The 57,671-nt window shown below is 55.7% G+C and carries 50 protein-coding genes (2 of these 50 running past the window's edge); 34 read left to right on the forward strand and 16 right to left on the reverse strand.

The genetic code is table 11. The features are described 5' to 3' along the window. From mrcB to fhuB, 5 genes are all read left to right on the forward strand, one after another. Positions 1-558, forward strand: the end of a protein-coding gene (gene mrcB, locus F8562_RS09295) for a bifunctional glycosyl transferase/transpeptidase (protein WP_014837437.1). It extends 1,998 nt beyond the left edge of the window; the window shows 558 of its 2,556 coding nt (coding positions 1,999-2,556); its start codon lies off the left edge, out of view; the stop codon is at positions 556-558. 274 nt (positions 559-832) lie between these two features. Beyond that, positions 833-3,037, forward strand: coding sequence for a ferrichrome porin FhuA (gene fhuA / locus F8562_RS09300; protein WP_094909462.1), 2,205 nt, complete (start codon positions 833-835; stop codon positions 3,035-3,037). A gap of 45 nt (positions 3,038-3,082) precedes the next feature. Further along, positions 3,083-3,880 carry a Fe3+-hydroxamate ABC transporter ATP-binding protein FhuC gene (fhuC, locus tag F8562_RS09305; protein WP_004098728.1) on the forward strand — a complete coding sequence of 266 codons (798 nt, stop codon included), beginning with the start codon at positions 3,083-3,085 and terminating at the stop codon, positions 3,878-3,880. After that, positions 3,880-4,770 (forward strand): Fe(3+)-hydroxamate ABC transporter substrate-binding protein FhuD, encoded by an 891-nt coding sequence (gene fhuD / locus F8562_RS09310; protein ID WP_014837439.1) that lies wholly within the window; start codon positions 3,880-3,882, stop codon positions 4,768-4,770. The genes fhuC and fhuD overlap by 1 nt, the downstream gene beginning before the upstream one ends. Continuing rightward, positions 4,767-6,749: a Fe(3+)-hydroxamate ABC transporter permease FhuB gene (gene fhuB, locus F8562_RS09315; protein WP_014837440.1), complete on the forward strand. Its 1,983-nt coding sequence runs from the start codon at positions 4,767-4,769 to the stop codon at positions 6,747-6,749. The genes fhuD and fhuB overlap by 4 nt, the downstream gene beginning before the upstream one ends. A gap of 58 nt (positions 6,750-6,807) precedes the next feature. Here the strand turns inward: fhuB and F8562_RS09320 are convergent, their stop codons facing one another. Then, positions 6,808-7,725, reverse strand: coding sequence for an Rpn family recombination-promoting nuclease/putative transposase (locus F8562_RS09320; protein WP_094909461.1), 918 nt, complete (start codon positions 7,723-7,725; stop codon positions 6,808-6,810). 205 nt (positions 7,726-7,930) lie between these two features. Next, the gene (gene hemL / locus F8562_RS09325; protein ID WP_014837442.1) at positions 7,931-9,211 is read right to left on the reverse strand and encodes a glutamate-1-semialdehyde 2,1-aminomutase; all 1,281 of its coding nucleotides are present in this window, start codon (positions 9,209-9,211) and stop codon (positions 7,931-7,933) included. Positions 9,212-9,391: 180 nt separating this feature from the next. Between hemL and clcA the strand changes: the two genes are divergently transcribed. After that, on the forward strand, positions 9,392-10,810 hold the full coding sequence (clcA, locus tag F8562_RS09330; RefSeq protein ID WP_032694441.1) for a H(+)/Cl(-) exchange transporter ClcA: 1,419 nt from the start codon (positions 9,392-9,394) through the stop codon (positions 10,808-10,810). 81 nt (positions 10,811-10,891) lie between these two features. Next, on the forward strand, positions 10,892-11,236 hold the full coding sequence (erpA, locus tag F8562_RS09335) for an iron-sulfur cluster insertion protein ErpA (protein ID WP_004098733.1): 345 nt from the start codon (positions 10,892-10,894) through the stop codon (positions 11,234-11,236). 99 nt (positions 11,237-11,335) lie between these two features. On the opposite strand, the gene F8562_RS09340 is transcribed toward erpA, so the two are convergent. The 3 genes from F8562_RS09340 to mtnN form a co-directional block, all read right to left on the reverse strand. Further along, positions 11,336-11,959 carry a TRIC cation channel family protein gene (locus tag F8562_RS09340; RefSeq protein WP_009654554.1) on the reverse strand — a complete coding sequence of 208 codons (624 nt, stop codon included), beginning with the start codon at positions 11,957-11,959 and terminating at the stop codon, positions 11,336-11,338. 183 nt (positions 11,960-12,142) lie between these two features. Further along, positions 12,143-12,943: a vitamin B12 ABC transporter substrate-binding protein BtuF gene (btuF, locus tag F8562_RS09345; protein ID WP_014227992.1), complete on the reverse strand. Its 801-nt coding sequence runs from the start codon at positions 12,941-12,943 to the stop codon at positions 12,143-12,145. After that, the gene (gene mtnN / locus F8562_RS09350; protein ID WP_014227993.1) at positions 12,936-13,634 is read right to left on the reverse strand and encodes a 5'-methylthioadenosine/S-adenosylhomocysteine nucleosidase; all 699 of its coding nucleotides are present in this window, start codon (positions 13,632-13,634) and stop codon (positions 12,936-12,938) included. The genes btuF and mtnN overlap by 8 nt, the downstream gene beginning before the upstream one ends. Positions 13,635-13,718: 84 nt before the next feature. Here mtnN and dgt point away from each other — a divergent pair, with 84 nt between their 5' ends. From dgt to cdaR, 3 genes are all read left to right on the forward strand, one after another. Next, positions 13,719-15,233 (forward strand): dGTPase, encoded by a 1,515-nt coding sequence (dgt, locus tag F8562_RS09355; protein ID WP_014227994.1) that lies wholly within the window; start codon positions 13,719-13,721, stop codon positions 15,231-15,233. Between the two features lie 134 nt (positions 15,234-15,367). After that, positions 15,368-16,807 carry a serine endoprotease DegP gene (gene degP / locus F8562_RS09360; RefSeq protein ID WP_004098740.1) on the forward strand — a complete coding sequence of 480 codons (1,440 nt, stop codon included), beginning with the start codon at positions 15,368-15,370 and terminating at the stop codon, positions 16,805-16,807. Positions 16,808-16,998: 191 nt separating this feature from the next. Then, positions 16,999-18,156 (forward strand): DNA-binding transcriptional regulator CdaR, encoded by a 1,158-nt coding sequence (cdaR, locus tag F8562_RS09365; RefSeq protein ID WP_004098741.1) that lies wholly within the window; start codon positions 16,999-17,001, stop codon positions 18,154-18,156. 36 nt (positions 18,157-18,192) lie between these two features. Here the strand turns inward: cdaR and F8562_RS09370 are convergent, their stop codons facing one another. From F8562_RS09370 to map, 6 genes are all read right to left on the reverse strand, one after another. Then, a complete protein-coding gene (locus tag F8562_RS09370) occupies positions 18,193-21,171 on the reverse strand; it encodes a putative mucin/carbohydrate-binding domain-containing protein (protein ID WP_014227995.1) in 2,979 nt (992 codons plus the stop codon). Positions 21,172-21,367: 196 nt separating this feature from the next. Then, complete coding sequence (locus F8562_RS09375; RefSeq protein ID WP_004098742.1) at positions 21,368-21,757, reverse strand: DUF3461 family protein; 390 nt, start codon at positions 21,755-21,757, stop codon at positions 21,368-21,370. 107 nt (positions 21,758-21,864) lie between these two features. Beyond that, positions 21,865-22,689: a 2,3,4,5-tetrahydropyridine-2,6-dicarboxylate N-succinyltransferase gene (gene dapD / locus F8562_RS09380; protein ID WP_004098743.1), complete on the reverse strand. Its 825-nt coding sequence runs from the start codon at positions 22,687-22,689 to the stop codon at positions 21,865-21,867. 33 nt (positions 22,690-22,722) lie between these two features. Continuing rightward, positions 22,723-25,386 carry a bifunctional uridylyltransferase/uridylyl-removing protein GlnD gene (gene glnD / locus F8562_RS09385; protein WP_014837443.1) on the reverse strand — a complete coding sequence of 888 codons (2,664 nt, stop codon included), beginning with the start codon at positions 25,384-25,386 and terminating at the stop codon, positions 22,723-22,725. Beyond that, the gene (locus F8562_RS29245; RefSeq protein ID WP_014227997.1) at positions 25,367-25,549 is read right to left on the reverse strand and encodes a hypothetical protein; all 183 of its coding nucleotides are present in this window, start codon (positions 25,547-25,549) and stop codon (positions 25,367-25,369) included. The genes glnD and F8562_RS29245 overlap by 20 nt, the downstream gene beginning before the upstream one ends. Positions 25,550-25,577: 28 nt before the next feature. Continuing rightward, positions 25,578-26,372 (reverse strand): type I methionyl aminopeptidase, encoded by a 795-nt coding sequence (gene map / locus F8562_RS09390; protein WP_004098745.1) that lies wholly within the window; start codon positions 26,370-26,372, stop codon positions 25,578-25,580. 323 nt (positions 26,373-26,695) lie between these two features. On the opposite strand from map, the gene rpsB reads away from it, so the two are divergent. The 21 genes from rpsB to tilS all read left to right on the forward strand — a co-directional run bounded on the left by rpsB (position 26,696) and on the right by tilS (position 52,396). Beyond that, a complete protein-coding gene (gene rpsB / locus F8562_RS09395) occupies positions 26,696-27,421 on the forward strand; it encodes a 30S ribosomal protein S2 (protein WP_003856207.1) in 726 nt (241 codons plus the stop codon). A 119-nt stretch (positions 27,422-27,540) separates the two neighbouring features. After that, on the forward strand, positions 27,541-28,392 hold the full coding sequence (gene tsf, locus F8562_RS09400) for a translation elongation factor Ts (protein ID WP_004098746.1): 852 nt from the start codon (positions 27,541-27,543) through the stop codon (positions 28,390-28,392). A gap of 146 nt (positions 28,393-28,538) precedes the next feature. Continuing rightward, positions 28,539-29,264, forward strand: a complete 726-nt coding sequence (gene pyrH / locus F8562_RS09405; protein WP_004098747.1) for a UMP kinase — start codon at positions 28,539-28,541, stop codon at positions 29,262-29,264. Between the two features lie 205 nt (positions 29,265-29,469). Beyond that, on the forward strand, positions 29,470-30,027 hold the full coding sequence (gene frr / locus F8562_RS09410; protein ID WP_004098748.1) for a ribosome recycling factor: 558 nt from the start codon (positions 29,470-29,472) through the stop codon (positions 30,025-30,027). Between the two features lie 226 nt (positions 30,028-30,253). After that, positions 30,254-31,453 (forward strand): 1-deoxy-D-xylulose-5-phosphate reductoisomerase, encoded by a 1,200-nt coding sequence (gene ispC / locus F8562_RS09415; protein WP_014227999.1) that lies wholly within the window; start codon positions 30,254-30,256, stop codon positions 31,451-31,453. A gap of 242 nt (positions 31,454-31,695) precedes the next feature. Next, on the forward strand, positions 31,696-32,454 hold the full coding sequence (gene ispU, locus F8562_RS09425) for a (2E,6E)-farnesyl-diphosphate-specific ditrans,polycis-undecaprenyl-diphosphate synthase (RefSeq protein ID WP_004098751.1): 759 nt from the start codon (positions 31,696-31,698) through the stop codon (positions 32,452-32,454). 12 nt (positions 32,455-32,466) lie between these two features. Then, on the forward strand, positions 32,467-33,324 hold the full coding sequence (gene cdsA / locus F8562_RS09430) for a phosphatidate cytidylyltransferase (RefSeq protein WP_014228000.1): 858 nt from the start codon (positions 32,467-32,469) through the stop codon (positions 33,322-33,324). A gap of 11 nt (positions 33,325-33,335) precedes the next feature. Further along, positions 33,336-34,688: a sigma E protease regulator RseP gene (rseP, locus tag F8562_RS09435; RefSeq protein ID WP_014228001.1), complete on the forward strand. Its 1,353-nt coding sequence runs from the start codon at positions 33,336-33,338 to the stop codon at positions 34,686-34,688. Positions 34,689-34,719: 31 nt separating this feature from the next. Beyond that, positions 34,720-37,149, forward strand: coding sequence for an outer membrane protein assembly factor BamA (bamA, locus tag F8562_RS09440; protein ID WP_032694381.1), 2,430 nt, complete (start codon positions 34,720-34,722; stop codon positions 37,147-37,149). Positions 37,150-37,279: 130 nt separating this feature from the next. Further along, positions 37,280-37,765, forward strand: coding sequence for a molecular chaperone Skp (gene skp / locus F8562_RS09445; protein WP_004098757.1), 486 nt, complete (start codon positions 37,280-37,282; stop codon positions 37,763-37,765). A 3-nt stretch (positions 37,766-37,768) separates the two neighbouring features. Continuing rightward, the gene (lpxD, locus tag F8562_RS09450) at positions 37,769-38,794 is read left to right on the forward strand and encodes a UDP-3-O-(3-hydroxymyristoyl)glucosamine N-acyltransferase (protein ID WP_014837448.1); all 1,026 of its coding nucleotides are present in this window, start codon (positions 37,769-37,771) and stop codon (positions 38,792-38,794) included. Between the two features lie 102 nt (positions 38,795-38,896). Next, complete coding sequence (gene fabZ, locus F8562_RS09455; protein ID WP_004098761.1) at positions 38,897-39,352, forward strand: 3-hydroxyacyl-ACP dehydratase FabZ; 456 nt, start codon at positions 38,897-38,899, stop codon at positions 39,350-39,352. Positions 39,353-39,355: 3 nt separating this feature from the next. After that, positions 39,356-40,144, forward strand: a complete 789-nt coding sequence (gene lpxA, locus F8562_RS09460) for an acyl-ACP--UDP-N-acetylglucosamine O-acyltransferase (RefSeq protein ID WP_014837449.1) — start codon at positions 39,356-39,358, stop codon at positions 40,142-40,144. Next, a complete protein-coding gene (lpxB, locus tag F8562_RS09465) occupies positions 40,144-41,292 on the forward strand; it encodes a lipid-A-disaccharide synthase (protein WP_004098764.1) in 1,149 nt (382 codons plus the stop codon). The genes lpxA and lpxB overlap by 1 nt, the downstream gene beginning before the upstream one ends. Further along, positions 41,289-41,885 (forward strand): ribonuclease HII, encoded by a 597-nt coding sequence (rnhB, locus tag F8562_RS09470; protein ID WP_014837450.1) that lies wholly within the window; start codon positions 41,289-41,291, stop codon positions 41,883-41,885. The genes lpxB and rnhB overlap by 4 nt, the downstream gene beginning before the upstream one ends. A gap of 38 nt (positions 41,886-41,923) precedes the next feature. After that, entirely contained in the window at positions 41,924-45,406 is a 3,483-nt protein-coding gene (gene dnaE / locus F8562_RS09475; RefSeq protein ID WP_014837451.1) for a DNA polymerase III subunit alpha, read from the forward strand. Positions 45,407-45,418: 12 nt separating this feature from the next. Then, complete coding sequence (gene accA, locus F8562_RS09480; RefSeq protein ID WP_004098771.1) at positions 45,419-46,378, forward strand: acetyl-CoA carboxylase carboxyl transferase subunit alpha; 960 nt, start codon at positions 45,419-45,421, stop codon at positions 46,376-46,378. A gap of 190 nt (positions 46,379-46,568) precedes the next feature. Further along, a complete protein-coding gene (locus F8562_RS09485; protein ID WP_014228007.1) occupies positions 46,569-48,359 on the forward strand; it encodes a chitinase in 1,791 nt (596 codons plus the stop codon). Between the two features lie 75 nt (positions 48,360-48,434). Next, a complete protein-coding gene (locus tag F8562_RS09490; RefSeq protein WP_014228008.1) occupies positions 48,435-50,573 on the forward strand; it encodes a lysine decarboxylase LdcC in 2,139 nt (712 codons plus the stop codon). A gap of 62 nt (positions 50,574-50,635) precedes the next feature. Next, positions 50,636-51,025 carry a VOC family protein gene (locus F8562_RS09495; RefSeq protein ID WP_004098774.1) on the forward strand — a complete coding sequence of 130 codons (390 nt, stop codon included), beginning with the start codon at positions 50,636-50,638 and terminating at the stop codon, positions 51,023-51,025. A 69-nt stretch (positions 51,026-51,094) separates the two neighbouring features. Further along, entirely contained in the window at positions 51,095-52,396 is a 1,302-nt protein-coding gene (gene tilS / locus F8562_RS09500; RefSeq protein WP_042934280.1) for a tRNA lysidine(34) synthetase TilS, read from the forward strand. 15 nt (positions 52,397-52,411) lie between these two features. Here tilS and rof read toward each other — a convergent pair whose 3' ends face one another. Both rof and F8562_RS09510 read right to left on the reverse strand, forming a co-directional pair. Further along, complete coding sequence (gene rof, locus F8562_RS09505; RefSeq protein WP_004098776.1) at positions 52,412-52,672, reverse strand: Rho-binding antiterminator; 261 nt, start codon at positions 52,670-52,672, stop codon at positions 52,412-52,414. Continuing rightward, entirely contained in the window at positions 52,659-52,859 is a 201-nt protein-coding gene (locus F8562_RS09510; RefSeq protein WP_004098778.1) for a YaeP family protein, read from the reverse strand. The genes rof and F8562_RS09510 overlap by 14 nt, the downstream gene beginning before the upstream one ends. Before the next feature lie 196 nt (positions 52,860-53,055). Between F8562_RS09510 and F8562_RS09515 the strand changes: the two genes are divergently transcribed. Genes F8562_RS09515 through nlpE form a run of 3 tightly spaced genes read left to right on the forward strand, consistent with a single transcriptional unit; the run spans position 53,056 to position 54,754 of the window. Beyond that, positions 53,056-53,601, forward strand: a complete 546-nt coding sequence (locus F8562_RS09515) for a YaeQ family protein (RefSeq protein ID WP_014228011.1) — start codon at positions 53,056-53,058, stop codon at positions 53,599-53,601. Next, complete coding sequence (gene arfB, locus F8562_RS09520; RefSeq protein WP_014228012.1) at positions 53,598-54,011, forward strand: alternative ribosome rescue aminoacyl-tRNA hydrolase ArfB; 414 nt, start codon at positions 53,598-53,600, stop codon at positions 54,009-54,011. The genes F8562_RS09515 and arfB overlap by 4 nt, the downstream gene beginning before the upstream one ends. A 20-nt stretch (positions 54,012-54,031) precedes the next feature. After that, a complete protein-coding gene (gene nlpE, locus F8562_RS09525) occupies positions 54,032-54,754 on the forward strand; it encodes an envelope stress response activation lipoprotein NlpE (RefSeq protein WP_025107392.1) in 723 nt (240 codons plus the stop codon). Here the strand turns inward: nlpE and F8562_RS09530 are convergent, their stop codons facing one another. The 3 genes from F8562_RS09530 to tsaA all read right to left on the reverse strand — a co-directional run. Beyond that, complete coding sequence (locus F8562_RS09530; RefSeq protein ID WP_014837453.1) at positions 54,755-55,576, reverse strand: YaeF family permuted papain-like enzyme; 822 nt, start codon at positions 55,574-55,576, stop codon at positions 54,755-54,757. A 51-nt stretch (positions 55,577-55,627) separates the two neighbouring features. Next, positions 55,628-57,346 (reverse strand): proline--tRNA ligase, encoded by a 1,719-nt coding sequence (gene proS, locus F8562_RS09535; protein ID WP_014837454.1) that lies wholly within the window; start codon positions 57,344-57,346, stop codon positions 55,628-55,630. A gap of 110 nt (positions 57,347-57,456) precedes the next feature. Then, a protein-coding gene (gene tsaA, locus F8562_RS09540) for a tRNA (N6-threonylcarbamoyladenosine(37)-N6)-methyltransferase TrmO (RefSeq protein WP_014228016.1) crosses the window boundary here: on the reverse strand, positions 57,457-57,671 show its final stretch. It continues 493 nt past the right edge of the window; the window shows 215 of its 708 coding nt (coding positions 494-708); the start codon falls outside the window, past its right edge; the stop codon is at positions 57,457-57,459.

Consider the following 57,671-nt stretch of genomic DNA (forward strand, 5'->3'; position numbering starts at 1 on the left):
GCGGCGTATATGACGCTGTGGACCATGCAGCAGGTGGTGCAGCGCGGTACCGGTCGCCAGCTGGGCGCGAAGTATCCGGGCCTGCATCTGGCGGGTAAAACCGGGACCACCAACAACAACGTTGATACCTGGTTTGCCGGTATTGACGGCGGTCAGGTGACCATTACCTGGGTGGGTCGCGATAATAACCAGCCGACCAAGCTGTACGGCGCCAGCGGCGCGATGTCAATTTATCAGCGCTACCTGGCTAACCAGACGCCGACGCCGCTGGTGCTGACTCCGCCTGAAGACGTGGTGGATATGGGCGTCGATGGCAGCGGTAACTTTGTCTGCAGCGGCGGCATGCGCTCGCTGCCGGTATGGACGACCTCGCCGGACGCGCTGTGCCGCCAGGGCGAACAGATCCAACAGCAGCAGCTTGAGCAGCAGCAGGCGAATAACCCGTTCAATCAGTCCGGGCAGCAGCCGCAGCAGCAAAATCAGCAGCAGCAACCGCCGAAGCAGGAGAAGAGCGATGGCGTAGCGGGCTGGATTAAGGATATGTTCGGCAGCAATTAACCCGCCGCTGCATCCTGTAAACCGGCGCTTTGTCGGTTGAATGGAGGCGGAAATATAGGCCCTCTACTACTCCGGTAGTAGAGGGCCTTTTTATCTCTGTCATTTAATTAACAGCCGTTTAACCCCACACTTACCGTCTGGTTATTTATTCATCCTTTGATCGCTCACAGGGGGCATATTTCTTGCCTTGCCGCGCGCGTTTCGCCTATTATGTCACTCGTTATAATAATAATTCTCGTTTACGTTATCATTCACTTCTATTAGAGATATACCCATGGCGCGTCTTAAAACTGCTCAGCCAAATCACTCGCTGCGTAAAATCGCAGTTGTAGTAGCCACGGCGGTTAGCGGCATGTCTGTTTATGCACAGGCGGCAGTTGAACCGAAAGAAGAAACCATTACCGTCACCGCCGCTCCGGCCCCGCAGGAGAGCGCCTGGGGACCGGCAGCGACCATCGCGGCGAAACATTCGGCTACCGCAACAAAAACCGATACCCCCATCGAAAAAACGCCGCAGTCTATTTCCGTGGTGACCCGTCAGGAAATGGAGATGAAGCAGCCGACGACGGTGAAAGAAGCGCTGGCCTATACGCCGGGCGTATTCTCGACTCGCGGCAGCTCAACCACCTATGATGTGGTGACGATTCGTGGTTTCACCACGTCGACAACGGTGAATACCAACCAGTATCTGGATGGGATGAAGCTGCAGGGTAATAACTATTCCGAAGTATCGATGGACCCTTATTTCCTCGAACGTGTTGAGGTGATGCGCGGGCCAACGTCGGTGCTGTACGGCAACAGCAACCCTGGCGGTATCGTCAGCATGGTCAGCAAGCGTCCGACCACTGAGCCGCTGAAAGAAATCCAGTTTAAAATGGGCACCGATAATCTGTGGCAGACGGGATTTGATTTCAGCGACGCCATTGATGATGACGGCGTGTGGTCATATCGTCTGACCGGTTTGGGCCGCAGCCAGGACGCCCAGCAGCAAATGGCGAAGTCTACCCGTTACGCGGTCGCCCCCTCCTTTAGCTGGCGTCCGGATGACAAAACGGACTTCACTTTCCTGAGTAATTTCCAGAGCGATCCGTATGCCGGATATTACGGCTGGCTGCCGCGTGAAGGGACGGTGGTGCCGTATTACGACGCCAACGGTAAGGCGCATAAGCTGCCGACGGACTTTAACGAAGGCGAGGCGGATAATAAGATGTCCCGCCGTCAGCAGATGGTGGGCTACAGCTTCTCGCATCAGTTTGATGATACTTTCACCGTACGTCAGAACCTGCGTTATGCCAACGTCCATACCCTCTACCGTTCGGTCTACGGCAACGGATATACGCCGACAGGCAAAATCAACCGTGCGTATGTTCGCTCTGATGAGAACCTTAATACGTTTACCGTTGATACTCAGCTGCAGTCTGATTTCGCTACCGGCGCGGTAGGGCACACTCTGTTAACCGGCGTGGATTATTCGCGCATGCGCAATGATGTGAAAGCCGATTACGGGACGGCTTCCGCGCTTGACATGCAGAACCCGCAGTACGGCAATGCAAACGTTAGCGTTAACTTCCCCTATTCAGTGCTGAACCGTATGGAGCAGACCGGTCTCTATGCCCAGGATCAGATGGCGTGGGATAAGTGGGTGATGACGCTGGGGGGCCGCTACGACTATGCGATGGCTTCAACCCTGACGCGCCCTGCGAATACCCTCGCCAAAAATCACGATCAGCAGTTCACCTGGCGCGGCGGTATTAACTATCTGTTTGATAATGGTATCTCGCCATACTTCAGCTACAGCCAGTCTTTTGAGCCGGTTTCCGGATCGTCGCGGGATGGCAAACCCTTCGATGCTTCCCACGGCGAACAGTATGAAGCCGGGGTGAAGTACGTACCGAAGGATATGCCGGTCGTGCTGACCGCCGCGGTATATCAGCTGACCAAAGATAAAAACCTGACGGCGGATCCGAACAACGCCTCGTTCAGCATCCAGACGGGCGAAATCCGCTCTCGCGGGATTGAGCTGGAGGCGAAGGCGGCGGTTAACGCCAACGTCAACGTGACGGCTTCCTATACCTATACCGACGCTCAATACCAGCATGACACCACCTTTAACGGCAAGCGTCCGGCGGAAGTGCCGCGCAACATGGCGTCGCTGTGGGCGGACTACACCTTCCACGAAACCGCGCTGAGCGGCCTGACGGTGGGTGCCGGGGCGCGCTATGTCGGTTCAACGGTAAGCTATTACAAAAACGATACTTCGACGGGGAAAAAAGATGACGCCTTCAACGTCGCGGGCTACGCGTTAATGGATGCCACCGTGAAATATGATTTAGCGCGCTTTGGTCTGCCGGGTTCGTCGATCGGGGTCAACGTCAACAACCTGTTCGATCGCGAATACGTTTCCAGCTGCTATAGCGAGTACGCATGCTACTGGGGCGCTGAGCGCCAGGTTGTGGCGACCGCGACTTTCCGTTTCTAACCACTTAACGGGCGCGGTTCGCCGCGCCTCTGACCAGGTTCCGTTATGCAGGAAATCACTCCGCACTCCGATACGACGTTTTCACTGGACCGCGTGACCTTCCGCGTGCCCGGCCGAACGCTGCTGCATCCTCTGTCGTTAACCTTCCCGGCGGGAAAAGTCACGGGCCTGATTGGCCATAACGGCTCCGGCAAATCGACGCTGCTGAAAATGCTTGGCCGCCATCAGGCGCCCTCAGACGGGGAGGTTTTGCTCGACGGTCAGCCGCTCGACAGCTGGGGCAGTAAAGCCTTTGCCCGCAAAGTGGCTTATCTGCCGCAGCAGCTGCCGCCGGCGGAAGGCATGACGGTGCGGGAGCTGGTGGCGATCGGCCGCTACCCGTGGCACGGAGCGCTGGGGCGTTTTGGCGCGGCGGATCGGGAGAAAGTGGAAGAGGCGATTGCGCTGGTCGGGCTAAAACCGCTGGCCCACCGGCTGGTGGACAGCCTCTCCGGCGGTGAACGCCAGCGCGCGTGGATTGCCATGCTGGTGGCTCAGGATAGCCGCTGCCTGCTGCTCGATGAACCTACCTCGGCGCTGGATATCGCCCACCAGGTGGATGTGCTGGCGCTGGTCCATCGCCTCAGCCAGCAGCGCGGGCTGACGGTGATCGCCGTACTGCATGATATCAATATGGCGGCGCGCTACTGCGACTATCTGGTTGCGCTGCGCGGCGGTGAGATGATCGCTCAGGGAACGCCCGCGGAGCTGATGCGCAGCGAAACCCTGGAACAAATTTACGGCATCCCGATGGGGATCCTGCCGCATCCGGCTGGCGCAGCGCCGGTAAGTTTTGTCTATTGATGGAAAACCTCACATTCATCACGCGGCGGCGCCTGCTGACCGCAATGGCGCTGTCGCCGCTGCTGTGGCAGATGCGCGGCGCGCGGGCGGCGGAAGTGGATCCGCAGCGTATTGTCGCGCTCGAATGGCTGCCGGTAGAGCTGCTGCTGGCGCTGGGCGTTACGCCCTACGGCGTTGCCGATATCCCTAACTACCGGCTGTGGGTCAATGAACCGGCGCTACCTGATTCGGTGATTGACGTCGGGCTGCGTACCGAGCCCAATCTGGAGCTGCTGACGCAGATGAAGCCGTCGTTTCTGGTCTGGTCGGCGGGATACGGCCCGTCGGCGGAAAAGCTGGCGCGTATTGCGCCCGGACGAGGATTCACCTTCAGCGACGGCAAGCGCCCGCTGATGATGGCTCAGCAGTCGCTTGGCGAAATGGCTGATCTGATCGGCAGACAGCGGGAAGCGAAGCGCCATCTGGCGGAATTTGACGCCCTGATGGAGAGCCTGCGACCGCGCTTTGCCCGCCGCGGCGATCGTCCGCTGCTGATGATTACTCTGCTTGATAGCCGTCACGTGCTGGTTTTTGCGCAAAACAGCCTGTTCCAGGAGGTGCTCGACCGCTTTGCCATCAAAAATGCCTGGCAGGGCGAAACCACCTTCTGGGGCAGCGTCACCGTCGGTATTGACCGGCTGGCGGCCTACAGAGACGCCGACGTTATCTGCTTCGATCACGGCAATGCGCGGGAGATGGCGCAGCTTATGGCGACGCCGCTGTGGCGAGCGATGCCGTTTGTTCGCGCAGGGCGTTTTCAGCGCGTCCCGGCGGTGTGGTTCTATGGCGCGACGCTATCGGCGATGCATTTTGCCCGCGTGCTGGCCGACGCTCAGGGAGGCCCGGCGTGAGATCGCGAATTTCGCCTTTGGCGACATCACTGCTGTTGACGCTCCTTCTCGTCGCCGCTGCGCTGACGCTGTTCAACCTCAACGTGGCGCTGCCGCGAAGCGAATGGGGGCAGGCGCTGTGGCAGCCGAATATCGATAATATCGCTCAGATGCTGTTCCACTACAGCCTGCTGCCGCGGCTGGCGATATCGCTGCTGGTCGGCGCCGGGCTGGGGCTGGTGGGCGTGCTGTTCCAGCAGGTGCTACGTAACCCGCTGGCGGAGCCGACGACGCTCGGCGTGGCGACCGGGGCGCAGCTGGGCATGACGGTCACCACGCTGTGGGCGATTCCTGGCGTGCTGGCGTCGCAGTTCGCCGCGCTGGCCGGGGCGTGCATTGTCGGCGCGCTGGTGTTTGGCGTGTCGTGGGGCAAACGCCTCTCGCCGGTGACGTTGATTCTGGCAGGGCTGGTGGTGAGCCTGTACTGCGGCGCGCTTAATCAACTAATGGCTATTTTCCATCACGATCGGCTGCAAAGTATGTTCCTGTGGAGTACCGGTACCCTGACGCAGACCGACTGGAGCGTGGTGCAGCGGCTGTGGCCGCAGCTGCTGGGCGGAGCGATTTTAACGCTGCTGCTGCTGCGTCCGCTGACCCTGATGGGGCTGGACGACGGCGTGGCGCGCAACCTCGGACTGGCGCTCTCGCTGGCGCGGCTGGGGGCGTTGACCCTGGCGATTATCATTAGCGCCCTGTTGGTGAATGCGGTGGGGATTATTGGCTTTATCGGCCTGTTCGCGCCGCTGCTGGCGAAGATGCTGGGCGCGCGTCGCCTCCTCTCGCGCCTGCTGCTGGCGGCCCTGATTGGCGCGCTGCTGCTGTGGCTCTCCGATCAGGTTATCCTCTGGCTGGCCCGGGTGTGGATGGAGATCTCCACCGGTTCGGTGACCGCGCTGATTGGCGCGCCGCTGCTGCTATGGCTGCTGCCGCGCCTGCGCAGCATTAGCGCGCCGGTGATGAACGGTGGCGATAGCGTGCTGGCTGAACGGCAACATGTGCTGTGGTTCGCGCTGGGCGGGCTGGCGATTCTGCTGCTGGCCATCGTCGCGGCGCTGGCTTTCGGCCGCGACGCGCAGGGCTGGCACTGGGCCAGCGGTACGCTACTGGATGAGCTAATGCCCTGGCGCTGGCCGCGCATTCTGGCGGCGCTGTTCGCTGGCGTGATGCTGGCGGTGGCGGGCTGCATTATCCAGCGCTTAACCGGTAATCCGATGGCCAGTCCGGAAGTGCTCGGGATCAGCTCGGGCGCGGCGTTTGGCGTGGTGGTGATGCTGTTCTTCGTGCCGGGAAATGCCTTTGGCTGGCTGCTGCCCGCCGGTAGCCTCGGCGCGGCGGCGACGCTGCTGGTCATTCTGATTGCCGCCGGACGCGGCGGGTTCTCGCCGCATCGCATGCTGCTGGCGGGGATGGCGCTGAGCACGGCGTTTACCATGCTGCTGATGATGCTGCAGGCCAGCGGCGATCCGCGAATGGCGCAGATCCTGACGTGGATTTCCGGCTCAACCTACAGCGCCACGCCGGAGCTCGTGATGCGCAGCGGCGCGGTGATGCTTATTCTGCTGGCGCTGACTCCGCTTTGCCGACGCTGGTTGACGATTCTGCCGCTGGGCGGCGAGGCGGCGAGGGCGGTCGGGATGGCGCTGACGCCGTCACGTATCGGGCTGCTGCTGCTGGCGGCATGTCTGACCGCGGCCGCAACCCTAACGATTGGCCCGCTCAGCTTCGTGGGGTTAATGGCGCCGCATATTGCGCGTATGATGGGATTCCGGCGTACGATGCCGCATATGGCGATCTCCGGCCTGATTGGCGGAGCGCTGCTGGTGTTCGCCGACTGGTGCGGCCGGATGCTGATGTTCCCGTACCAAATCCCGGCAGGATTGCTGTCGACGTTTATCGGCGCGCCGTACTTTATCTATCTGTTGAGAAAGCAGAGCCGGTAGCGTTTCACCATCGCGATGCCCGGCGGGCGTCGCGATGTTATACCCTTTTTGCCCGGATTCAGTTGGGACTAACTGCGGAATTCTGCAACTGCTCTAATTCGTTTTCCGTCACTTCCGTGAGCTGGATAACCAGCGATCGCTCCATGCCGTTTTCCAGCATCCGGTTGGCAATTTTTAGTCGAGCCTTTGCCTCACCCTTTTCCTGGCCCCATTCAATAAAAAGCTCTTTGCCGTTTTTTTCCAGCCATTCGTCCAGCGTTTCCATCGACTCCTCCTGCGGTATATGACTTACCAGTCCATTGAAAAAAGCCTTAGGGTTTTCGGTGTGACCGCGCTGCCCCATATAGCTAAATAACACTTTTAGCTGCTCGGCGGTAGTGTATCCCGCGTTAAGCAGAATCCCCAATTGCTCGAGCAGCAACATGAGATCCCGCTGGCGAATATGCTTTTGCAGGAGCTCCAGGATCGCAATACGCCGATGCTGCATAATCGCGTTATCAGGTATCACCGTGATATCGACCAGCGGAAAAGGGCGGTTGTAGATTATTTTTGCCCACTCCGGCAAGTCGAACATACTGTACCAGTTCATTGAGAAGGGGTAGGGCGAGGTTTTGCCCTGATAAAACAAAATGGGAACAACCAACGGGCCCGCTTCCAGATGGTGCTGCATGGCGGCGACGCTATAGCGCATGAGACGAAACGGCATCTGCTTGTCCGGTGAGCTTTGATGCTCAATAAGCACATGGATATAGCCCGTCTTATTATTGATTTCCAATGAGTACAGCACGTCGGAATAGTAAGCCCGCAGATCTTCTTCAATAAAACTACCTGATTCCAGCTGAAGCGTGTTGAGATCGCACAGCGAGCGCAGGTCTGCCGGAAGATGGATATCAATAAAGTCTCTGGCGGTATCGATATGGGCCAGTAGCTGTTTAAAAATGGCGTCATGCGGTGTAGGGGACGATTGTGTTGTCATTCTGAGCAATCCTTGCGGCTGAGTTTCCGCTGAGAATCTGCTTTTGCCTGCCCATTGTCTGCCGACGATTTTGGGTTCTACGAGGCGGGATGATGACAATCTTTCGAGGCGATCGCGTTTGCATCTTGTTATGCGTGGGCCGACGCAAAATGATGCTTTTAAACAAGATGCGTATTGCCGGGGCAGGGGGGCCCCGGCGTTGAGGTTACAGCTTCGCGAAGGCGTTACGCGCGGCGGCGACGGTGTTGTCGATATCTTCTTCGCTATGGGCGATGGACATAAAGCCCGCTTCAAACGCCGACGGCGCCAGGTAGACGCCCTCTTCCAGCATCAGGTGGAAGAAGCGTTTAAACCGCTCGACATCGCATTTGACCACGTCCTGGTAGCAGGTCACGGTTGGCGCGTCGGTAAAGAAAATGCCGAACATGCCGCCGACGTTATTCACCACCAGCGGAATACCGGCATCGCGCGCGGCGTCCAGCAGACCCTGGGCCAGCTGGTTAGTGAGCTCGGTTAGCGTCTCGTGCACGCCGGGCTGCGCCACTTCGGTCAGGCAAGCGAAACCTGCCGCCATCGCGATGGGGTTGCCGGAGAGGGTGCCTGCCTGATAAACCGGGCCGGTCGGCGCCAGGGCATCCATCACCTCACGACGACCGCCGAATGCGCCAACCGGCATACCGCCGCCGATGATTTTGCCAAGGCAGGTCAGATCCGGCACAACGCCGTAGTAATCCTGCGCGCCGGCCAGCGCCACGCGGAAGCCGGTCATGACTTCATCAATAATCAGCAGCGCGCCGAACTCGTCGCACAGCGCGCGCAGGCCCGGCAGAAACTCCGGCTGCGGCGGGATGCAGTTCATATTACCGGCTACCGGCTCAACGATGATGCAGGCGATATTCTGCGGATACTGTTCGAACGCGGCGCGAACCGAGGACAGATCGTTATAGGTGCAAGTCAGGGTGTGTTTGGCGAAATCCGCCGGCACGCCCGGCGAGTTCGGCTGGCCGAGCGTCAGCGCGCCTGAGCCGGCTTTTACCAGCAGGCAGTCGGCGTGGCCGTGGTAGCAGCCTTCGAACTTGATAATTTTGTCACGGCCGGTGAAGCCGCGGGCCAGGCGAATGGCGCTCATGGTGGCTTCGGTACCGGAGTTCACCATGCGGACCATATCCATGGTCGGGACCAGCTCGGTGACCAGCGCCGCCATTTTAACTTCCATCTCCGTCGGCGCGCCAAAGCTCAGGCCGCGTTCGGCGGCTTCAATGACCGCGTTGCGGATGGCCGGATGGTTATGACCCAGCACCATTGGGCCCCAGGAGCCGACATAATCGATATATGCTTTACCATCAACGTCGTAAAGGTAAGCGCCGTCGGCGCGCTCGATAAACAGCGGCGTACCGCCGACGCCGGTGAACGCACGTACCGGAGAGTTCACGCCGCCGGGAATAAGTTCACGCGCAGCGTTATACAGATTTTCAGATTTGCTCATTGCCAGGGTCCTGGTTCGTGAAAAATGTTTTGTCGACTATTCTAAGTTATTCCAGGAAGGTTATGAAAGTTTTGCCCAATTGAAACAATGGGGTCACGGCGCATTTTTTTGACGACGGAGCCTGTCCGGTTGGCTAGAATGACCTTCTTTCTATTTGTATTACTTATTATTGATAATGGCATGAAAGCAGAAAACCCCTCTTCTTCAGCACATCAGTTCGTACGCGTTCGCCGCAGCGATGCCGTGCGTCGGTTGATTCAGCGTGATAAAACGCCGCTGGCGGTGTTATTAATGGCGGCCGTTGTCGGCACGCTGGCGGGGCTGATCGGCGTCGCGTTTGAAAAAAGCGTCAACTGGGTGCAGAACCTGCGCATAGGCGCGCTGGTAGAGGTGGCGGACCACTGGTTTCTGGTCTGGCCGCTGGCCTTTATCCTCTCCGCTTTGCTGGCGATGGTGGGCTATTTTCTCGTCCGTCGTTTTGCGCCGGAAGCGGGCGGATCCGGGATCCCGGAAATTGAAGGCGCGCTGGAGGAGCTGCGTCCCGTTCGCTGGTGGCGCGTACTGCCGGTGAAGTTTATCGGCGGCATGGGGACGCTGGGTGCGGGCATGGTGCTGGGGCGCGAAGGGCCGATGGTGCAGCTTGGGGGCAATCTTGGGCGCATGGTGGTGGACGTTTTTCGCATGCGCAGTCCGGAAGCGCGCCATACGCTGCTGGCGACCGGCGCCGCGGCGGGGCTCTCCGCCGCCTTTAACGCGCCGCTGGCCGGGATTCTGTTTATTATTGAAGAGATGCGCCCGCAGTTTCGCTACAACCTGATCTCCATTAAAGCCGTGTTTACCGGCGTCATTATGGCCACCATCGTCTTCCGTATCTTCAACGGCGATAAAGCGGTTATCGAGGTCGGTAAGCTCAGCAATGCGCCGGTCAACACCCTGTGGCTGTATTTGATCCTCGGGATGATTTTTGGCTGTGTTGGCCCGCTGTTTAATACGCTGGTGCTGCGCACCCAGGATATGTTCCAGCGGCTCCACGGCGGCAACATTAAAAAATGGGTGCTGATTGGCGGCCTGATCGGCGGAAGCTGCGGCGTGCTGGGTCTGATTCAGCCGGCGGCGTCCGGCGGCGGGTTTAACCTGATTCCCATCGCCGCGGCGGGCAATTTTTCCGTCGGCCTGCTGCTGTTTATTTTTATCGCGCGGGTGATTACCACGCTGCTTTGCTTCTCTTCCGGCGCGCCTGGCGGTATCTTTGCGCCGATGCTGGCGCTGGGGACGCTGCTGGGCACGGCGTTTGGCATGGCGGCGACGCCGCTGTTTCCGGCCTATCATCTGGATGCCGGCACCTTTGCCATCGCCGGGATGGGGGCGCTGCTAGCCGCCTCGGTTCGCGCGCCGTTGACCGGCATCGTGCTGGTGCTGGAGATGACCGATAACTATCAGCTCATTTTGCCAATGATTATTACCTGTCTCGGCGCAACACTATTGGCACAATTCCTCGGCGGTAAGCCTTTATACTCGACTATTCTGCAGCGCACCCTTGCAAAACAAAAGGCGGAACAGGAAGCAAAGGCGCAGCCGGTCGGCGGGGAGAATACTTGAACGATTTACTCGGGTATTGGATAATGGCTCAAAAGGTCGGGTTATTCTTTAACCGGTCAGAAGTATCAATGGGAGCATAAAATGAGTGATGACGTAGCGTTGCCGCTGGAGTTTACCGAAGCCGCGGCGATTAAAGTAAAAGACCTGATTGCGGATGAAGACAATCCGAACCTGAAACTGCGCGTGTACATCACCGGTGGTGGCTGCAGCGGTTTCCAGTACGGCTTTACCTTCGACGATCAGGTTAACGAAGGCGATATGACTATCGAGAAGCAGGGCGTCGGCCTGGTGGTTGACCCAATGAGCCTGCAGTATCTGGTCGGCGGCGCCGTCGATTATACCGAAGGTCTGGAAGGCTCGCGTTTTATCGTGACCAACCCGAATGCGAAAAGCACCTGCGGCTGCGGCTCCTCGTTCAGCGTCTAAAGATAGTGCGCCCGGGAGCCTCTTCTCCCCCGCCCTCTCATACAGCGAGAGGGCGCAAACGCTAAAAACGGTAACGTTAAGGTTACCGTTTTGCTTTTATTACCGTCCATTCTCATCAAGCGCGAACGTTGGCAGCTTCAGGTGCCAGCGGATGGCCGCCAGCCTGATGACCAGCGTGACCACCATACCTATCATCGCCGCGTTTTCTAACGGAACCTGAAAGGTGTAGTACGCCGTCGCATGCACGATGCCGCCAACGATGCAGGCCGTCGCGTAGATTTCCGTACGCAGAATCATCGGGATTTCACGCGCCAGCACGTCGCGGATGATCCCCCCGCCGACGCCGGTGACGACGCCCATGCAGACGGCCACCAGCGGTCCGCTATGGGCAAGAAAGGCTTTGTTAACGCCAATACCGACAAATACCGCCAGACCGACGGCGTCCAGCACCGGAAGCACCCATTTGGGTAACCGGCGCGGCTGGCGTACCAGCAGGATAGTGAACATGCTGGTGACCATCGCCACCACCAGATCGGTAGGGTCTTTAACCCAAAATACCGGGCCGTTAGCAAGGGCCATATCGCGAATGGTGCCACCGCCTACCGCGGTCACCACGCCTAATACCAGCACGCCGAAAGGGTCCATGCGCAGCTTTCCAGCCAGCAGAACGCCGGAGATGGCAAACACGGCGGTGCCAATAATATCCAGCCAATAGACAAGCATCGTCAGTTCCCACTTAGAGTCTATCCCATTAGGTTATTTTATTTGCCAGTTTGGCCCCGGGCAGTGCTCACAGTCCTCACGTACCACATGTACGCTCCGGGTGTTCCGCGCTGCCCGTGTCCAAACTGGCTGCAACAATTGCGCCTGGTGGGATAGCCTTTTTGCACCTGGATTAGCAGGTGATTATTTTATCTGCTCGAGCGCAGTACAGAGTTGTTTTGCGGCGAGAATAATACGTGGGCTCGCGCGTTCAAACCAGTCGCCATGTAGCGCAATAAAAGAAATTTTTAGCTGATTCTGCCAATAGCGCTCAACGGCGGGAAGTTGACTGGGGTCGCCGGCGATGACAATGGCCTGCGGCTGCCTTGCCAGCACCTGTTCACGGCTCACCTGCGGCCAGGGAACCCGGCTGGCGGCAAAAATGTTTTCTCCCCCACACAGCGTCAGAACCTGATCCTGAATCGAGCCTTTGCTGGTGGTAAAGAGAGGGTTGGCGCCGAACTGTAAAAAAACGCGTTTTTTCGGCCCGCTCGCGTAGCGGGTTTTTAAGGCCTGGTAGGCGTCCTGCATTTTCTGCGCCGCCTGCCGCGCCTTTTCCGGCTGCGGGCTCCACTGCGCCAGCTGGCGAAGCGTTGCGATAATCTCTTCGATAGTCGATGTTTCGACCCAGATGACTTTTATCCCGAGCGAGCTTAGCTGATTCACCTGGCGTTCAGCGTTACCGCCGCGCCACGCCAGCACCAGGTCGGGCTTAAGGGCGACGATGCGTTCCAGATTCATCCCCTGCCAGCTGGAGACCTGCTCTATCTTTGCGGCTTCCGGGGGATAATCGGAATAGCTGCTGACGCCAACCGGCGTAATACCGGCGGCAAACGCCAGTTCAGTATTGGCGGGAGAGAGCGTAATCACCCGCGGCGCGGCGAAAAGCCACGCCGGGGCAAGCAGCATCAGGACGGCAAGCGCCGCGTTGAGCGACTTAGCCACGAGCCAGGTGCTGCACCAGGTTTTCCACCATCAGGGTGGATTGCTTCGCGGCAACGGCGAGAAACTCGTCGAAGCTCAGATGCGACTGCTGATCGGCAACATCGGAGATGGCGCGAACGACAACAAACGGTACGCCATAGTTGTGGCAGACGTGCGCGATGGCGGTGGCTTCCATTTCTACCGCGACGGCCTGCGGGAAGTTGTGGCGGATTTTGGCGAGACCAATGGAACCGTTGATGAATGCATCGCCGCTGACAATGAGTCCGCGAACCGCGTTAAGATTCAGCGCGCTGATGCAGGTCTCTGCGGCGGCAATCAGCTTATCATCGGCTTTGAAACCGGCAGGGCAGCCCGGTAGCTGGCCATACTCATAGCCAAACGCGGTGACGTCCGCGTCGTGATAGCGCGTTTCGTCGGAGACGACGATATCGCCAACCTTCAGGGTCGACGCGAGGCCGCCCGCAGAACCGGTGTTAATAATCACATCTGGCTTGCAGTGCTCCATCAGCAGAGTGGCGCCCATGGCGGCGGCGACTTTGCCAATGCCCGATTTCAACAAAGCGACATCAACGCCCTGCAGCTGGCCGGTGTAGATTTCGCTGCCGCCGATAGTGATGGTCTGGCGGTTGTCGATTTTGTCGCGCAGAAGGGTAACTTCTTCTTCCATTGCGCCAATAATACCGATTTTCATAGATTTACTCGCGATGTGTGGGTTTTAGCGGCATAGTCTATCATGCGCTTAGAAGGAAACGTTATTGCTCGCTCGGGGGAGATCATGGCTAAGATCGATTTTCGCAACAAGATTAACTGGCGTCGCCGCTACCGTTCACCGCAGGGCGTTGAGACGGAGCGTGAAATCCTGCGAATTTTCGAAAGCGATCGCGGACGCATCATCAACTCGCCGGCGATCCGCCGGCTGCAGCAAAAAACCCAGGTTTTCCCGCTGGAGCGCAATGCCGCGGTGCGTACGCGGCTGACCCACTCTCTGGAAGTTCAGCAGGTGGGCCGCTACATCGCCAAAGAGGTGCTGAGTCGTCTGAAAGAGCAGAAGCTGCTGGAAAGCTACGGGCTGGATGAGCTTACCGGGCCGTTCGAGAGCATTGTTGAAATGGCCTGCCTGATGCACGATATCGGCAATCCGCCATTTGGCCATTTTGGCGAGGCGGCAATTAATGATTGGTTCAGCCAGCGGCTTTTCCCCGGCGATGCGGCCAGCCAGCCGTTAACCGACGATCGCTGCGTGGTCGCGGCGCTGCGCCTGCAGGAAGGCGATAGCCAGCTGAATGAGCTGCGGCGTAAGGTTCGCCAGGACTTATGCTGGTTTGAAGGCAATGCGCAGGGTATTCGCTTAGTGCATACGCTGATGCGCATGAATCTCACCTGGGCGCAGGTGGGCTGTATTCTAAAATATACACGTCCGGCATGGTGGCGCGGGGAAGCGCCGGCCAGCCACAATTATTTAATGAAAAAACCTGGTTATTATTTAGCCGAAGAGGGCTATGTTGCGAGGTTGCGTAAAGAACTGGATCTGGCTCCTTACAATCGCTTCCCATTAACGTGGATTATGGAAGCCGCGGATGATATCTCATATTGCGTCGCCGACCTTGAAGATGCGGTAGAAAAACGCATCTTCAGCGTAGAGCAGCTTTATCAGCATCTCTATGAAGCCTGGGGCGTTCACGAAAAAGGCTCCTTGTTTAATCAGGTTGTCGAAAACGCCTGGGAGAAATCGCGTGCGAATTCTCTGAGCCGGAGTACTGAAGATCAGTTTTTTATGTATTTACGGGTTAATACGCTCAATAGACTGGTACCGTACGCGGCGCGGCGGTTTATTGATAACCTGGCGAAGATTTTTAGCGGCGATTTTAATCACGCGCTGCTTGAGGACGATAGCGATTGCAGTCAGCTGCTTGAACTATACAAAAATGTTGCGGTAAAACATGTGTTTAGCCATCCTGATGTCGAGCAGCTGGAGCTGCAGGGCTATCGCGTGATCAGCGGTCTGTTAGATATATACCAGCCGCTGTTAAAATTATCGCTGGATGAGTTTAGTTTGCTGGTGGAAAAAGAGCGGGTGCGAAGTTTACCGATTGCATCACGTCTTTTTCAGAAACTTTCAACTCGTCATCGGTTAGCTTACATAGAAGCCGTAAATAAGATTTCGCGCAATAATCCGGAGTTTCCAGTGATGGAATATTATTATCGCTGTCGTCTCATTCAGGACTATATCAGCGGAATGACCGACTTGTATGCATGGGATGAATATCGACGATTGATGGCCGTAGAATAAGGGTGAGTTTTGTAAAGACGGACAATAAATTTTTACTTTTACCAAAACTTCATTCCGGAACTTCGCGCTATAAAATGACTCTGATAGTCACCAACACAGCAACTATTCGTTATCTGAAATTGAGATTGAAACCTATGAAAAAAACCACGTTAGCAATGAGTGCCCTGGCTCTGAGTTTAGGTCTGGCGTTGTCCCCTCTCTCTGCGAGCGCGGCGGAAACAGCTTCTTCGGCGACTAATGCGCAGCAGATGCCAAGCCTGGCGCCGATGCTGGAAAAAGTGATGCCGTCGGTCGTGAGCATTAACGTTGAGGGGAGCACCACCGTTAATACGCCGCGGATGCCGCGTAACTTCCAGCAGTTCTTTGGCGACAATTCGCCGTTCTGTCAGGATGGTTCTCCGTTCCAGAGCTCTCCGTTCTGTCAGGGCGGCGGGCAGGGCGGCGCGCCGGGTAGCGACGGCGGCCAGCAGCAGAAATTTATGGCCCTCGGTTCCGGGGTGATTATTGATGCCGCTAAAGGCTATGTCGTGACTAACAACCACGTCGTGGATAACGCGACTACTATCAAAGTTCAGCTCAGCGATGGCCGCAAGTTCGACGCGAAAGTGGTCGGCAAAGACCCGCGTTCTGATATTGCGCTGATTCAAATCCAGGATCCGAAAAACCTGAGCGCGATTAAGCTGGCGGACTCTGACGCCCTGCGCGTCGGCGATTACACCGTGGCGATCGGTAACCCGTTTGGCCTGGGCGAAACCGTGACCTCGGGGATCGTTTCCGCCTTGGGCCGTAGCGGCCTGAACGTTGAAAACTATGAAAACTTTATCCAGACCGATGCGGCGATCAACCGCGGTAACTCCGGCGGCGCGCTGGTTAACCTGAACGGCGAGCTGATCGGTATCAACACCGCGATTCTGGCGCCGGACGGCGGCAACATTGGTATCGGCTTCGCTATTCCGAGCAACATGGTGAAAAACCTGACCGATCAGATGGTCAAATTTGGCCAGGTTAAGCGCGGTGAGCTGGGCATCATGGGGACCGAGCTGAATTCCGAACTGGCGAAAGCGATGAAAGTTGACGCTCAGCGCGGCGCGTTCGTCAGCCAGGTGATGCCGAACTCGGCGGCCGCTAAGGCGGGGATTAAAGCCGGCGACGTGATTACCACGCTGAACGGTAAATCGATCAGCAGCTTTGCCGCGCTGCGTGCCCAGGTGGGTACCATGCCGATCGGCAGCAAAGTCGAGCTTGGCCTGCTGCGTGACGGCAAGCCGGTGACGGTGACCGTTGAGCTGCAGCAGAGCAATCAGAACCAGGTTGACTCCAGCACCATCTTCAACGGTATTGAAGGTGCGGAAATGAGCAACAAAGGTCAGGATAAAGGCGTCGTGGTGAGTAACGTGAAAGCGGGAACGCCGGCGGCGCAGATTGGCCTGAAGAAAGGCGATATTATCGTTGGCGCGAACCAGCAGCCGGTGAAAAATATTGCCGACCTGCGCAAAATTTTTGATGCCAAACCGTCGGTTCTGGCGCTGAATATCCAGCGCGGCGATACGTCAATTTATCTGCTGATGCAGTAATCCCTGACGGTTCGCAAAGCCCCTTTTCTCCTTGCGGAGGAGAGGGGCTTTTTTATTTCTGCCGCCCCTTCCATTTTTCGTTCTGTGATATCTTCCACAACTCCATATTTCTTAGCCCGGCTTTGTGCAAATGCACAATGCGGCGTGTTGCCAACTCTTTTATGCTGGTAGCCTGCTCACGGGAGGGTTACATGGCTGGCTGGCATCTTGATACCAAAATGGCTCAGGATATCGTGGCGCGTACGATGCGCATCATTGATACCAATATTAACGTAATGGATGCCCGCGGGCGCATTATCGGTAGCGGAGACCGCGAGCGAATTGGTGAATTGCACGAAGGCGCGCTATTAGTGCTTTCCCAGGGGCGCGTTGTCGATATTGATGATGCCGTTGCCCGACATCTGCACGGCGTGCGCCAGGGGATCAACCTGCCGCTGCGTCTGGAAGGGGAGATCGTTGGCGTTATCGGCCTGACCGGCGAACCGGAGTCGCTGCGTAAATACGGTGAACTGGTGTGTATGACCGCCGAGATGATGCTGGAACAATCGCGGCTGATGCATCTCCTGGCTCAGGATAGCCGTCTGCGCGAAGAGCTGGTGATGAACCTGATTCAGGCGGAAGAGAACACCCCGGCGCTGACCGAGTGGGCCCAGCGTCTGGGGATCGATCTCAACCAACCGCGCGTGGTGGCGATGATTGAAGTGGATAGCGGCCAGCTGGGCGTAGACAGCGCGATGGCGGAGCTGCAGCAGCTCCAGACCGCGTTGACCACGCCGGACCGTAATAATCTGGTGGCCATTGTCTCGCTGACCGAAATGGTGGTACTGAAGCCCGCGCTGAACGCCTTTGGCCGCTGGGATGCGGAAGATCACTGCAAACGGGTCGAGCAGCTCATTAGCAGGATGAAAGAGAACGGTCAGCTGCGTTTTCGCGTGGCGCTGGGAAACTTTTTTACCGGGCCGGGCAGCATTGCTCGCTCGTATCGCACCGCCAGAACCACCATGATGGTCGGTAAACAGCGGATGCCGGAGAGCCGTAGCTATTTTTACCAGGATTTGATGCTGCCGGTACTGCTGGATAGCCTGCGCGGCGGCTGGCAGGCCAATGAGCTGGCGCGCCCGCTGGTTCGCCTGAAGGCGATGGATAACAACGGCCTGCTGCGTCGCACCTTACAGGCCTGGTTTCGTCATAACGTGCAGCCGCTGGCGACGTCGAAAGCACTGTTTATCCACCGCAATACGCTGGAATACCGTTTAAACCGCATCTCTGAGCTGACGGGGCTGGATTTGGGTAATTTTGACGATCGTCTGCTGCTGTATATTGCGCTACAGCTCGATGAGCAGCGCTAAAAACACTCCCGCCGCAGGCGGGAGTGGGGACGGGAATTACAGGCGCTGCAGCCCGCTGGCCGTGACTTGCCAGGAGACGGTATGAGGCTGTGGCCAGGCGTTACCGTTTTGCGGGTTGATAATGACGGAGCGATCGCCGGCTTCGGCATGGAAGACTTCGATGATATAGCCTTCATCAAGTATTGCCGTATCAATATAGTCGCCAAGCTGCGCTGAACCTTTAATGGACTGGCGATAAACCACCGAGCCGCGCGTATTGTAGATATTCACCGCGGCATAGGCCGTCGTAAAGTGCTTATTCGGCACCACGGGGCTGGCGGTAAAGGTGAGCGCGCCGCGGCCAATATCCATCTCCATCGTCGCAAAACGAATATTATCATTGCCAAGTAGCTGCCAGGAGAAGAGATCGCCATACAGCTCTGTTGCCTCGTCCTGAGCATCCGTGGTTTCTTTATCCTCCGGATCTGGCACCAGCGAACAGGCCTCCAGCCCATCCTTCACTACCCGCCAGCGGTTGCGTTGCTTCAGCGTAATGGCGCGATGCGTCGTATCATTGCTGGCGCTGGAGCGGAATGGCTCATCATGGAAAACCTCAATGATCATGTTTTCAGCGAGCGCGAGAGTTTCGCTGTTTGCCAGGTTGTTGGTCGCTCCGGCATAGCTGCGGTGATAAACCACCGTTTCGTCCGCTCCGGTTACCGTAATGCTGGCATAGGTATGGGAAACATAATACGGGTGCGGCGCGCCGGTACGCGTGGCGACCGTCATGGCGTGCTGCTGATTATCGATAACGATCTGGCAAAAATCTTTATTGCCTTGCCCTCTGAGATTGAGGGTAACGCTTTTGCCCGTCAGTTCGCCCGGTTCGCTATTATCCTGAGGCAGGACGTCGGCATACTCTTTAAGCAGCCTGCTGCGCTGAGGCTCTTCAATATGGGGGAGCATCAGCCAGAGATCGTTTTTACATACGCTCTCTTCCTGCGCTAATAGCGAGGGCTGCTTACGCATTGCCTGCGCGTCATGCTCGAAAATAGCCAGTAAATCCTCTGCCGGATTATTGTTGAGAATAAAGTTGTAAAGCCCACTCTCATCAATACGCATTAGCTGGCATTTCTCACCCGCTACCAGCGTTAAATACTCCGGAGAGGTTTTCAGCCGCCCCGGCTCGACGTGAGTAATATATAAGTGATAGTGAGGACCGAAGGGAATAACCTCCTTACCGGTGGCGCAGTTCGTTCCGTTCATATTGCGCTCGAATACTTTTTCGCCGCTGGCGGAAAGTACGCATACGCCGGCATAGAGCGCGTCAGGGTAGTTGTTGTGCGGCGTGGCGCTGGTAATATTCAGCGTAAGCTGCTGATTTTCGTAATCGATATCCAGATATGCAAACGGCGTGTCGCCAATACCTAAAAAGCTCATCGTTACGTTACGCCCGCGGGAATCGCGTTGTCGGGTGTAGTTGATGGTAGCCGCATTTGTCCCTTCTTTTACGACGAGATAGCTGATATCCGGACGATATTTTTGTGAACGACCTTTCGGAAGATCGATCTGGTAAATGCCGATTGGTATGTCATTCAGGATCAACGTGTCATCATTAACGATCAGTGAATAATGCGTGCCACAATTATCTTTAATCGTCAGCGTTCGCCCGTAAATTTGTTCCAGCTGGTCGATATTGAACGTCAGGGATAGCGTCCCCGTTTTGCCTAATGCCGCCAGTTCGCTGTTATCCACCAGCCACACGAAGGAGTCCAGCCCCAGCTGCCGCCGCGCGCTATCCCATTCGCTTTGCGGAAGGAAAAGATACAGCGGATAGAGCGGTTTTGCCGCCAGCGCGGCGATATCTCCCTTAGTGGTAATTTCCAGCGTTAAGCCGCATAGCTCGATAAATGGGGTCACATCATACCCTGCGGCGGTGGCGATAGCGGTAGCCAGCATATCGACAAGCTGATGATCGGACGGCCGGAAGCTATCGCCGTTGGCCAGTTCGCGATAGTTCTGGTTGAAGCTGCGGAAGGCTTTGGTTCCTGCTTTTAGCAACATCAGCATCAGGAATTGCAGGCGCGGACGCAGGCCCCAGCTGGTGACCGAAACCTGGTCTCGAATATAGGTCATCAGCTGGAGTTCCTGCACGGCCTGCTGACCATAGTTATAGAGCCAGCCATCAACATAAAGATGATTATCCTGACTCAGGGTGAGCTGCTGGTAAAAAGCGGCGTAAATATTGTTCCACACTTCGTTGACGGGCAGAGTGGTCGACTGCATAAACTTACCCTGATACCCGTGCGCAATTTCATGGAGAATAACCCATTGCGTCGCAACGTTATCCAGCCAGCCTTCACCTAACGTTGATGATGTATGAGCGCACCACCTGGTGAAATAATAGGCTGCGCCGAAGCCATGTTTATCTGCCCGCACAAAGTAGCGGTTGGCGACATCCTGGTTCCACGGTGCGTCAGGATTATCGCTTAGTCCAGCCAAGTCGTTATAGCATTTGAAAAGGTGGGTATAAAAACGGTGCAGTGCCGGTAAGCCCGCTTTCATCGCATTATCGCGGTCGGCATAGGGCAGCAGCAGGGTAATCACATCTAAATCAAGCAGCGCGAGTGCGGATTGATTTTTCTCCCAGCTGAGGAAAAATTCATCCTCAGATTGGCCCGCTTTCCAGGTCGGCAGCGGTTTAGTTGCGGCAGGCTGCTGGTAGATGACGGTAAATTCACAGGGCTGGTCGGTAAACAGCGTATCGACAAAAGGAACGGTGTCGACCGTTGCGCAGACCGTTTTCCAGCCGGTGGCGATCGTGCAGGTGCTCTCTAGCGCGGTATCATTGCAAAGCAGGCGCAGAATCGAGTTGCCGTTGCTGATATCCGGTTGGCGAATGTGCAGCGGCGTATTGGCGGGCAGAATAAAGCCCAGCGGCTGGCGATCGTGCAGCCGTCCTTTTTCAAAGCCGGCCTTATCCAGCCAGGGCGCAGATTGTAGGGTATAAAATTTTTGTTCAATTTCCTGTGTCATCGTATGATCTCCTTTCAGGTGGAAATTGAACATACAGCGACTTATTTTATTATGTCATTCATGTAGATAGGGATATGAGATGAAATGATATCAGAGAGGAATAGCTGATATTCGCTGATGCTGCCGGTGGGGGATGAGTGAGAAAAAAGAGGGTGAGGCAGAGGGAAACAGGGCCAGTACCTGGCCCGTATCAGGCTTACTTATTGCGGGTCAGTTTTTCCAGATCGGATTCGATTTCGCTGATCTTATTCGTCACCACGCTTTCGAGGTGACGCAGATCGTCGAGGATCTTACGTTTCAGATCGATTTCGGTGCGATCGCGCTGACAGATTTGATCCAGCTCGTCGATGATATAGCGTAGGTTAGGGCTAATCTCCTGGACTTCTTTATATCCCTGGCCCACGCCGTCGGCGACCACGGTTTTGCGCTGACGCGGATATTTGAACTTGACGCTCTTGGCGAAGAACTCGCCTTTATCCTTCTGAAAGTAGATTTTCAGAATGTCGTTGTTGGCTTCCTGCCGCAGGCTATAGCGATCGATTTCATCAGGATTGGTAATACCAAGACTTTTCAGATTATCGTACATAACGGTACCTTTGATATCATCGTAATCTTTGAATAATTAACGAAAAAATCCATCTTCGCCAGCTCAATATATAAAAAAAGCGGGATGCCTCCCGCTTTTCATGCTGCTTAGTCGATGGTACGCAGAAGTTCGTTGATTCCAACCTTGCCGCGGGTTTTGGCATCGACTTTTTTGACGATAACCGCGCAGTACAGGCTGTACTTGCCATCTTTTGACGGCAGGTTGCCGGAGACAACGACGGATCCCGCCGGAACGCGGCCGTAGAATACTTCACCGGTTTCGCGGTCGTAGATTTTGGTGCTCTGGCCGAGGTAGACGCCCATGGAGATAACGGAACCCTCTTCGACGATGACGCCTTCAACGACTTCCGAACGCGCGCCAATAAAGCAGTTATCTTCGATAATGGTCGGGTTAGCCTGCAGCGGCTCCAGTACGCCACCGATGCCAACGCCGCCGGACAGGTGGACGTTTTTGCCGATCTGCGCGCAGGAACCCACTGTCGCCCAAGTATCAACCATCGAACCTTCGTCAACGTAGGCGCCGATGTTCACATAGGACGGCATCAGAACCGTGTTGCGAGCGATATACGCTCCCTGACGAACCGCCGCCGGCGGAACGACGCGGAAACCTTCTTTCTGGAAACGCGCTTCATCATAATCCGCGAACTTCATTGGGACTTTATCGAAGTAGCGGCTTTCCGCACCATCGATAACCTGGTTATCGTTAATACGGAAAGAGAGCAGAACCGCTTTCTTCAGCCACTGATGGGTGACCCACTGGCCGTCAACTTTTTCAGCGACACGCAGCGCGCCGGAATCAAGCAGAGAAATCACCTGGTTAACCGCTTCGCGGGTTACGGTATCCACGTTTGCCGGCGTGATGTCGGCGCGACGCTCAAAAGCGGACTCAATAACGTTCTGTAATTGCTGCATTGTTTACTCTTTCCATTTACTTAAAAAAATACGTTACCCTTTATCGTTTGGATTGAGGGCCTCTGTCAACCGTTGTTGCACTTCTTGCTGTAGCTCATTATTAAGGGCGCGCCGGTCTGCGGTGGCGATTATAAATAAATCTTCTACTCGCTCACCAATTGTCGTAATTCGCGCGCCGTGGAGCGAAATTCCGAGGTCGGCAAATACCTGGCCGACGCGCGCTAACAGACCCGGCTGGTCGAGAGCAATCAGCTCAAGAAAGGATTTCCGGTCGGTATGCGTCGGCAGGAAATTCACCTCCGTCGGCACGGAAAAATGCCTCAGCTTCGCCGCCTGACGACGGGGCGCCGGGGGCTGCCAGCTGCGCTGGCTGATGGTCTGTTCCAGGCCCACGCGGATCATTTCGTGCCTGTCGGCGGAAAGCGGGCTGCCGTCCGGCTCAAGAACAATAAAGGTATCCATCGCCATGCCATCGCGGGTGGTGAAGATCTGCGCATCGTGAACGCTTAGATTACGTCGATCCAGCTCGCCGCAAACGGCGGCGAAGAGGTAAGGACGATCCGGACTCCAGATGAAGATCTCGGTGCCCCCGCGCGAGGCGTGGGAACTGAGCAGGATCATCGGTTTGCTGAGATCGTGCTGCAGCAGATTACGCGCGTGCCAGGCGAGCTGGTTTGGCGTATGGCGCACAAAGTAGTTGGCGCGGCAGCGGTTCCAGATTTGGTGCAGCGCCTGTTCATTAATATTTTCCATCCGCAGCAGCGCCAGCGCCTGTAGCTGGTGGTGACGCACCCGCTCGCGCATATCCGGCGTGTTTTGCATCCCCCGGCGCAGCTGTTTTTCGGTGGCGAAATAGAGCTCACGCAGCAGGCTCTGCTTCCAGCTGTTCCACAGGTTTTCGTTGGTGGCGCAGATATCGGCGACGGTCAGGCAGACCAGGTAGTGCAGACGGTTCTCCGTTTGCACCTCTTCGGCAAACTGCTTGATCACTTCCGGATCCTGAATATCGCGACGCTGGGCGGTGACCGACATCAGCAGATGATGACGCACCAGCCACGCCACCAGCTGGGTTTCGCGCGAGTTAAGACCGTGAAGCTCGGCGAATTTCAGCACGTCCTGCGCGCCGAGAATCGAATGGTCGCCGCCGCGCCCTTTCGCGATATCGTGGAAGAGGGCGGCGATAAGGATCAGCTCCGGATGCGTCAGGCGCGGCCACAGTTCAACGCACAGCGGATGCCGGCTGCGGGTCTCTTCTTTGGCGAAGCTCTCAAGCTTAAGCAGCACGCGGATCGTGTGTTCATCAACGGTATAGGCGTGAAACAGGTCAAACTGCATCTGACCGACAATATGCGACCATTGCGGCATATAGGCCCACAGCACGCTATGGCGGTGCATCGGCAGCAGCCCCCGGCTGACCGCGCCCTGATGGCGCAGCATGCTGAGGAACAGGGTCCGCGCTTCCGGAATATAGCAAAGCGGCTGCGTCAGATGACGACGGGCGTGGCGCAAATGGCGAAGCGTGGTGGAGTAGATGCCGGTAATGCTGCTGTTACGCACCATCATAAAGAACATGCGCAGAATCGCCTGCGGTTCGCGGATGAACAGCGAGTCATCGCGCAGATCGATTAGCGTGCCGCGCAGCTGAAAATCATCGTCAATTGGCCGCGGCTTCTCATCTTCGGTGAGCGCCAGAATCGCCTCTTCGAACAGCTGGATCAGCATTTGGTTCAGCTCGCTCACCCGGCGGGTGACGCGAAAGAAATCCTTCATCATGTGCTCGATCGGCTGGTTGCTTTCGCCTTCGTAACGCAGGCGGCGGGCGACGCTGAACTGCCTGTCGAACAGCAGACGATTATCGTAGCGGTTGAGCTCCAGATGCAGCGCAAAGCGAATGCGCCACAGCTGATGCAGGCATTCGTTAAGCTCGTTGCGCTCGGCTTCGGTCAGGAAACCGAAGCCGACCATTTCATCAAGCGAGGTGGCACCGAAATGGCGGCGCGCGATCCACTGCAGGGTGTGAATATCGCGCAGGCCGCCGGGGCTGCTTTTCACGTCCGGCTCGAGGTTATAGCTGGTCCCGTGATAGCGCTGATGGCGTACATTCTGCTCTTCGACTTTTGCCGCAAAGAACTTTTCCGATGGCCAGAAGCCGTCGCTGAATATGTGTTTTTGCAGTTCAAGGAACAGCGCGACGTCGCCAATAAGCAGACGCGATTCAATCAGGTTAGTGGCGACGCTGAGGTCCGACAGCCCCTCCAGCAGGCACTCTTCGAGGGTGCGCACGCTGTGGCCGACTTCCAGCTTGATATCCCACAGCAGCGTCAGCAGCTCGCCGACCTTCTGCGCCTGCTCATCGGGCAGCTTTTTACGGCTCAGGATAAGCAGATCGATATCGGAAAGCGGGTGCAGTTCGCCGCGGCCGTAACCGCCGACGGCGACCAGCGCGATGTCGTTCATCGACCCGAACCCGTACTCGACCCATAGCCGCTGAAGCAGCTGATCGATAAATTCGGTGCGCGCCTCAATCAATCTCTCTGCGGCGATGCCGTGGTCAAACGCTTCGCCCAGCCAGCGCTGAAAAGCGTCGATGTGCGCCTTGATAGCCGCGCAGTTGAAGTCGCTCTGCGGCCAGCGGCCCGGATTCGCCGGCTGGTCGGCCAGGGCAGGGGAGACAGTATCAGATAAAGAGTTGCTCATCGCGCCACCATAATAAAAAACTATCACCCATAAAAAATCGCCGGGAGCGATTTTTAACGTCGCTTGCGGCGGCCCACAGGGTGACGGGCAGGACGCCCGTCATAAAAAATCGCCGGGAGCGATTTTTAACGTCGCTTGCGGCGGCCCACAGGGTGCCCGTCATAAAAAAGCCGGCTGGCGCCGGCTTTTCATCATTCGTTGTGCGAGATTATCGCCGGGATGGTGTCATCCTTGCGTAACGTCAGTATTTCGCAGCCGCTGTCTGTCACCACAATAGTATGCTCATACTGCGCAGACAAGCTCCGGTCTTTGGTTTTTACCGTCCAGCCGTCTTTCATACTGCGGATCTCTTTTTTACCCGCGTTGACCATCGGCTCAATGGTAAAGGTCATGCCGGGTTTGAGCACCACGTTGGTTTCCGGAGAGTCGTAATGCAGCACCTGCGGTTCTTCATGGAAACCGCGGCCGATACCGTGGCCGCAGTACTCGCGCACGACGGAGAAACCTTCGGCTTCGACGTATTTCTGGATAGCCGCGCCGATAGCGCGCAGATTAACGCCCGGTTTGACCATTTTCAGGGCCAGATAGAGGCTTTCCTGGGTAATGCGGCACAGGCGCTCGCCCAGAATGGTCGGTTTACCGACGATAAACATCTTCGAGGTATCACCGTGGAAATCATCTTTAATGACGGTGACGTCAATGTTGACGATATCGCCATCTTTCAGCAGCTTGCCGTCGTCCGGGATCCCGTGGCACACCACTTCATTAATAGAGATGCAGACGGATTTCGGGAAGCCGTGGTAGCCCAGGCAGGCGGATACGGCTTTTTGTTCGTTAACGATATAATCGTTGCAGATGCGATCCAGTTCGCCGGTGCTGACGCCCGGTTTTACGTAGGGTTCGATCATTTCCAGCACTTCAGCGGCCAGGCGGCCGGCAACGCGCATTTTTTCGATGTCTTCAGATGTCTTGATAGAAATAGCCATGGATTGTGTCCAGCAGTGTCGATTTTTTCGACAATAATAGATTATGTCTGAACAATGTTAACAGTCCGGGCGTCCTGCTGCCAAATTGAGAATCATTAGCAGCACGCGACGTCAACAACAGTTGGTGTCTGCTCCTGTTTTGTGGTATAAAGCGCGCCGGACTTCTGTTCCATTCTCAGATACACAAGATGGACTGAAGCGACAAATCTCACTTTGTGTAACAACACACACGTATCGGCACATATTCCGGGGTGCCCTTTGGGGTCGGTAATATGGGATACGTGGAGGCATAACCCCAACTTTTATCTATAGAGGTTTTAAACATGGCAACTGTTTCCATGCGCGACATGCTCAAGGCTGGTGTTCACTTTGGTCACCAGACCCGTTACTGGAACCCGAAAATGAAGCCTTTCATCTTCGGCGCGCGTAACAAAGTTCACATCATCAACCTTGAGAAAACTGTACCGATGTTCAACGAAGCTCTGGCTGAACTGAACAAGATCTCTTCTCGCAAAGGCAAAATCCTTTTCGTTGGTACTAAGCGCGCTGCAAGCGAAGCGGTAAAAGACGCTGCTAACAGCTGCGACCAGTTCTTCGTGAACCATCGCTGGCTGGGCGGTATGCTGACTAACTGGAAAACCGTTCGTCAGTCTATCAAACGTCTGAAAGACCTGGAAACTCAGTCCCAGGACGGTACTTTCGACAAGCTGACCAAGAAAGAAGCGCTGATGCGCACTCGTGAGCTGGACAAGCTGGAAAACAGCCTGGGCGGTATCAAAGACATGGGCGGCCTGCCGGACGCGCTGTTCGTTATCGACGCTGACCACGAGCACATCGCAATCAAAGAAGCAAACAACCTGGGTATTCCGGTATTTGCTATCGTTGATACTAACTCCGATCCGGACGGCGTTGACTTCGTTATCCCGGGTAACGACGACGCAATCCGTGCAGTTAGCCTGTACCTGAGCGCTGTTGCTGCTACCGTTCGTGAAGGCCGTTCTCAGGATCTGGCTTCTCAGGCGGAAGAAAGCTTCGTAGAAGCTGAATAATAAGGCATACCCTTATTTAGTACCGTGTATAAATAGGGGCCTCTTAGCGGCCCCTTTTTCACTTTCAAATCTGTCTGGTTCCTGGAACCGGGCCGATCACATCTCCCGAGGAATAAAGAATGGCTGAAATTACCGCATCCCTGGTAAAAGAGCTGCGCGAGCGTACTGGCGCAGGCATGATGGATTGCAAAAAAGCGCTGACTGAAGCGAACGGCGACATCGAGCTGGCAATCGAAAACATGCGTAAATCCGGTGCTATTAAAGCAGCGAAAAAAGCGGGCAACGTTGCCGCTGACGGCGTGATCATCACTAAAATTGATGGCACCTACGGCATCATTCTGGAAGTTAACTGCCAGACTGACTTCGTGGCTAAAGATGGTGGCTTCCAGGCGTTTGCAAACAAAGTTCTGGATGCAGCTGTTGCAGGCAAAATCACCGACGTTGAAGTTCTGAAAGCACAGTTCGAAGAAGAACGCGTTGCGCTGGTTGCTAAAATCGGTGAGAACATCAACATCCGTCGCGTTTCTTCCCTGGAAGGCGAAGTTCTGGGCTCTTACCAGCACGGCGCGCGTATCGGTGTTCTGGTTGCCGCTAAAGGCGCGAGCGAAGAGCTGGTTAAACAGCTGGCTATGCACATCGCTGCAAGCAAGCCTGAATTCGTTAAGCCGGAAGACGTTTCCGCTGAAGTGGTCGAAAAAGAGTACCAGGTTCAGCTGGACATCGCCATGCAGTCTGGCAAGCCGAAAGAAATCGCAGAGAAAATGGTTGAAGGCCGCATGAAGAAATTCACCGGCGAAGTTTCTCTGACCGGTCAGCCGTTCGTTATGGACCCGAGCAAATCCGTTGCTCAGCTGCTGAAAGAGCACAACGCTGACGTGACTGGCTTCATCCGCTTTGAAGTGGGCGAAGGCATTGAGAAAGTTGAGACTGACTTTGCAGCAGAAGTTGCTGCGATGTCCAAGCAGTCTTAATTTTCAAAAGGAGCCGCCTGAGGGCGGCTTCTTTTTGCGCCTAATGTGTAAATTCAGCCAACCGCTATAGTGGGCACGCTGAAAAGCGACGTACAATGTCGCCAGAATTAATTCATCTCATTCGTTGACAGTCTCAGGAAAGAAACATGGCTACCAATGCAAAACCCGTCTACAAACGTATTCTGCTTAAGTTAAGTGGCGAAGCTCTGCAAGGTTCAGAAGGCTTCGGTATTGATGCGAGCATACTTGACCGCATGGCTCAGGAAATCAAAGAACTGGTTGAGCTGGGTATTCAGGTTGGCGTAGTGATTGGTGGCGGTAACCTTTTCCGTGGTGCTGGTCTGGCGAAAGCGGGTATGAACCGCGTTGTGGGCGACCACATGGGCATGCTGGCAACGGTCATGAACGGCCTTGCAATGCGTGATGCACTTCATCGCGCCTATGTGAACGCCCGCCTGATGTCAGCGATTCCGCTGAATGGCGTGTGCGATAACTACAGCTGGGCGGAAGCTATCAGCCTGCTGCGTAACAACCGCGTGGTGATTCTTTCCGCGGGTACCGGCAACCCATTCTTTACCACCGATTCCGCTGCCTGCCTGCGCGGCATTGAAATTGAAGCCGATGTGGTACTGAAAGCCACCAAAGTCGACGGTGTATTTACCGCCGACCCGGCCAAAGATCCTTCCGCAACGATGTACGATCAACTGACCTACAGCGAAGTACTGGATAAAGAGCTGAAAGTGATGGATCTTGCGGCCTTTACCCTGGCGCGTGACCACAAACTGCCGATTCGCGTATTCAATATGAATAAGCCTGGCGCGCTGCGCCGCGTGGTGATGGGTGAAAAAGAAGGCACATTAATTACTGAGTAATTCCCGTTAGCGTCAAATACGGGTAATATTCGGCCTTACTTTTTCGGGTTTTTGACCCGATGGTTTTCAACATGCTCTGTGGACGGAATGCTGCGGCTGACCCGTAGCCTGAAAGACGCTGAGCATAAACATGACTATACTTAGCTCACTTTTGCAGTGGGCGACCGTCTGGTCTGTCTGAGACAAGTTTTCAAGGATTCGTAACGTGATTAGCGATATCAGAAAAGATGCTGAAGTACGCATGGACAAATGCGTTGAAGCGTTCAAAACCCAAATCAGCAAAATACGCACGGGTCGTGCTTCTCCCAGCCTGCTGGATGGCATTATCGTGGAATACTACGGCACGCCGACCCCGCTGCGTCAGCTGGCTAGCGTAACGGTAGAAGACTCGCGCACGCTGAAGATCAACGTCTTCGATCGCTCCATGAGCCCGGCCGTTGAAAAAGCGATTATGGCTTCCGACCTCGGTCTGAACCCAAGCTCTGCGGGCAGCGATATCCGCGTTCCGCTGCCGCCGCTGACCGAAGAGCGTCGTAAAGATCTGACCAAAATCGTGCGTGGCGAAGCTGAACAGGCGCGCGTTGCCGTACGTAACGTCCGTCGCGATGCCAACGACAAAGTCAAAGCGCTGCTGAAAGAGAAAGAGATCAGCGAAGATGACGATCGCCGCTCTCAGGAAGATGTGCAGAAAATGACTGATGCTGCTATCAAGAAAGTTGATGCGGCGCTGGCGGATAAAGAAGCGGAACTGATGCAGTTCTGATTCTCTGCCGACACGCAGGTCTGACGATCGGCCTGCGTAAAATCTGAAACGCCGTACAGGAGACCGTACGCTCAATTTTCGGGATTGCGTTTAGACAGCTGGCCTTGTAGCCTTTGGCGCCATGTCAAAGGCCTTGCGCCTCCGCTCTGTCAACCGATAATTGATGCATAAGGGTTTGCTGGCGGCGTTTTGCTTTTTATCCTGTCTTCATTATTCTGGACGCCTCATGAAGCAATTAACCATTCTTGGTTCGACCGGTTCTATCGGCTGCAGCACGCTGGATGTGGTGCGCCATAATCCTGATAGCTTTTCTATCACCGCGCTGGTCGCCGGGAAAAATGTCGACCGTATGGTTGAACAATGTCTGGAATTCTCCCCTCGTTACGCGGTAATGGACGATGCGCACAGCGCGGAGCTGCTGCGTGCGCAACTGCGCGAGCAGGGCTGCCGAACGGAAGTCATGAGCGGCCAGCAGGCGGCGGCAGAAGTGGCGGCGCTGGACGAGGTCGAGCAGGTGATGGCGGCGATTGTCGGCGCAGCAGGCCTGGTGCCGACGCTCTCAGCCATTCGTGCGGGTAAAACGGTGCTGCTGGCGAACAAAGAGTCGCTGGTGACCTGTGGCCGTCTGTTTATGGATGCCGTGCAGCAGTACGGCGCACGATTGTTGCCGGTTGATAGCGAGCATAATGCGATTTTTCAGAGTATGCCGGAAACAATTCAACATAATCTGGGATACGCTGATTTAACCCAGAACGGCGTGGCGTCGATTCTGCTCACCGGCTCCGGCGGTCCCTTCCGGGAAACGGCGATTTCTGAACTGGCGGCGATGACCCCCGATCGGGCATGCAAGCATCCAAACTGGTCGATGGGGCGCAAAATATCTGTCGATTCGGCCACCATGATGAACAAAGGGCTGGAGTATATCGAAGCCCGCTGGCTGTTCAACGCCTCGGCGCAGCAGATGGAAGTCCTGATCCATCCGCAATCGGTGATTCACTCGATGGTACGTTATCAGGATGGCAGCGTCCTGGCGCAGCTCGGCGAGCCGGATATGCGTACGCCGATTGCCCACACGATGGGCTGGCCAAAACGCCTTAATTCTGGGGTGAAACCGCTGGATTTCTGTCAGTTGAGCACTCTGAGCTTCTCGGCGCCGGATTACGGCCGTTACCCCTGCCTGAAGCTGGCCATGGAGGCTTTTGATGTCGGTCAGGCGGCGACCACGGCGCTGAATGCGGCAAATGAAGTTTCGGTCGCGGCGTTTCTGAACGGGGATATTCGCTTTACCGATATTGCGGCGATAAATCAGGCGGTGCTGGATCAACAGGCGTTAAATGAGCCGCAAAGTATTGATGAAGTGCTGGCTATTGATGCGATGGCCCGGGTAAGCGCAGGTCAGCTCCTGACGGCGTGGCGCAAATTCTGATACGCGTTGTGATATTTGTGGGCGCTGTGCTTCAGTGATATAGTCTGCGCCATCCGATCGTTGCATTTTGGTGTGAAAGATTACGGTGGCCGTGGCAAGACACGGCTTTTTTGCGTAAAGCTTTTGGTTGTTCTCTGCGATTGGCCGTAGCTCCGGCACCGGATAAAAATGCGTATCCAGCGCTGACCGGTGGCCCGTGTTTAGTAGCTTAGCTAATCCTTATTATGGACTTAAAACGCGTTATGTTGTCTGCTAATCAAACTGTCAGCGAAATGTTGCCTGCGCATGGCTGTCGTCATGTGGCCATTATTATGGATGGCAACGGGCGTTGGGCAAAACGGCAAGGAAAGATCCGCGCCTTTGGCCATAAAGCCGGCGCTAAATCTGTTCGTCGCGCCGTCTCTTTCGCGGCGAATAATGGTATTGAAGCGTTGACGTTATACGCGTTCAGCAGTGAAAACTGGAATCGCCCGGCGCAGGAAGTCAGCGCGCTGATGGAGCTGTTTGTCTGGGCGCTGGATAGCGAAGTGAAAAGTCTGCACCGGCATAATGTGCGTCTGCGTATTATCGGCGAGACCACGCGCTTCAATGCGCGTCTCCAGGAGCGTATTCGCAAAGCGGAGGCGCTGACTGAGAACAACACCGGTTTGACCCTGAATATTGCGGCGAACTACGGCGGTCGCTGGGATATCGTCCAGGGCGTTCGTCATCTGGCCAAACAGGTGCAAGACGGGGTGCTTCAGCCCGAGCAAATCACAGAAGAGATGCTGAGCCAGCAGGTCTGCATGCATGAACTGGCTCCCGTAGATTTAGTTATTAGGACCGGGGGAGAGCATCGCATTAGTAATTTTTTGATTTGGCAAATTGCCTATGCCGAACTTTACTTTACGGATGTTCTTTGGCCCGATTTCGCTGAACAGGACTTTGAAGGTGCACTCCATGCCTTTGTTAATCGAGAGCGTCGCTTCGGCGGCACTGAGCCGGGCGGCAACAATGCCTGATGGGGGTCACTTTTGCTGAAGTATCGCCTGATTTCTGCTTTCGTCTTAATACCCGTTGTTATTGCGGCGCTTTTTTTACTGCCGCCCGCGGGTTTTGCCATCGTTACGCTAGTCGTCTGTATGCTCGCCGCGTGGGAGTGGGGGCAATTTAGCGGTTTCACTTCAACTACCCAGAGAGTCTGGCTGTCAGTGCTTTGCGGTCTGCTGCTGGCGCTGATGCTATTCCTGATGCCGGAATACCATTATGACGTTCATCAACCGCTGGTTGAGGGCGCGCTATGGGCATCATTAGGCTGGTGGGTCGTCGCGCTGCTTTTAGTGCTCACTTACCCCGCTTCAGCGGCTTTCTGGCGCAATTCAAAAACGCTCCGTCTGATTTTTGGCGTCCTGACCATCGTGCCGTTTTTTTGGGGCATGCTGGCGCTTCGGGCCTGGCATTATACCGATGACCATTATAGCGGTGCGCTGTGGTTGCTGTACGTGATGATTCTGGTCTGGGGCGCGGATTCCGGCGCTTACATGTTCGGAAAAATGTTCGGTAAGCATAAGCTGGCGCCAAAGGTTTCTCCGGGTAAAACCTGGCAGGGTTTTTTCGGCGGTCTGTTAACGGCAGCTGTTATCTCCTGGGCTTACGGCTGGTGGGCCCATCTGAATGTTACGCCGATGGTGCTGCTGGTGTGTTCTATTGTCGCGGCCCTGGCTTCGGTACTCGGCGACCTGACCGAAAGCATGTTTAAACGCGAAGCTGGCATTAAAGATAGCGGAAATCTGATTCCCGGACACGGCGGTATCCTCGATCGTATCGATAGCCTGACGGCCGCGGTGCCCGTGTTTGCTTGCCTACTCTTGTTGGTTTTCAGGACGATTTGACGGAAGGTTTTATGCTGAGCGTTCTCTGGAATTTGGCTGCTTTTATTATTGCGCTGGGCGTGTTGATCACCGTCCATGAGTTTGGCCATTTCTGGGTTGCTCGCCGCTGCGGTATCCGCGTTGAGCGTTTCTCAATCGGCTTTGGCAAAGCGCTGTGGCGCCGTTTTGACAAGCAAGGAACGGAATTTATTATCGCCCTTATTCCGCTGGGCGGTTATGTCAAAATGCTCGACGAACGCGTTGAGCCCGTGGCGCCAGAGATGCGTCACTCCGCGTTTAACAACAAAACCGTCGGCCAGCGCGCCGCCGTTATTGCCGCGGGGCCAATCGCGAACTTCCTTTTTGCCATTTTTGCCTACTGGCTGGTGTTTATTATCGGCGTGCCAGGCGTGCGTCCGGTCGTTGGCGACATAACGCCCAACTCGATCGCCGCGCAAGCACAAATTGCAAAAGGAACGGAACTTAAAGCGATAGATGGCATCGAAACGCCTGATTGGGATGCAGTACGTATGGCGCTGGTGGCGAAGATAGGCGATCGGCAAACAATAGTTACGGTCGCCCCTTTCGGGACCAATCAACGTCAGGATAAAATCCTCGATCTGCAGCACTGGGCGTTTGAGCCGGATAAACAAGATCCGGTTGCCTCGTTGGGCATTCAGCCTCGCAGCGCGCAGATTGATACCGTCCTGGCTGAAGTACAATCTGACTCGGCGGCGCAGAAGGCGGGTTTGCAAGCGGGCGACAGGATCGTTAAAGTCGATGGTCAACCGTTAACGCAGTGGATGACGTTTGTTAATCTGGTGCGTGATAATCCGGGTAGGGCATTAGTTCTGGACATCGAGCGGCAGGGTAGTCCCCTGTCGGTGACCTTGACGCCGGATACGAAGTCTACCAAAGGCAAAGCGGAGGGGTTTGCAGGGGTCGTACCTAAGGTCATCCCGCTGCCTGATGAATATAAGACAGTGCGTCAGTACGGGCCGTTTGCCGCCATCGCTGAAGCCACGGATAAAACCTGGCAGCTGATGTCGTTAACGGTCCGAATGCTGGGCAAATTGATAACCGGTGATGTCAAACTGAACAACCTCAGCGGGCCGATTTCTATCGCCCAGGGGGCTGGGATGTCAGCGGAATTTGGGTTGATTTACTATCTGATGTTCCTTGCGCTGATCAGCGTGAACCTCGGCATAATCAACCTGTTCCCGCTTCCCGTTCTCGACGGGGGACATCTGCTGTTTTTGGCGATTGAAAAGCTGAAAGGCGGGCCGGTATCCGAGCGAGTTCAAGACTTTAGTTATCGCATTGGCTCAATATTGCTGGTGCTGTTAATGGGGCTTGCACTTTTCAATGATTTCTCTCGGTTGTAAGAGAGTTTGTTAGGAAGAACGCATAATAACGATGGCGATGAAAAAGTTGCTCATAGCGTCGCTGCTGTTTAGCAGCGCAACCGTATACGGTGCTGACGGGTTCGTGGTGAAGGACATTCATTTCGAAGGCCTTCAGCGAGTCGCTGTTGGTGCGGCCCTCCTCAGTATGCCAGTGCGTCCTGGCGATACCGTAACCGATGATGATATCAGTAACACCATCCGTGCTCTGTTTGCCACCGGCAACTTTGAGGACGTCCGCGTACTGCGCGATGGTGATACCCTGCTGGTGCAGGTGAAAGAGCGTCCAACGATTGCCAGCATCACTTTCTCCGGTAACAAGTCGGTGAAAGATGACATGCTCAAGCAAAACCTTGAGGCATCCGGCGTGCGCGTAGGGGAATCCCTCGATCGCACCACGCTGGCTGATATCGAAAAGGGGCTGGAGGATTTCTACTACAGCGTCGGTAAGTACAGCGCCAGCGTTAAAGCTGTCGTGACGCCGCTGCCGCGTAACCGTGTCGACCTGAAGCTGGTATTCCAGGAAGGCGTCTCGGCGAAAATCCAGCAGATCAATATCGTCGGTAACCACGCATTCAGCACCGATGAACTCATTTCTACCTTCCAGCTGCGCGATGAAGTGCCGTGGTGGAACGTGGTGGGCGATCGTAAATATCAGAAACAGAAGCTGGCGGGAGATCTTGAAACGCTGCGCAGCTACTATCTGGATCGCGGCTATGCTCGTTTCAACATTGACTCCACGCAGGTCAGCCTGACGCCGGACAAAAAAGGTATCTACATCACCATCAACATTACCGAAGGCGATCAGTACAAGCTTTCTGGTGTGCAGGTGACGGGTGACCTGGCGGGGCATTCGGCAGAAATCGAAGCGCTGACCAAAGTGGAGCCGGGCGAGCTGTATAACGGCACCAAAGTGACCAAAATGGAGAATGACATTAAGAAACTCCTCGGTCGCTACGGCTATGCCTATCCGCGCGTTCAGTCCCAGCCGGAAATCAGCGATAGCGATAAGACCGTGAAGCTGCACGTGAATGTCGATGCGGGTAACCGCTACTACGTGCGTAAAATTCGCTTCGAAGGCAACGATACCTCGAAAGATGCCGTTCTGCGTCGCGAAATGCGTCAGATGGAAGGCGCCTGGCTGGGCAGCGACCTGGTCGATCAGGGTAAAGATCGTCTGAACCGTTTAGGCTACTTTGAAACGGTTGATACCGATACGCAGCGCGTTCCGGGCAGCCCGGATCAGGTTGACGTGGTCTATAAGGTTAAAGAGCGTAACACCGGTAGCTTTAACTTCGGCGTTGGTTACGGTACGGAAAGCGGCGTCAGCTTCCAGGCCGGCGTTCAGCAGGATAACTGGCTCGGTACCGGCTATTCCGTTGGGATTAACGGCACCAAAAACGACTATCAGACCTATACTGAACTGTCGGTGACGAACCCGTACTTTACCGTGGATGGCGTCAGCCTCGGCGGTCGTGTTTTCTATAACGACTTCGACGCTAACGATGCGGACCTGTCTGACTATACCAACAAAAGCTATGGTACAGACATCACGCTGGGCTTCCCGGTTAACGAATACAATACGCTGCGTGCGGGCCTGGGCTATGTGCATAACAAGCTGTCCAACATGCAGCCTCAGGTATCCATGTGGCGTTATCTGAATTCGATGGGGCAGTATCCGGACAACACCAACGACAGGAACTCGTTCAGCGCTGACGACTTCACCTTCAACTACGGCTGGACGTATAACAAGCTCGACCGTGGCTTCTTCCCGACCGAAGGCTCACGGGTCAACCTGAATGGTAAAGTAACGATTCCGGGATCGGATAACGAATACTACAAAGCGACGCTCGATACCGCGACCTATGTACCGATCGATGACGATCATAAATGGGTGATGTTGGGTCGTACCCGCTTTGGTTATGGCGATGGTCTGGGCGGTAAAGAGATGCCGTTCTATGAGAACTTCTATGCCGGTGGTTCAAGCACCGTGCGTGGCTTCCAGTCCAACACTATCGGTCCGAAAGCAGTTTATTTCCCGGCCAGCAGCCGTCATGACGATGATGACAGCTACGATAACGAATGTAAGAGCAGCGAGTCCGCACCGTGTAAGTCTGATGATGCGGTGGGCGGTAACGCCATGGCGGTTGCCAGCCTCGAGCTGATCACCCCGACGCCGTTTATTAGCGATAAATATGCGAACTCGGTCCGTACTTCCGTCTTCTGGGATATGGGTACCGTGTGGGATACTCACTGGGATTCAGCCGCATATGGGGGTTACCCGGACTACAGCGATCCAAGCAATATCCGTATGTCTGCGGGTATCGCAGTACAGTGGATGTCGCCGTTAGGGCCGTTGGTATTCTCCTACGCTCAGCCGTTTAAAAAGTACGATGGAGACAAAGCCGAACAGTTCCAGTTTAACATCGGTAAAACCTGGTAATGGTATTGGCTACAATGGAATGTAAGTGCAGTTGCAGTATAGCGCTGACTATTGGCGATAACTGAGGTTGTCGCCTGGCCACGCAAATAACGGTACCCCTGGGTACTCATGGGATGGTAAGGAGTTAATTGTGAAAAAGTGGTTATTAGCTGCAGGTCTGGGTTTAGCAATGGTAACTTCCGCTCAGGCGGCAGATAAAATTGCAATGGTTAACATGAACAGCCTCTTCCAACAGGTTGCCCAGAAAACAGGCGTTTCTAACACGCTGGAAAACGAGTTTAAAGGCCGCGCGAGCGAGCTGCAGCGTATGGAAGGCGACCTGCAGTCTAAAATGCAGCGTCTGCAGTCCATGAAAGCGGGCTCTGACCGTACCAAACTGGAAAAAGACGTGATGGCTCAGCGCCAGACTTTCTCCCAGAAAGCGCAGTCTTTCGAACAGGATCGTGCACGTCGTTCTAACGAAGAGCGCGGCAAGCTGGTGACTCGTATTCAGAGCGCCGTGCAGAGCGTGGCTAAAGATCAGAGCATCGATCTGGTTGTTGACTCTAATGCCGTTGCATACAACAGCAGCGATGTAAAAGACATCACCGCTGATGTGCTGAAACAGGTTAAATAAGTAATGCCTTCAATTCGACTGGCTGATTTAGCCCAGCAGTTGGATGCAGAATTACACGGTGATGGCGATATCGTCATCACCGGCGTTGCGTCCATGCAGTCCGCACAAGCGGGCGATATTACTTTCATGGTAAATCCTAAGTACCGTGAACACCTGGCCGCTTGCCAGGCATCTGCCGTCGTGATGACGCAGGATGATTTACCTTTTGCTCATAGCGCCGCGCTGGTAGTGCGTAATCCCTACCTGACCTACGCGCGCATGGCTCAAATTCTTGATACCACGCCGCAGCCGGCGCAGGATATCGCGCCCAGCGCGGTCATCGATGCGACGGCGAAGCTGGGTACCCACGTGGCGATTGGCCCAAACGCCGTGATTGAATCGGGCGTCATCCTCGGTGATAACGTGGTTATCGGCGCGGGCTGCTTCGTTGGGAAAAATACGAAAATAGGTGCCGGCTCGCGTTTATGGGCCAACGTCACCGTTTACCACGACATTGAGATCGGCGAGAATTGCCTGATCCAGTCCAGCACGGTGATTGGCGCAGATGGCTTCGGCTACGCGAACGATCGCGGCAACTGGGTTAAGATCCCACAGCTGGGTCGCGTGATTATTGGCGATCGCGTGGAGATTGGCGCCTGCACGACCATTGACCGTGGTGCGCTGGACGACACCGTCATCGGTAACGGCGTGATTATTGATAACCAGTGTCAAATCGCGCACAACGTGGTGATTGGCGACAACACCGCGGTTGCTGGCGGCGTCATCATGGCGGGCAGCCTGAAGATCGGCCGCTACTGCATGATTGGCGGAGCCAGCGTGATCAACGGCCATATGGAAATCTGCGATAAAGTCACCGTCACGGGGATGGGAATGGTTATGCGTCCCATCACCGAGCCAGGGGTTTACTCTTCAGGTATCCCGCTGCAGCCGAATAAGGTCTGGCGTAAGACCGCTGCGCTGGTACTGAATATTGATGATATGAGCAAGCGCCTCAAAGCCATTGAGCGCAAGGTTAATCAACAAGATTAGTGCTGCGTCCAGCCACATTAAATTTTCGGCCTGTTGCATTCATGAGATTGCCGCAGGCCGTGTTATTATTGCCTTTTAGGATATTTAGACAGGAAGAGTATTTTGACTACTGACACTCATACTCTGCACATTGAAGAGATTCTGGAACTTCTGCCTCACCGATACCCGTTCCTGCTGGTCGATCGCGTGCTGGATTTTGAAGAAGGTCGTTTTCTACGCGCAGTTAAAAATGTTTCTGTAAATGAGCCGTTTTTCCAGGGGCATTTCCCTGGTAAGCCGATTTTACCGGGCGTATTGATTCTCGAAGCTATGGCCCAGGCCACCGGCATTCTGGCATTCAAAAGCGTTGGAAAACTGGAACCGGGCGAGCTGTATTATTTTGCCGGGATTGACGAAGCGCGTTTCAAACGTCCGGTCGTGCCTGGCGATCAGATGATTATGGAAGTCACTTTTGAAAAAACCCGCCGCGGTCTGACTCGCTTTAAAGGCGTTGCAACCGTTGACGGAAAAGTGGTTTGCGAAGCAACGATGATGTGTGCCCGTAGCCGGGAGGCCTGATACGTGATTGATAAAACCGCCTTTATTCATCCTTCCGCCATTGTAGAAGAAGGCGCCGTTATTGGCGCTAACGTCCACGTTGGCCCGTTTTGTATTGTTGGTGCTAACGTCGAAATCGGCGAAGGTACCGTACTGAAATCTCATGTTGTCATCAACGGCCATACCAAAATTGGCCGCGATAACGAGATCTATCAGTTCGCTTCCATCGGCGAAGTTAACCAGGATCTGAAATATGCTGGCGAACCGACCCGCGTGGAAATTGGCGATCGCAACCGCATCCGCGAAAGCGTCACCATTCATCGTGGCACAGTACAGGGCGGTGGATTAACGAAGGTGGGCAGCGATAACCTGCTGATGATCAACGCCCACGTGGCGCACGATTGTACGCTGGGCGACCGCTGTATTCTGGCCAATAACGCGACCCTTGCAGGCCACGTTTCGCTGGATGATTTTGTTATCATCGGCGGCATGACCGCCGTGCATCAGTTCTGCATTATTGGCGCACACGTGATGGTGGGCGGCTGCTCCGGCGTAGCGCAGGACGTTCCGCCGTTCGTGATTGCGCAGGGCAACCACGCGACGCCGTTTGGCGTCAACATCGAAGGGCTGAAACGCCGCGGCTTCAGCCGTGAGGCGATCACTGCGATTCGTAACGCGTATAAGCTGCTGTACCGCAGCGGTAAAACGCTGGACGAAGCGAAAGCTGAAATTGCCGAGCTGGCGGAGCAGTATCCCGAAGTGCAGACCTTTACCGACTTTTTTGCCCGCTCCACGCGCGGCCTGATTCGTTAATGGCTGAATTGCGTCCCCTGACGATTGCCCTGGTCGCCGGAGAAACCTCCGGCGATATTCTTGGTGCCGGTCTTATCCGCGCGCTCAAAGCCCGCATACCTGATGCCCGCTTTGTCGGCGTTGCCGGGCCGTTGATGCAGGCGGAAGGCTGCGAAGCCTGGTATGAGATGGAAGAGCTAGCGGTGATGGGCATTGTGGAAGTGCTGGGTCGCCTGCGCCGTCTGCTGCATATTCGCGCCGATCTCACCCGTCGATTGACCGAGCTTAAGCCAGACGTATTCGTCGGCATTGATGCGCCTGACTTCAATATTACCCTCGAAGGTAATCTGAAGAAGCAGGGTATCAAAACCATCCATTACGTCAGCCCCTCGGTGTGGGCATGGCGGCAAAAACGCGTTTTCAAAATTGGCAGATCCACCGATCTGGTACTGGCATTTCTGCCTTTCGAAAAAGCGTTTTATGACAAATTCAACGTTCCCTGCCGGTTTATCGGCCACACGATGGCGGATGCGATGCCGCTGGACCCGGATAAAGGCGCGGCGCGCGACCGTCTGGGGATCGATCGTAACGTGCATTGCCTGGCGCTGCTGCCGGGAAGCCGCGGGGCGGAAGTTGAGATGCTCAGCGCTGATTTTCTGAAAACGGCGCAGCTCCTGCGAGACCATTATCCCGACCTGGAAGTGGTTGTTCCGCTGGTCAACGCGAAGCGGCGGGAACAGTTCGAGCGCATCAAAGCGGAAACGGCGCCGGATCTTGCCGTCCACCTGCTCGACGGCCGGGCGCGCGATGCGATGATTGCCAGCGATGCCGCGCTGCTGGCCTCCGGCACGGCTGCGCTGGAGTGTATGCTGGCTAAGTGTCCGATGGTTGTCGGCTATCGGATGAAGCCGTTTACCTTCTGGCTGGCGAAACGGCTGGTGAAGACCGACTATGTGTCGTTGCCGAATTTACTGGCCGGGCGCGAACTGGTTAAAGAACTGCTGCAGGATGAATGCCGGCCGCAGGCGCTGGCCGAGGCGCTGAAGCCGCTGCTGGCCGACGGAAAAACCAGCCACGATATGCATGAAACCTTCCGCGCGCTGCATCAGCAGATCCGCTGCAACGCTGATGAGCAGGCGGCGGATGCCGTACTGGAGTTAGCAAAATGATGGAATTCGTATATCCGCATACCCATCTGGTTGCGGGAGTCGATGAAGTCGGACGCGGCCCGCTGGTTGGCGCGGTGGTGACCGCCGCGGTTATTCTCGATCCGGCAAAGCCGATCGTCGGTCTTAACGACTCAAAAAAGCTAAGCGAAAAACGCCGCCTTGCGCTATTTGACGAGATCAAAGAAAAAGCGCTGTGCTGGAGCCTCGGTCGCGCTGAGCCGCATGAAATCGATGAGCTGAATATTTTGCACGCGACCATGCTGGCCATGCAGCGCGCCGTTGCCGGTTTGCGCGTTTCCCCTGAGTTTGTTCTTATTGATGGTAACCGCTGTCCGCCGCTGCCGATGCCGTCACTGGCGGTCGTCAAAGGCGACAGCCGAGTGGCGGAAATCAGCGCCGCGTCTATTCTGGCTAAAGTGACGCGCGATGCTGAAATGGCCTTACTGGACCGGGAGTTCCCGCAGTACGGCTTTGCGCAACATAAAGGTTATCCCACCGCTTTTCATCTGCAAAAGCTGCTGGAACATGGCGTAATCGAGCAATACCGGCGCAGCTTTGGCCCGGTGAAACGCGCGCTGGGCCTGGCGTCCTGAACCGACACGCAAGCAATTAAGTAACGCGGAATCTGAAGATGGCTGAACCACGTTTCGTACACCTGCGGGTGCACAGCGACTATTCCATGATCGATGGTCTGGCGAAAACCGGACCGTTGGTAAAAAAGGCGGCCGCGCTCGGCATGCCTGCGCTGGCGATCACTGATTTTACCAACCTTTGCGGGCTGGTGAAGTTCTACGGAGCAGGGCACGGTGCCGGAATTAAACCCATCGTCGGGGCCGATTTCCACGTCCAGAGCGATCTGCTTGGCGATGAACTGAGCCAGCTGACGGTACTGGCGGCAAATAATACTGGCTATCAAAACCTGACGCTGCTGATCTCCAAAGCCTATCAGCGCGGCTACGGCGCGGCAGGCCCGATTATCGATCGCGACTGGCTGATCGAATTAAAAGGAGGGCTGATTTTGCTCTCCGGCGGGCGTATGGGCGACGTGGGTCGTAGCCTGCTGCGCGGAAACATGGCGCTGGTGGATCAGTGCGTTGATTTTTATGAACAACATTTCCCTGATTGCTACTTCCTTGAGCTCATTCGCACCGGCCGTCAGGATGAAGAGCCCTACCTGCATGCCGCGGTAGAACTGGCGGAAACCCGCGGCCTACCGGTGGTGGCGACCAACGATGTTCGCTTCCTTGAGCCGGGCGACTTCGACGCCCATGAAATCCGCGTGGCTATCCACGACGGCTTTACCCTCGACGATCCCAAGCGTCCGCGCAACTACTCGCCGCAGCAGTATATGCGCAGCGAAGAGGAGATGTGCGAACTCTTTTCCGATATTCCCGAAGCGCTGCAAAACACCGTTGAGATCGCCAAACGCTGTAACGTGACCGTGCGCCTTGGCGAGTACTTCCTGCCGCAGTTCCCGACGGGGGATATGACCACCGAAGATTATCTGGTTAAGAAATCCAAAGAGGGTCTGGAAGAGCGTCTGGAATTCCTGTTCCCCGATCCGGATGAGCGGGCTAAACGCCGTCCTGAATATGATGAACGCCTGGATATTGAGCTGCAGGTGATTAACCAGATGGGGTTCCCGGGCTACTTCCTGATCGTTATGGAGTTTATCCAGTGGTCGAAGGATAACGGCGTGCCGGTAGGGCCGGGACGTGGTTCCGGCGCCGGATCGCTGGTGGCCTATGCGCTGAAAATTACCGACCTCGATCCGCTGGAGTTCGACCTGCTGTTCGAACGTTTCCTTAACCCGGAACGTGTCTCCATGCCCGACTTCGACGTTGACTTCTGTATGGAGAAGCGCGACCAGGTGATTGAACACGTCGCCGACATGTACGGTCGCGATGCGGTCTCGCAGATTATTACCTTCGGCACCATGGCGGCGAAAGCGGTTATTCGCGACGTTGGCCGCGTGCTGGGCCACCCGTACGGCTTTGTGGACCGCATCTCCAAGCTGGTACCGCCCGATCCGGGCATGACGCTGGCGAAAGCGTTTGAAGCCGAGCCGCAGCTGCCGGAGATTTACGAGGCGGACGAAGAGGTTAAAGCGCTGATCGACATGGCGCGTAAGCTCGAAGGGGTCACCCGTAACGCCGGTAAACATGCGGGCGGGGTGGTGATTGCGCCCACCAAAATAACCGATTTTGCCCCGCTGTACTGCGATGAAGCGGGCCAGCATCCGGTTACCCAGTTTGATAAGAACGACGTTGAATATGCCGGGCTGGTGAAGTTCGACTTCCTCGGTCTGCGTACGCTCACCATCATTAACTGGGCGCTGGAGATGATCAACGCCCGCCGTGAGAAGAACGGCGAGGGGCCGCTGGATATTGCCGCTATCCCGCTGGACGATAAAAAAAGCTTCGACATGCTGCAGCGTTCGGAAACTACCGCCGTCTTCCAGCTTGAATCGCGCGGTATGAAGGATCTGATCAAGCGTCTGCAGCCTGACTGCTTTGAAGATATGATCGCTCTGGTGGCCCTGTTCCGACCGGGGCCGCTGCAGTCGGGAATGGTGGATAACTTTATCGACCGTAAGCACGGTCGCGAAGAGATATCGTATCCGGACGTACAGTGGCAGCACGAATGTCTGAAACCGGTACTGGAGCCAACCTATGGCATTATCCTGTACCAGGAACAGGTCATGCAGATTGCCCAGGAGCTTTCCGGTTATACCCTCGGCGGCGCGGATATGCTGCGTCGTGCGATGGGTAAGAAAAAGCCGGAAGAGATGGCCAAGCAGCGCGGCACCTTTGAAGAAGGGGCGAGAAAGCGCGGCGTTGACGGCGAACTGGCGATTAAAATCTTTGACCTGGTAGAGAAGTTCGCCGGTTATGGATTTAACAAATCGCACTCTGCCGCTTATGCTTTAGTGTCCTATCAGACGCTGTGGCTGAAGGCGCACTATCCGGCTGAATTTATGGCGGCGGTAATGACCGCGGATATGGATAACACCGAGAAGGTTGTCGGCCTGGTGGATGAGTGCTGGCGGATGGGGCTGAAAATCCTGCCGCCGGATATTAACTCCGGCCTGTACCATTTTCACGTTAACGACGATGGCGAAATCGTTTATGGTATCGGCGCCATCAAAGGCGTCGGCGAAGGTCCGATAGAAGCGATCATTGAAGCCCGTAATCAGGGCGGCTATTTCCGCGAACTGTTCGATCTCTGCGCGCGTACGGATATTAAAAAGCTCAACCGCCGGGTGCTGGAAAAACTGATTATGTCCGGGGCTTTCGACCGCCTCGGGCCGCATCGCGCGGCGTTAATGAATTCACTGGGCGATGCGCTAAAAGCCGCCGATCAGCACGCCAAAGCCGAAGCTATCGGTCAGGCGGACATGTTCGGCGTACTGGCGGAAGAGCCTGAGCAAATTGAACAGTCCTACGCCAGCTGCCAGCCGTGGCCGGAACAGGTCGTGCTGGATGGCGAAAGGGAGACCCTGGGGCTGTATCTGACCGGGCATCCGATTAACCAGTACTTGAAAGAGATCGAGCGCTACGTAGGCGGCGTACGACTCAAAGACATGCATCCGACCGATCGTGGTAAAGTGACCACGGCGGCCGGGCTCGTTATTGCCGCGCGGGTCATGGTCACCAAGCGCGGCAATCGTATCGGCATCTGCACGCTGGATGACCGTTCCGGGCGTCTGGAGGTGATGTTGTTCACCGACGCCCTGGATAAATACCAGCAGCTGCTGGAAAAAGACCGCATACTTATCGTCAGCGGACAGGTCAGCTTTGATGACTTCAGCGGGGGGCTTAAAATGACCGCTCGTGAAGTCATGGACATTGACGAAGCCCGGGAAAAATATGCTCGCGGGCTTGCTATCTCGCTGACGGACAGGCAAATTGATGACCAGCTTTTAAACCGACTCCGTCAGTCTCTGGAACCCCACCGTTCGGGAACTATTCCAGTACACCTCTATTATCAGAGGGCGGATGCACGCGCGCGGTTGCGTTTTGGCGCAACATGGCGCGTCTCTCCGAGCGATCGTTTACTTAACGATCTGCGTGGCCTTATCGGCTCGGAGCAGGTGGAACTGGAGTTTGACTAATACAGGAATACTATGAGTCTGAATTTCCTTGATTTTGAACAGCCGATTGCAGAGCTGGAAGCGAAAATCGATTCTCTGACTGCGGTTAGCCGCCAGGATGAGAAACTGGATATTAATATCGATGAAGAAGTGCATCGCCTGCGTGAAAAGAGCGTAGAGCTGACGCGCAAGATCTTCGCCGATCTTGGTGCATGGCAGGTTGCGCAACTGGCGCGCCATCCACGTCGCCCGTACACCCTGGATTATGTCCGCCTGGCTTTCGACGAATTCGACGAACTGGCCGGTGACCGTGCCTATGCTGACGATAAAGCTATCGTCGGCGGGATTGCGCGTCTGGACGGGCGTCCGGTAATGATTATCGGCCACCAGAAAGGGCGCGAAACCAAAGAGAAAATTCGCCGCAACTTCGGTATGCCGGCGCCGGAAGGCTATCGTAAGGCGCTGCGCCTGATGGAAATGGCCGAACGCTTTAAAATGCCGATCATCACCTTCATCGACACCCCGGGCGCCTACCCGGGCGTCGGTGCGGAAGAGCGCGGCCAGTCTGAAGCGATTGCCCGCAACCTGCGTGAAATGTCGCGTCTGAGCGTCCCGGTTATCTGCACCGTTATCGGTGAAGGTGGTTCCGGCGGCGCGCTGGCAATCGGCGTGGGCGATAAAGTGAATATGCTGCAGTACAGCACCTATTCCGTTATCTCCCCGGAAGGCTGTGCCTCCATTTTGTGGAAAAGCGCCGATAAAGCGCCGCTGGCCGCCGAAGCGATGGGGATTGTTGCCCCGCGTCTGAAAGAGCTGAAGCTGATTGACTCCATCATTCCTGAGCCGCTGGGCGGCGCGCATCGTAATCCGGAAGTCATGGCCGCCTCTCTGAAAGCGCAGCTGCTGGCCGATCTGGCTGACCTCGATGTTCTGAGCGAAGAAGATCTGCTGAACCGTCGCTATCAGCGTCTGATGAGCTACGGCTACGCCTGATTATCTCACTCATTTTTTATCCCTGAGGGCCGGATTTTCCGGCCCTTTTTTTATGTGTTGTTTACTGAGACGAGATGAGATGAATAAGAGCTAATGTGATTAGCCGATGATGCCGATCTCCCCTAAAACTGCAGCAACTGCCAGGGATTGCGACCCGGCAGGCCGTTAACAAGGATAAAGGAGAAATACTATGGCATTGCACAAAACCGTCGCATTAAGCGCCGTGGCCGCAGGGATCATGTTAAGCCTGGGGGCCGCACAGGCCACGCCGTTGCTTGGCGCAACGGAAGCGACAACCATCAAGGCGAGTGACCTGGCCGCGAAAGAAAAAGCCTTAACCGACTTTCCGCTCATGACATCGGTAAAATCATCGATTCAAACGCTGCCGAACAGCGAAGTTGAAAAAATCGAGCCGGGTCTGGCGACCAACCCGGCAAACGTGAAGCGCGTGGAAAGCATTCTGTCCGAAAAGGATTGGGAATATCTGTTCCCGATGCGCGCGGCAGAATATACCTACTCTAACTTTCTGAAAGCTATTGGTAAATTCCCTGCGGTTTGCGGGACCTATACCGACGGACGCGATAGCGATGCCATATGCCGTAAATCTCTGGCGACCATGTTTGCCCACTTTGCTCAGGAAACCGGCGGCCACGAAAGCTGGCGCGATATTCCCGAGTGGCGCCAGGCGCTGGTTTATCTCCGTGAAGTGGGCTGGGTTGAAGGTCAGAAAGGCGGCTACAACGGGGAGTGTAACCCGGATATCTGGCAGGGGCAGACCTGGCCCTGCGGTAAAGATAAAGACGGCGACTACCTGAGCTACTTTGGCCGCGGCGCAAAACAGCTCTCCTATAACTACAACTACGGCCCGTTCTCCGATGCCATGTACGATGGCGACGTTCGTCCTCTGCTGGATAAACCGGAGCGGGTGGCGGATACCTGGATGAACCTGGCGAGCGCGGTGTTCTTCTTCGTTTACCCGCAGCCGCCGAAGCCCTCTATGCTACACGTCATCGACGGAACCTGGGTACCAAACGATCATGATAAAGCGAATGGCCTGGTTGAAGGCTTTGGGGTCACCATTCAAATTATCAACGGCGGCGTCGAGTGCGGCGGGGCGGAAGAGAACGCGCAGTCTCTGAACCGTATTGCCTACTACAAAGAGTTCGCAAACTACCTGAAAGTGCCGATTGCTGATGATGAAGTTCTCGGCTGTAAGAATATGAAGCAGTTCGATGAAGGCGGCGCGGGCGCGTTACCGATTTACTGGGAAGAGGATTGGGGATGGAGCCCGGACACCGCTGACGGCAAGACTAACGCCTGCCAGCTGGTGGGCTACCAGACGCCGTATAGCGCCTTTAAACAAGGTGACTATGCGAAGTGCGTCCAGAGCCACTTCAACGTCAATATCATCGACGATACCGGCCAGGCCGAGGATACCACCCCGGCAACGCCTGACGATACCACGCCTGCGCAGGAAACTAACGTGGCGCCGGTTGCGCGTATCGCCGGTCCGATTGGCGCTATCGAAGCGGGCGCCAGGGTTTCCCTGAGCGCGGAGGGCTCTACCGATGCGAATGGCGATAAGCTCACCTATACCTGGATGTCGCAGGACGGCCAGACTATCAGCGGACAGGATAAAGCCGTTATCACCTTTACCGCTCCGGAAAAAGATCGCGATGCGCAATATGTGGTGAGCCTGACGGTAAGCGACGGGACCTTGTCCAGCACGGCAACGTACACCCTGAACGTGAAGGCTAAAGCTGCTGCTGCGGATGAAACGACCGATGGCAAAGACAGCGACACCATCAGCTATCCTTCCTGGAGCAGTACCCAGACCTGGAAAGCGGGTGATATCGTTAATAACCACGGCGCGCTGTATCAGTGTAAACCGCTACCTGAAGGGGCGTGGTGCAACGTGGCGCCGACCTACTATGAGCCCGGCGCAGGCATTGCCTGGGGCGATGCGTGGAAAGCGCTGTAATAGAGATAAATCCGCCAGTGCTTAGCGCTGGCGGGGTGATATGATGCTTTCCTTAGGTAAATTCAGGAGGAAAGCGTGAATATCATTGCGATCATGGGTCCCCACGGCGTCTATTATAAAGACGAACCGATCAAAGAACTGGAAGCCGCCCTGCAACGGCAAGGTTTCCAGACCATCTGGCCGCAAAATAGCGCCGATCTTTTGCAATTTATCGAGCATAATCCGCGGATCTGCGGGGTTATTTTTGACTGGGATGAATACAGCGTTGATCTGTGCAGCGATATCAATCGCTTAAATGAATATCTGCCGCTGTACGCATTTATCAACGCCCATTCGACGATGGACGTCAGCAGCCAGGACCTGCGCATGACGCTATGGTTCTTTGAATACGCGCTGGGGCTGGCGGAAGAGATTGCTACCCGCATAGGTCAATACACCCGCGAATACCTCGACAACATAACCCCGCCGTTTACCAAAGCCTTGTTCAACTATGTGCAGGAGGGGAAATATACTTTCTGTACCCCCGGGCATATGGGCGGCTCGGCATATCAAAAAAGTCCGGTGGGCTGTCTGTTTTATGATTTCTTTGGCGGGAATACCCTAAAGGCCGACGTCTCTATTTCCGTGACGGAGCTGGGATCCCTGCTCGATCATAGCGGTCCGCATCTGGAGGCGGAAGAGTATATTGCCCGCGCATTCGGCGCCGAACAGAGCTATATGGTGACCAACGGAACCTCGACGTCGAATAAGATTGTCGGTATGTATTCCGCTCCGGCGGGCAGCACCCTGCTTATCGATCGCAACTGCCATAAATCGTTGGCTCATTTACTGATGATGAGCGACGTGGTGCCGCTGTGGCTAAAGCCGACGCGCAATGCGCTAGGGATCCTCGGCGGCATACCCAAGCGCGAATTTACCCGCGACAGTATTCAGCAAAAGGTTAATGCGACAGGCGGCGCCGGGTGGCCTGTGCATGCGGTGATCACCAACTCCACCTATGACGGACTGCTATATAACACCACCTGGATCAAAGAGACCCTCGACGTACCGTCAATCCACTTTGATTCAGCCTGGGTGCCGTATACCCATTTTCATCCGATCTATCAGGGTAAAAGCGGGATGAGCGGCGATCGCATTGCGGGGAAAGTGATCTTTGAAACGCAGTCGACGCATAAAATGCTGGCCGCGCTATCGCAGGCTTCGCTGATTCATATTAAAGGCAGCTATGATGAGGATACCTTCAATGAAGCCTTTATGATGCACACCTCGACCTCCCCGAGCTACCCGATCGTTGCCTCCATTGAGACGGCTGCCGCCATGCTGCGCGGCAACTCCGGCAGACGACTGATTCAGCGTTCGATTGAGCGGGCGCTGGATTTTCGTAAAGAGGTGCAGCGGTTGCGCGAAGAGTCTGACGGCTGGTTTTTTGATATCTGGCAGCCGGAAGAGGTGGGGGAAGCGCAGTGCTGGCCGGTTTCACCCGGAGAAAGGTGGCATGGCTTTCAGGACGCCGATGACGACCATATGTTCCTCGATCCGGTGAAAGTCACCATTCTGACGCCCGGTATGGACGAGCAGGGCAACATGGATAGCGAAGGCATTCCGGCCGCGCTGGTGGCGAAGTTCCTTGATGAGCGCGGCGTGGTGGTAGAAAAAACCGGGCCGTACAACCTGCTGTTCCTGTTCAGTATCGGTATAGATAAAACCCGTGCGATGGGGCTGCTGCGCGGATTGACCGAGTTCAAACGCGCTTACGATCTCAATTTACGGGTGAAAAACATGCTACCGGATCTGTACGCCGAAGATCCGGATTTTTACCGCAACATGCGTATTCAGGATCTGGCCCAGGGTATTCATCGTCTGATTCGCCAGCACCAGCTCTCGCAGCTGATGCTTAGCGCTTTCGACGTCCTGCCGGAGATGAAAATGACGCCGCATCAGGCCTGGCAGCGGCAGATTAAAGGCGAAGTGGAAACCATTGAACTGGAGAATCTGGTCGGGCGTATTTCAGCGAATATGATCCTACCGTACCCGCCCGGCGTGCCGCTGCTGATGCCCGGCGAGATGATCGCCGAGGAGAGCCGCGCGGTGCTCAATTTCCTGCTTATGCTGTGCTCCATCGGCCGCCACTATCCGGGTTTCGAAACCGATATCCACGGCGCGAAACGCGATGAAGACGGCGTGTACTGGGTTCGAGTCTTAAAAAATGACTAAGCGCTTGCGCACTCACGAACTGAACGAGTAACGTTGTTGGCTTCAACTGGAGGAGTTGTACCATGCTGGGTTTAAAACGGGTTCACCATATCGCCATCATTGCGACGGATTATGCGAAGAGTAAAGCCTTCTACTGCGACATTCTGGGGTTCACCCTGCAGGGCGAGTTCTATCGCCAGGAGCGTGATTCATGGAAGGGCGATCTGGCGCTGAATGGCGAATATGTCATTGAACTCTTTTCATTCCCGTTTCCTCCTGCGCGTCCGAGCCGCCCCGAAGCCTGCGGGCTGCGCCATCTGGCGTTTAGCGTTGATGATGTCGATGCCGCCGTTGCGCATCTTGAGGCCCACGGCGTGGCCTGTGAAGGCGTTCGTATCGACCCCTTCACCGGTAAACGATTCACCTTTTTTAACGATCCGGACGGGCTACCGCTGGAGATTTATCAGCAGTAATTCTTGTCAGAGCGTGTTCTGCCGGGTAACGTGCCGGACACGCTTTCCTCAGTTAGTACTCTCATGATGATGATCCCAGACATGGCGCAAACGCTACAGCCGCACCGCCATTTTTTAGTGGCCTTTAGCGGCGGGCTGGATTCGAGCGTGCTCCTGTATCGCCTGGTTTGCTGGCGCGAACAGGATCCTACCGTTCAGCTGCGGGCGATGCATATTCACCACGGCCTCAGCGCGAACGCCGACGATTGGGTGGCGCACTGCCGACAAATATGCCAGCAGTGGCAGGTACCGCTTTTGGTTGAACGGGTGGCGCTCGCCGATGAGGGGCTGGGGATTGAGGCCCACGCGCGTCAGGCGCGCTATCAGGCTTTCCGTTCGGCGCTATTACCCGGCGAAGTGCTGGTGACGGCACAGCATCTTGACGACCAGTGTGAAACCTTTCTGTTGGCGCTTAAGCGGGGGAGCGGCCCAACCGGGCTTTCGGCGATGGCCGGCGAGTCCGATTTTGCCGGGACGAAACTGCTGCGTCCGCTGCTTAACGAAAGCCGCGACTCCCTGCACCGGTGGGCGATAGCCCATCAGCTCAGCTGGATTGAAGACGAAAGTAACCAGGACGACGCCTACGATCGCAATTTTCTCCGCCTGCGAATTGTTCCGCTGCTTAACGCTCGCTGGCCGCACTTCGCCGAGGCCGTAGCGCGCAGCGCCAGCCTGTGCGGCGAGCAGGAACAGCTGCTGGATGAAATGCTCGCGGCGGAGCTGGCAACGCTGGTGGCGGAGGATGGCGCGTTGACTATCGAACCGTTGGCGGCCATGAGCGCCCCGCGTCGGGCCGCGCTGCTGCGCCGCTGGCTGGCTGGGCTCAATGCGCCGATGCCTTCGCGCGAGATGCCGGAGCGTATCTGGCGTGAAGTGGCGATGGCGCGCGAGGATGCGTATCCCTGTCTGCGCCTTGGCCAATTCGCCGTTCGTCGCTATCAGCAACGGCTGCACTGGGTGAAATATCTCCCCGGACAGAGCGAGACGGTGCTGGCGTGGCGCGATATTGCCAGGCCGCTGCCGTTACCCGACGGCCTTGGCGAACTGAAGCTCCTGGCCGGCGGCCCGTTACGCGGCCCGCGCCAGGATGAAGCGGTCACTATTCGTTTTCGCGCCAACGGTAATCTGCATATCGTCGGCCGCCAGGGCGGCCGCAAGCTGAAGAAAATCTGGCAGGAGCTCAACGTTGCTCCCTGGCGGCGCGATACCACGCCGCTGCTGTTTTACGGCGACACGCTTATCGCCGCAGCCGATGGTCTGTTTATTACCGTCGATGGGAAAGTTCAGGAAGGTGAAGGCGTGCAGATGATGTGGATGAAAACGGGCGGCTGAGCCACCCGTTTTGCTTCAGGACTCGCTAACCACTACCGTACCGATTTCCGGATGGCTGAAGCTGGCGATTTTATCCAGGCGCAGTTCGCGGACGTCACCGGCGAGCTCCACGACGAGATACTCGATATTTTTGCGCGAGATAAGATCGTTGGCCTTCGCTTGCAGCTGTTCGCCATCTTTGAGCTCCAGCGCCAGGACCAGATGGTGCTGACAGGCAAGTTCGAGGTTGTCATAATCATCGCAATTGATGGGTTGATAAGTATCATTCATTGACATAATCGCTCACCAGTAAGTTTGCCGCCGCATATGCGGCCTTTTCCCTGACTGACTCAGCAAGGGCCTGATCCGCCGCAACCTCATTCAATACTTTCAACACGCAACCTAGCGCATCCGGGATATACCCAAGGTCCCCGCTGGCTATTTCCGCATACCGCTTGCGTATTAACTCACAATATTTGTCCACATGCCCTCCTGTCAGCGTTCTGACTTAACCGTGGGATGTAAGTTTAAGCCTACGAAGATAAACTCTGTTTAGCAAGGTGACTATACCATAGTCATTTAAGCAATATCAGCAGGATGAAAGGGGATCCTGCGATTGCTGACAGCCTTTTGCCGCCAGTTTCGCTACAATGAACGCCATTTTTATCAGGAGTTTCCTCATGGCGCTGAAAGCGACGATTTATAAAGCGACGGTGAACGTGGCCGACCTGGACCGCAACCAGTTTCTGGATGCCAGTTTGACGCTTGCCCAGCATCCGTCAGAAACCCAGGAGCGCATGATGCTGCGCCTGCTGGCGTGGATGAAATACGCCGACGAGCGTCTGCAGTTTACCCGCGGTTTGTCTTCCGATGATGAAGCTGAACTCTGGCTGCTAAACGATCATCTGGGCGTTGATCTGTGGATCGAACTGGGGCTGCCGGACGAACGGCGGATTAAAAAAGCCTGTTCGCGGGCGCAAGAGGTGGCGCTGTTTGCCTATAATAGCCGGGCGGCAGAAATCTGGTGGCAGCAAAATAAAAGCAAATTGGCACAGTTTTCAAAGCTAACCGTATGGTATTTAGATGATACTCAGCTGGCGCAGCTCAGTGCTTTTGCCGATCGGACAATGTCGCTACAGGCGACTATCCAGGATGGCGCTATCTGGTTATCTGACGCTAAGAATAATCTGGAAATTCATTTAACGGCCTGGCAAACATCCGCATGATTACGATTAGCCGCAGCGTGGCGATTGCGGATGACGAGGTCTCACTTTCCGGGATACGCGCCCAGGGGGCGGGCGGTCAGCATGTCAATAAAGCATCGACGGCTATCCATTTGCGCTTTGATATTAAGGCATCGAGCCTGCCTGAGTATTATAAGGAACGTCTGCTTACCTCCAGCCATCACTTAATTTCTGCCGAGGGTGTGGTTATCATTAAGGCTCAGGAATATCGCAGCCAGGAGATGAATCGCGAAGCGGCGATTGCGCGTCTGGTTGCCTTAATACAAGAATTAACCGCAGTGCAGAAGCGCCGCCGGGAGACGCGGCCGACCAGAGCGTCAAAAGAGCGCCGGCTTGCCTCAAAGGCGCAAAAATCCTCAGTTAAGGCGCTGCGTGGGAAAGTTCGTCATTAAAGGCATGGCGAACCGGTGGAATGGATAATAAGGAATTTACAGTGAAGAAAATCGTATTTTCAGTCGTGGCGGCATGCTCGCTTTTTGCCCTATTCGGCTGTAACCATCGCGCGGAGATGGACACGCTACAACCGGCGCCGATGGAAGAGCTAAAGCCGATGCAGCAGAGCTGGCGCGGCGTGCTGCCGTGTGCCGACTGCGAAGGTATCGAAACTTCGCTCTTTCTTGAGAAAGACGGCACCTGGGTGATGAACGAGCGGTATCAGGGCGTCAGTCGCGAGCCTTCCTCCTTTGCTTCCTATGGCACCTGGGCGCGCACGGCCGATAAGCTGGTGCTGACCGACAGCAAAGGCGAGAAGTCTTACTATCGGGCGAAGGGCGACAAGCTGGAAATGCTCGATCGCGACGGTAATCCCATCGAGTCTACGCTGAACTATACGCTTGAGTCAGTCAAATCCAGCCTGCCCATCACGCCAATGGCGATGCGCGGAATGTACTTCTATATGGCGGATGCCGCGACCTTTACCGATTGCGCAACCGGCAAGCGAGTGGCAGTCGCGAATAACGCGCAGCTCGAGCGTGATTATGCCGCGGCGCGCGGAACGGATACTCGCCCGGTGCTGCTGGTGGTTGAGGGGCACTTTACGCTGGAAGCGAACCCGGATTCGGGAGCGCCGGTTAAAGTTCTGGCGGTGGATTCACCAGGCAAGTTTTATCAAAAAGAAGACTGCAATTCTCGTTAGTTAATTGAGTCCTACGAGACGGCTTGTCTTGATATAAATTCCCAATTTAAGATGCCCGATATACTGCAATTGTGTTTCGGGCTTAAAGTTTGCCACGTCCCCCTCACGCATATGAAGCAGGTCTGATGGGCTAATCCAGCCCGGTTGAGCCAGGGTCAGCGGGTGTCCGGCCTTCGCGAAGGCATCGCTGACAAACTCAGAACAAAACCACATTTTTTTGTCCCCGGAAACGGCATCGCTAAGCTGCGCTTTGGCCAGGCCATTCACGCACTGCTGGCGGAAATCCTTCGAAAAGGGATTCAGGGAGCAGAGCCGTTTGGTTACCATAAAGGGCACAAATTCAATGATGCCGCGATAGTTATAGCCGCTGTTTCTGTTTTTATAGGCGAAATTTTTAATGCCGGCGGCTTGTTGCGGCGTAAGGTCAGGCGCTCTTAGGGCAAACAGCTTATCGCTGTGCTGCATCGCTTGCTGGAGCGGAATAATCTGCACCCCAGCGCCGGTTGCCTCTGCAACCTGGTTATCACCGATATAGATAGCAACATGGCTAACGGAGGATGCGCTAAAAGCACGAATCCCCAGGGACGTCACGCCAATGCTGGAAGAGAAAAGGAGATCGCCGGGGAGCAGGTCTTGTGCGTTAATTTCAGTCAGCGTGTTATTAGCCACCGAGCTCTGGCGCTGAAGTTTAACTGCCCATTGCTGCGATGGTGGCTTAATAGCGGAAGCGGAAGGCGCGGACCGGCTGACGTCTACCGTGCAGGCCGAAAGTAAAAACAATGCGGGAAAAAGCAGGACATAATTTGCCCATTGTTTAGCCATGATTACAATCCCTGTAAAAAAGAGGCTCTGAAACCAGAGCCTCTTTTGGCGTTAACCTTTAATTTGTTGTACCAGGTAATTCACGATATCGCCGGTTTTAATCAGCTGCTTCTCGCCGCTGCGACGATATTTATATTCAATATCGTCGTTGTCGAGGTTACGGTCGCCCAGCACGATGGTGTGCGGAATACCGATAAGCTCCATATCGGCGAACATCACGCCCGGACGCTCTTTACGGTCGTCCATCAGCACGTCGATACCCAGCGCGCTCAGCTCTGCGTACAGCTTCTCGGCCAGCTCCTGCACGCGGTAGGATTTATGCATGTTCATCGGCAGAATCGCAACCTGGAACGGGGCGATAGCTTCCGGCCACAGAATCCCGCGATCGTCAAAGTTCTGCTCAATGGCGGCCGCCACCACGCGCGTCACACCGATACCGTAGCAGCCCATCGTCAGGATCTGGTTACGGCCATCTTCGCCCTGTACGGAGGCTTTCATCGCTTCAGAGTACTTGGTACCCAGCTGGAAGATGTGGCCCACTTCGATACCGCGTTTAATCAGCAGCGTACCTTTACCGTCCGGGCTCGGGTCACCCGCCACGACGTTACGGATATCAGCCACTTCAGGGGTGGCGACGTCGCGATCCCAGTTGATGCCGAAGTAGTGTTTCCCGTCGATGTTAGCGCCCGCGGCGAAATCGCTCATTGCGGCAACGGTACGGTCGATAATCACCGGAATGGGCATATTAACCGGGCCCAGAGAACCGGGACCTGCCTGCACCAGCGCGCGGATCTCTTCTTCGGTAGCGAAGGTCAGCGGGCTGGCGACCTGCGGCAGTTTTTCCGCTTTAACTTCGTTCAGCTCATGATCGCCGCGAACCAGCAGGGCAATCAGCGGAGACTTGCTGTCTTCTACCGCTTTGACCAGCAGGGTTTTCACCGTTTTCTCAATCGGCAGATTGAACTGCTCAACCAGCTCGGCGATGGTTTTGGCGTTCGGCGTATCGACCAGCGTCATTTCCTGAGTGGCGGCCGCGCGCGGCTCTTTCGGCGCAACGGCTTCGGCGAACTCAATATTGGCCGCGTAGTCGGAAGAGTCAGAGAAGATCACGTCATCTTCGCCGCTCTGCGCCAGCACCTGGAATTCGTGAGATGCGCTACCGCCGATAGAACCGGTGTCAGCCTGTACCGCACGGAAATCCAGGCCCATACGGCTGAAGATTTTGCTGTACGCGGCGTACATCGCGTCGTAGGTTTCCTGCAGAGATTCCTGAGAGGTATGGAAAGAGTAAGCATCTTTCATCAGGAATTCACGGGAACGCATCACGCCGAAACGCGGGCGCACTTCGTCACGGAATTTGGTCTGAATCTGATAGAAGTTCAGCGGCAGCTGTTTGTAAGAGCTCAGCTCGTTACGAATCAGGTCGGTGATCACTTCTTCATGAGTCGGGCCGAGTACGAACGGACGTTCGCCACGGTCAGCAATACGCAGCAGTTCCGGGCCGTACTGTTCCCAACGACCACTCTCTTGCCACAGCTCAGAGGGCTGAACTACCGGCATTAACACCTCGATTGCACCGGCGTTGTTCATCTCTTCACGCACGATGTTTTCGACTTTTTTCAGGACGCGCACGCCGGTCGGCAGCCAGGTATATAACCCGGAGGCCAGCTTGCGGATCATCCCGGCGCGCAGCATCAGCTGATGGCTGATAACCTCGGCGTCGGCAGGTGTCTCCTTCAGAGTGGAGAGCAGGTATTGGCTAGTACGCATGTTGTTACGGTTCCATTTGGACGATCGATACAGGCTGGGAGCCAGCCTGACACAAAAAAGTGGTTTAGTTTACCAGTGTGGCAAAGATGCCAAAAGAGAGGAAAATAAAATTAGCGTGGTTCGAGAGAAAAGACTTCAAAACCGGACGAAATCACCCGCCAGCGCACGTTAAAATCCAGCAGCCAGACGGCGTAGGTCTTTCCCGGGTCTTCTTCTTTACGATATGCCGGGCGCGGATCTTGCGCCAGAACTTCGCTAATAAACATCTTAAGTCGGGGATAGCGCTTTTCCAGTTCTAAAAGCCGGGCTTCTGTTTCTGGCGTGA

The organism is Klebsiella sp. RCJ4 (assembly GCF_009025755.1).
Lineage (GTDB): Bacteria > Pseudomonadota > Gammaproteobacteria > Enterobacterales > Enterobacteriaceae > Klebsiella > Klebsiella michiganensis.

Bases quoted from the DNA above. Each gene is read 5' to 3' on its own strand.
- fhuA (WP_094909462.1), top strand. From the start codon at position 833: ATGGCGCGTCTTAAAACTGCTCAGCCAAATCACTCGCTGCGTAAAATC.
- fhuC (WP_004098728.1), top strand. From the start codon at position 3,083: ATGCAGGAAATCACTCCGCACTCCGATACGACGTTTTCACTGGACCGC.
- fhuD (WP_014837439.1), top strand. From the start codon at position 3,880: ATGGAAAACCTCACATTCATCACGCGGCGGCGCCTGCTGACCGCAATG.
- F8562_RS09320 (WP_094909461.1), bottom strand. From the start codon at position 7,725: ATGACAACACAATCGTCCCCTACACCGCATGACGCCATTTTTAAACAG.
- hemL (WP_014837442.1), bottom strand. From the start codon at position 9,211: ATGAGCAAATCTGAAAATCTGTATAACGCTGCGCGTGAACTTATTCCC.
- clcA (WP_032694441.1), top strand. From the start codon at position 9,392: ATGAAAGCAGAAAACCCCTCTTCTTCAGCACATCAGTTCGTACGCGTT.
- erpA (WP_004098733.1), top strand. From the start codon at position 10,892: ATGAGTGATGACGTAGCGTTGCCGCTGGAGTTTACCGAAGCCGCGGCG.
- F8562_RS09340 (WP_009654554.1), bottom strand. From the start codon at position 11,959: ATGCTTGTCTATTGGCTGGATATTATTGGCACCGCCGTGTTTGCCATC.
- mtnN (WP_014227993.1), bottom strand. From the start codon at position 13,634: ATGAAAATCGGTATTATTGGCGCAATGGAAGAAGAAGTTACCCTTCTG.
- dgt (WP_014227994.1), top strand. From the start codon at position 13,719: ATGGCTAAGATCGATTTTCGCAACAAGATTAACTGGCGTCGCCGCTAC.
- degP (WP_004098740.1), top strand. From the start codon at position 15,368: ATGAAAAAAACCACGTTAGCAATGAGTGCCCTGGCTCTGAGTTTAGGT.
- cdaR (WP_004098741.1), top strand. From the start codon at position 16,999: ATGGCTGGCTGGCATCTTGATACCAAAATGGCTCAGGATATCGTGGCG.
- F8562_RS09370 (WP_014227995.1), bottom strand. From the start codon at position 21,171: ATGACACAGGAAATTGAACAAAAATTTTATACCCTACAATCTGCGCCC.
- F8562_RS09375 (WP_004098742.1), bottom strand. From the start codon at position 21,757: ATGTACGATAATCTGAAAAGTCTTGGTATTACCAATCCTGATGAAATC.
- dapD (WP_004098743.1), bottom strand. From the start codon at position 22,689: ATGCAGCAATTACAGAACGTTATTGAGTCCGCTTTTGAGCGTCGCGCC.
- glnD (WP_014837443.1), bottom strand. From the start codon at position 25,386: ATGAGCAACTCTTTATCTGATACTGTCTCCCCTGCCCTGGCCGACCAG.
- F8562_RS29245 (WP_014227997.1), bottom strand. From the start codon at position 25,549: ATGACGGGCACCCTGTGGGCCGCCGCAAGCGACGTTAAAAATCGCTCC.
- map (WP_004098745.1), bottom strand. From the start codon at position 26,372: ATGGCTATTTCTATCAAGACATCTGAAGACATCGAAAAAATGCGCGTT.
- rpsB (WP_003856207.1), top strand. From the start codon at position 26,696: ATGGCAACTGTTTCCATGCGCGACATGCTCAAGGCTGGTGTTCACTTT.
- tsf (WP_004098746.1), top strand. From the start codon at position 27,541: ATGGCTGAAATTACCGCATCCCTGGTAAAAGAGCTGCGCGAGCGTACT.
- pyrH (WP_004098747.1), top strand. From the start codon at position 28,539: ATGGCTACCAATGCAAAACCCGTCTACAAACGTATTCTGCTTAAGTTA.
- ispC (WP_014227999.1), top strand. From the start codon at position 30,254: ATGAAGCAATTAACCATTCTTGGTTCGACCGGTTCTATCGGCTGCAGC.
- ispU (WP_004098751.1), top strand. From the start codon at position 31,696: ATGTTGTCTGCTAATCAAACTGTCAGCGAAATGTTGCCTGCGCATGGC.
- rseP (WP_014228001.1), top strand. From the start codon at position 33,336: ATGCTGAGCGTTCTCTGGAATTTGGCTGCTTTTATTATTGCGCTGGGC.
- bamA (WP_032694381.1), top strand. From the start codon at position 34,720: ATGGCGATGAAAAAGTTGCTCATAGCGTCGCTGCTGTTTAGCAGCGCA.
- lpxD (WP_014837448.1), top strand. From the start codon at position 37,769: ATGCCTTCAATTCGACTGGCTGATTTAGCCCAGCAGTTGGATGCAGAA.
- lpxB (WP_004098764.1), top strand. From the start codon at position 40,144: ATGGCTGAATTGCGTCCCCTGACGATTGCCCTGGTCGCCGGAGAAACC.
- rnhB (WP_014837450.1), top strand. From the start codon at position 41,289: ATGATGGAATTCGTATATCCGCATACCCATCTGGTTGCGGGAGTCGAT.
- dnaE (WP_014837451.1), top strand. From the start codon at position 41,924: ATGGCTGAACCACGTTTCGTACACCTGCGGGTGCACAGCGACTATTCC.
- accA (WP_004098771.1), top strand. From the start codon at position 45,419: ATGAGTCTGAATTTCCTTGATTTTGAACAGCCGATTGCAGAGCTGGAA.
- F8562_RS09485 (WP_014228007.1), top strand. From the start codon at position 46,569: ATGGCATTGCACAAAACCGTCGCATTAAGCGCCGTGGCCGCAGGGATC.
- F8562_RS09495 (WP_004098774.1), top strand. From the start codon at position 50,636: ATGCTGGGTTTAAAACGGGTTCACCATATCGCCATCATTGCGACGGAT.
- tilS (WP_042934280.1), top strand. From the start codon at position 51,095: ATGATCCCAGACATGGCGCAAACGCTACAGCCGCACCGCCATTTTTTA.
- rof (WP_004098776.1), bottom strand. From the start codon at position 52,672: ATGTCAATGAATGATACTTATCAACCCATCAATTGCGATGATTATGAC.
- F8562_RS09515 (WP_014228011.1), top strand. From the start codon at position 53,056: ATGGCGCTGAAAGCGACGATTTATAAAGCGACGGTGAACGTGGCCGAC.
- arfB (WP_014228012.1), top strand. From the start codon at position 53,598: ATGATTACGATTAGCCGCAGCGTGGCGATTGCGGATGACGAGGTCTCA.
- nlpE (WP_025107392.1), top strand. From the start codon at position 54,032: ATGGATAATAAGGAATTTACAGTGAAGAAAATCGTATTTTCAGTCGTG.
- F8562_RS09530 (WP_014837453.1), bottom strand. From the start codon at position 55,576: ATGGCTAAACAATGGGCAAATTATGTCCTGCTTTTTCCCGCATTGTTT.
- proS (WP_014837454.1), bottom strand. From the start codon at position 57,346: ATGCGTACTAGCCAATACCTGCTCTCCACTCTGAAGGAGACACCTGCC.